Here is a 57,671-nt window from a genome sequence, read left to right as displayed (position 1 = left end):
AATCGTCGCACCGCCGCTCCCACATTTGACCGCATTCCCCCAGAGAGAACTCGGTTAAATGTGGGAGCGGGCTTGCTCGCGAAGCAGGCGCCTCGGTTTAGAGCCTTACGCTGGCAAACGTCGACTCGTTACGCGCCTGACTCAACGCCGACAACGGCCCGGACAACGGTGACAACACCAGTGCTTGCGGCAGCGGCATCATCGCCACTTGTTGCGTGGTGTTGGAACCTACGCGCTCGTCACGCGGCGGAATGCCGAAGTATTCGCGGTAGCACTTGGAGAAGTGCGGCGTGGACACGAAGCCACAAACAGACGCCACTTCGATGATCGACATCGGCGTTTGCTTGAGCAGCTGCCGGGCGCGGATCAAACGCAGTTTCAGGTAATAACGCGACGGCGAGCAGTGCAGGTATTTCTGGAACAGCCGCTCCAGTTGACGACGGGACACGGCGACATACACCGCCAGTTCGTCGAGGTCGATCGGCTCTTCCAGGTTGGCCTCCATCAGAGCAACGATTTCCTGCAACTTCGGCTGGTTAGTGCCGAGCATGTGCTTGAGCGGCACACGCTGGTGATCCTGCTCGTTGCGAATACGCTCGTAGACAAACATCTCCGAAATCGCGGCTGACAGTTCACGACCGTGATCGCGGCTGATCAGGTGCAGCATCATGTCCAGCGGCGCGGTGCCACCGGAGCTGGTGAAACGGTTACGGTCGAGGGTGAACAGGCGGGTACTCATGGCCACACGCGGGAAAGCTTCCTGCATCGAGGCCAGGCATTCCCAATGCACGCTGCAATCGAAACCATCCAGCAGGCCGGCGCACGCCAGGGCCCAGCTGCCAGTGCAGACCGCTCCGAGACGGCGGGACTGACGCGCTTGGCTTTGCAGCCACGAAACGTGTTCACGGGTAACAGTGCGCTGGATGCCGATACCGCCACAGACAATCACGGTGTCCAGGGGCGGCGCTTTGTGCATGGAGCAATCGGGGGTGATCTGCAGACCGTCACTGGCCCAGACCTGACCGCCGTCGACAGTAAGCGTGCTCCAGCGATACAGCTCGCGACCGGACAACTGGTTGGCCATACGCAGGGGTTCTACTGCGGAGGCCAGAGAAATAAGCGTGAAATTGTCCAGCAGCAAAAAGCCGATGGATTGAGGCGCACGGTTCTGGGGTTGGGCCCCGGAGTTGAACGTCGTCATCGCGGTATCTCCTCACACAAAGCGGGTGATGGCCTCAGGCGGAGGCTCTTGTTATTGCCATCGTTCTCGCGTGGGAGACGGGCTTTGTAATGACAGAGCAATTGCCATGCCTAAAGTTGAATGGCCGTTCAATAACTCCTGAAAACGACGTCGGAATGTGTCTATATATGACGCGCGCGGAGTGGGGGTTATAAGTGCCATTATCGGCGGGAGGCGCTCGGCCCCGTTGGGCGTGAGCAAATCGGTAGCACTTGTGGGAACAGGGCTACAGCGACCTGGTGAAGAGTGTCACCGCAAGCACGGGTGACAGGCGGTAGTGGCCAACCTGGATCCGTGATCCAGGTGAAGCCGCTTGTCTGTAAGCGACGCGCCAAAACGTGGCGCGTTTTGAATCGGGTGTTCACTTAGTGCGCAGTTTTGACTGGTCTGGTCTGGTCTGGTGTGGCGAGGGAGCTTGCTCCCGCTCGGCTGCGCAGCAGTCGTAAAGATTTTAGGGCCGCTTCGCGCCCCAGCGGGAGCAAGCTCCCTCGCCACAAGTCAACTCGGTATCAGCACTCAACCGCGCTAACCGCCAACCCACCGCGCGATGTCTCTTTATATTTGTCATGCATATCGGCGCCGGTATCACGCATCGTGCGGATCACCCGATCCAGCGAGATAAAGTGCTGACCGTCGCCACGTAGCGCCATCTGCGCCGCGTTGATCGCCTTCACCGCAGCAATCGCATTGCGCTCGATGCACGGCACTTGCACCAGCCCGCCCACCGGGTCACAGGTCAGGCCGAGGTTGTGTTCCAGACCGATTTCCGCCGCGTTACACAGCTGCTCCGGTGTCGCCCCCAGAATCTCCGCCAGCCCGGCCGCCGCCATGGCGCAGGCCGAACCGACTTCGCCCTGGCAACCGACTTCAGCACCGGAAATCGAAGCGTTCTTCTTGCACAGAATCCCTACCGCCGCCGCACTGAGGAAATAGTCGACTACGTTGGCGTCAGTCACTACCTCGCTGAACTTCATAAAGTAGTGCAACACCGCCGGAATGATCCCCGCCGCGCCATTGGTCGGTGCCGTGACCATGCGCCCGCCCGCGGCGTTTTCTTCGTTGACCGCCAGGGCGAACAGGTTGACCCATTCCATGGCGCTCAAGGTCGAGCCGATCACGTTGGGTTTGTTCAGTTCTTGCAGGCTGCGGTGCAGTTTGGCCGCGCGACGACGCACATTCAGGCCACCGGGCAGAATGCCTTCGTGCTTGAGGCCTTGCTCCACGCAATCCTGCATGGCGCGCCAGAGTGTCATCAGGCCGGCGCGGATTTCCTCTTCGCTACGCCAGACTTTCTCGTTGGCCATCATCAACTCTGCAACGCGCAAGTTGTGCTGCTTGCAGAGGCTAAGCAGTTCGGCGGCACTGGAGAAATCGTACGGCAGCACGGTGCGGTCCAGATCGACCACACCGCTGGAAGCCTGTGCCTCATCAACGACAAAACCACCGCCGATGGAATAGTAGGTGTCGCGATGCAGCTCGCCGTCATCACCTTCGACGATCAGCGTCATCGCGTTGGGGTGGAACGGCAGGTTCTCGTCGATCAGGCGCATGTCCCGGGCCCAGATGAACGGGACCGACAAACGACCGTCGAGCAACAGTGTGTGGGTTTCGCGCAGGGTTTCGATGCGAATGCCGATTTGCGACGGATCGATCGCGTCCGGCCATTCGCCCATCAGGCCCATGATCACTGCATTGTCGCTGCCGTGACCGATGCCGGTGGCCGACAACGAACCATAAAGCTGAACTTCGACGCGCCGTACTTGTTCCAAAAGACCCTGCTCACGCAAACCTTGCACGAACAACGCCGCGGCGCGCATAGGCCCCACGGTGTGCGAACTGGAAGGGCCGATGCCGATTTTGAACAGGTCGAAAACACTGATAGCCATTACTGCCGAACTCCTGGATGTGCCAACTCCAGACGCAAAAGCGCCCAGTGACGGAGCTGCTACGCTCAAGCTGCAATCCGCCGAGATGGCCGCATCATCAGGCTTTTGTCATGTCGTTCGACGTCCCACACCGACGCACTCATGCCCGCTAGCGCCGCAGGCCGCTTACGCAGTATTTTCGCCGTTTTTTTGCGGATCAGAGGGTCAAAGGGGGCTGAAAAAAGCTGTAAACGACGTCACCGACACTGGATGCGACCATCCCTGTACTGGTTACGACGCACCCTGTAGGCGTCAGATTTTCACTGGTACATGATCGTATCGACTCGATTGCAAGGCGCCGTGGTAGAGATGTCTCCAAAACGCCATCCAACCGCAACCTATAAGTGCGGTGGTCCAGTCGGAACACTGCCAAAAAAAACACCAAGGAGTCCATCCATGAAAGGTTCCCCGTCGTTGTTGTTGGCCGCCATGCTGAGTCTGCCGTTTCTGGCTCAAGCCGCCGAACCGGCTCAATGCAGCACCGTAAACTTCTCCGATGTCGGCTGGACTGACATTACTGTCACCACCGCCACCACCAGCGTCGTCCTCGATGCCCTCGGCTACAAGACCAAAACCACGATGATTTCCGTACCGGTGACCTACAAGTCCCTGGCCGACGGCAAGAACATGGACGTATTCCTGGGTAACTGGATGCCGACCATGGAAAACGACATCAAGGCCTACCGCGATGCCGGCACCGTGGACACCCTGCGCGCCAACCTGGAAAACGCAAAATACACACTCGCCGTCCCCGAAGAGTTGTATAACAAAGGTCTGAAAGATTTCGCCGACATCGCCAAGTTCAAGAAAGAACTCGACGGCAAGATCTACGGTATCGAACCAGGCAACGACGGCAACCGCCTGATCCAGAGCATGATCGACAAGAACGCCTTCGGCTTGAAAGATGCCGGCTTCAAGGTGGTCGAGTCCAGCGAGGCAGGCATGCTCTCGCAAGTCGATCGCGCCCAGCGCCGCAACACCGCCGTGGTGTTCCTGGGCTGGGAACCACACCCGATGAACACACGTTTCAAGATGAAGTACCTGACCGGCGGCGACGACTATTTCGGCCCGAACTTCGGTCAGGCAACCATCTACACCAACACCCGCAAGGGCTATGCGCAGGAATGCAGCAACGTCGGTCAGTTGCTGAAAAACCTGCAGTTCACGCTGAACATGGAAAGCACCCTGATGGGCAACGTCCTGGACGACAAAATGAAGCCTGACGCGGCCGCCAAGGCCTGGCTGAAAAAGAATCCACAGGTCCTCGATACCTGGCTCGCTGGCGTGACCACCATTGACGGTAAACCAGGCCTGGAGGCCGTGAAAGCCAAGCTCGCGCAGTAATCGCTTACGCCGGGCGAGTTCGCTCGCCCGGGCTGTTTATTTCCTTGCATGCGGACGTTCACTACCATGCTGATTGATCAGAAAATACCTTTAGGCCAGTACATCGCGGGCTTCGTTGAATGGTTGACGCAAAACGGCGCCAGCACCTTCGACGCAATCGCCGTGTCACTGGAAACGATGATCCACGGCGTGACTTTTGCGCTGACCTGGTTCAACCCGCTGGCATTGATCGGCCTCATCGCGCTACTGGCACACTTCATTCAACGAAAGTGGGGCCTGACCGTTTTTGTCATCGCCTCCTTCCTGCTGATCCTCAATCTGGGGTACTGGCAGGAAACCATGGAAACCCTTGCCCAGGTGTTGTTCGCCACCCTGGTCTGCGTGGTCATCGGCGTGCCGTTGGGCATCGTCGCCGCGCATAAACCGATGTTCTACACACTGATGCGTCCGGTGCTCGATCTGATGCAGACCGTACCGACCTTCGTGTACCTCATTCCTACCCTGACCCTCTTCGGTCTGGGTGTGGTCCCGGGTCTGATTTCTACGGTGGTGTTCGCGATTGCCGCACCTATCCGCCTGACTTACCTGGGTATTCGCGATGTCCCGGAAGAATTGATGGACGCTGGCAAGGCCTTTGGCTGCTCGCGACGTCAGCTGCTCTCGCGAATCGAACTGCCCCACGCCATGCCAAGCATCGCGGCCGGTATCACCCAGTGCATCATGCTGTCGTTGTCGATGGTGGTGATCGCGGCACTGGTGGGCGCCGATGGCCTGGGCAAACCCGTGGTCAACGCACTGAACACTGCTGATATCGCCCTGGGCTTCGAAGCAGGCCTGGCGATCGTACTGCTGGCGATCATGCTCGACCGTATCTGCAAACAACCCGAAGCCAAAGTAGGGGGTGACGCATGAGCATTATTCGCTTCGAAAACGTCGACGTAATCTTCTCCAAGGATCCACGCGAGGCACTCAAGCTGCTGGATCAAGGCATGACCCGTAACGAGATCCTGAAAAAGACCGGGCAGATCGTTGGGGTCGAAAAGGCCAGCCTGGACGTCGAAAAAGGTGAAATCTGCGTACTGATGGGCCTGTCCGGCTCCGGCAAGTCCAGCTTGCTGCGCTGCATCAACGGCCTCAACACCGTCAGCCGCGGCAAGCTGTTCGTCGAGCACGAAGGCAAGCAGATCGACATCGCTTCCTGCACCCCGGCAGAACTGAAAATGATGCGCACCAAGCGCATTGCGATGGTGTTCCAGAAGTTCGCCCTGATGCCTTGGTTGACGGTGCGCGAGAACATCAGTTTCGGTCTGGAAATGCAGGGTCGCCCTGAGAAAGAACGCCGCAAACTGGTGGATGACAAGCTTGAGCTGGTGGGCCTGACCCAATGGCGCAACAAGAAACCCAACGAGCTGTCCGGTGGTATGCAACAACGCGTGGGCCTGGCCCGTGCCCTGGCGATGGACGCCGACATCCTGCTGATGGACGAACCGTTCTCGGCACTCGACCCACTGATCCGCCAAGGCCTGCAAGACGAACTGCTGGAACTGCAACGCAAGCTGAGCAAGACCATCGTTTTCGTGAGCCACGACCTCGATGAAGCCCTGAAGCTCGGCAGCCGTATTGCAATCATGAAAGACGGCCGGATCATTCAGTACAGCAAGCCGGAAGAGATCGTGTTGAACCCGGCGGACGACTACGTGCGGACCTTCGTCGCCCACACCAATCCGCTGAACGTACTGTGCGGTCGCAGCCTGATGCGCACCCTGGACAACTGCAAACGCATCAACGGTTCGGTATGCCTCGATCCAGGTGGTGATTCCTGGCTGGACCTGGCCGAAGGCAACACCATCAAAGGCGCTCGCCAGAACGGCGCGAGCCTGGACCTGCAGAACTGGATCCCAGGGCAAGCGGTTGAAGGCTTGGGTCGTCGGCCAACACTGGTGGACTCGAACATCGGCATGCGCGATGCGCTGCAGATTCGTTATCAGACGGGTAATAAGCTGGTGCTGCACGACAACAACAAGGTTGTCGGGATTCTGGGTGACAGCGAGCTGTATCACGCACTGCTCGGCAAGAACCTGGGGTAAAGGCAACACACACAAAAACGCCGCGAGAAGATCGCGGCGTTTTTGTTAGTGCAGATATCAGGCTTGGAATGCTGATAACTGTGGCGAGGGAGCTTGCTCCCGCTTGAGTGCGCAGCACTCACAAATTCTTGGGGTCGCTTCGCAACCCAGCGAGAGCAAGCTCCCTCGCCACAACAGCTTTACCGCATCACTTCTGATCTCAGCTATAGACCCGGCCAAGGAGCTGCCGATGGCTTTCAAACTGATCGAGCACGTCACGGGTGATCTGATCCGAAGTGAAGCCCATCAAGTCGTAGTCCTGGCTGCCGTTGTGCAGGTACACCTCGGCGCGGTAGTAACGTGCACGCGGTTCATCAGCACTTTCCGCCGAAACCATGTCGCTCGCCGCCGCCAGATAGCCGTCCAGACTCACTTCGTAGACAAAAGGGTTGCCCTCTTCCATCTCGATTCGCAGGCCCATGCAACGCTTGGCCTTGCCCAGCAACGTTTGCACGTCCAGACCCTTGCCACGCAATTGCACCACGGCCTCTTCCAGCGCCGGGCTGACTTGCTTGTCCATGAAACGCTGAACAATCGACTGATTCGGCTGCAAGTCCAGCTGCGTCAAACGCTCGCTGAAACCACGACGACCGCGGGCTGCGAGCTCCGCTTGCTCCTGTTCGATCTGCACGTCCTGGCGCATCGCCTTGTGCAGGCCGAACATGAAGAACACCAGCACCACCGAGAACGGCAGACCGGCCAGCACCACCATGGTTTGCATGGCTTCGAAGTTACCGGCGAACAGCAGGCCGATGGTCACCAGCGTGATCACCGCCGACCAGAAGATCCGCAGCCAGTGCGGCGCATCTTCGTCGACGTTGCCGCCCTTGCACGAAAGGTTGGCCATCATCACCGCGCCGGAATCCGCCGGGGTCAGGAACAGCACGAAACCGACAAAGATCGACACGCCGATCACGATTTTCGACGCCGGGTAATGTTCAAGCAATTGGTAGATCGCCATCGACGGCTGTTCCAGCGCCGTCTTGCCAAGTTCCACCGCCCCGTGGTTCATCACCAGGTCAAGGGCCGAGTTGCCGAAGATCGACAGCCACGCCAGGGTGAAGCCCAGCGGGATCAGCAGCACGCCGGCTACCAGTTCACGCACCGTGCGACCACGGGAAATACGCGCGATGAACATACCCACGAATGGGGCCCAGGAAATCCACCACGCCCAGTAGAACAGGGTCCACAGGCCCAACCAACGGTCGGACTTCTCACTGTCGCCTTCGTACACATAGAGGTCGAAGGTCTTCAGCACCACGCCGTTCAGGTAGTCGCCGACGTTTTGCACGAAGCCATTAAGCAGGTGCAGGGTCGGGCCGAACAGCAGCACGAAAATCAGCAGACCACTGAACAGCACGATGTTCAGGTTGGACAGACGGCGGATGCCGTTTTCCACACCGGACACAGCCGCGATGGTCGCCACGGTGCTCATCACGATAATCACGATCAGCAGGTTGGTGTTGTTGTGTTCCATGCCGAACAGGTTTTCCAGCCCCGACGACACTTGCAGCGAACCAATCCCCAGGTTCGTCACCAGACCCAGCAGGGTCACGAACATGCCGAAGCCGTCTACCGCATGACCGGCCGCGCCTTTGACCCAACGCTCGCCGACCAGCGGATACAGCGCCGAACGCAACGCCAGCGGCTGGTTATGACGGTAAGCAAAGTAAGCAACGGCCAGGCCGACCAATGCGTAGATTGCCCAGCCATGCAGGCCCCAGTGCAGGAACGTCAGTTGAACCGCCTGACGTGCCGCGAGGTTACTGCCGGCCACGCCTTCCGGCGGATTGAAGTAGTGGTCCAGCGGCTCGGAAGCACCGAAGTACAGCAGCGAAATACCGATACCCGACGAGAACAACATCCCCGCCCAAGCGCCGTAGCTGAAGTCCGGGGTGTCGTCCTTGCTGCCCAGTTTGAGCTTGCCGTAGGACGAAAACGCCAGGCCGACCACGAACACCAGATAAGCGGCAATCACCACCATGTAGTACCAGCCGAAGCTGCGGGACAACCAGGCCTGGGCAATACCGAGCAATCTGCCGGCCTCTTGCGGGGCGATGATCAGAATGGCGGTCAACAACAGAATCAACGCGGTAGAGGTGTAGAACACCCAACCGTTGACCGTCACCTTCTCGGGTGGGGTCTTTATTAGAGAGGCAGAACTCATGGCACAGATGCTCCAGGCAGTGCGAGAGAAAAACACAAGGCAACGCGTTACCCGACCAATCGCTTAGTTGGCAGCCGACCAGCGGGTGATATAAAGACAGCCCGAAAAAAGCCCGAAGCCCCTGAACGCCTGAGCGTGTGGGTTTCGAGCGTTTTCAGATGTCGTTTTTCCGCCAACTACATGTAGGAAAAACCTGTAGGCAGCGACGAATTGTCGCAGATCTTATTCTTTGTTGATTGAACGTTCAATCAAAACAAAATAGACTGGCCTTCAATCCGATAGACGTTTCACGTCCGCCGGAAGGCCTAAGGAGATGTGCAAGATGCCCAAGGTCGGTATGCAACCCATCCGCCGCCAGCAGTTGATCGAAGCCACGTTGCAGGCTGTCGATAAGGTCGGCATGGGGGACGCCAGCATTGCGCTGATCGCCCGTTTGGCCGGTGTCTCGAATGGCATCATCAGTCACTATTTTCAGGACAAGAACGGCCTGATCGCTGCCACGGCGCAGTATCTGATGAGTGTCCTCAGCGAGAACGTCACCGCGCGCCGTCAGGCGCTGGAGGACAGCAGCCCGCGGGCGCACCTCCAGGTGATTATCGAAGGCAACTTCGACGCCAGCCAGGTCAATGGCCCGGCAATGAAAACCTGGCTGGCCTTCTGGGCCACCAGCATGCACCACCCGTCTTTGCACAGGTTGCAGCGGATCAACGATCACCGTCTGTATTCCAACCTGTGCTGCCAGTTCCGCCGTGTATTGCCGCTCGATGACGCGCGCAGTGCAGCCCGCGGCCTGGCAGCCCTCATTGACGGTTTGTGGTTGCGCGGCGCGCTGTCGGGAGATGCTTTCGACACCGGGCAAGCGCACCAGATCGCTTACGAATACATGGATTTCCAACTGGCCAAGCAGGTGAGTTAGAGCACACAGAACCGCTCAGCACCTGAACCGCCACTGACCAGCGTTGCCAAGGCTTTACGGCACGCCCGGTGGTTAACGCCAACTAACTTATGCACTTGCGAGGACTTTATGGCCCGTTTCGAACTGCAAAAACTCTACATCGATGGCGGCTACAGTGACGCCAGCAGCGACGCCACCTTCGAAGCCATCAACCCGGCTAACGGTGAAGTCCTCGCAACCGTACAACGTGCGACCCAGTCAGACGTTGAGCGCGCTGTAGTCAGCGCCGAAAAGGGCCAGAAAATCTGGGCCGCGATGACCGCCATGGAGCGTTCGCGCATCCTGCGTCGTGCCGTCGACATCCTGCGCGAGCGCAACGATGAACTGGCTGCCCTGGAAACCCTGGACACCGGCAAGTCGTTCTCCGAAACCAAGTACGTCGACATCGTCACCGGCGCTGACGTGCTGGAGTACTACGCAGGTCTGGTGCCGGCCATCGAAGGCGAGCAGATTCCACTGCGCACCACTTCTTTCGTCTACACCCGTCGCGAGCCGCTGGGCGTCGTGGCCGGTATCGGCGCGTGGAACTACCCGATCCAGATCGCCCTGTGGAAATCCGCACCTGCCCTGGCGGCCGGTAACGCAATGATCTTCAAGCCAAGCGAAGTCACTTCCCTGACCACGCTGAAACTGGCCGAGATCTACACCGAAGCAGGCCTGCCAGCAGGCGTGTTCAACGTGCTGACCGGCAGCGGCCGTGAAGTCGGCACCTGGTTGACCGAACACCCACGTATCGAAAAAATCTCCTTCACCGGCGGCACCGACACCGGCAAGAAGGTCATGGCAAGCGCTTCCGCCTCGTCGCTGAAAGACGTGACCATGGAACTGGGCGGCAAATCCCCGCTGATCATCTTCGACGACGCCGACCTCGATCGCGCCGCCGACACCGCGATGATGGCCAACTTCTACAGCTCCGGTCAGGTCTGCACCAACGGCACTCGCGTGTTCGTGCCAAGCCACCTGAAAGCCGCTTTCGAAGCCAAGATCGTTGAGCGCGTTGCGCGCATCCGCGTTGGCAACCCGGAAGACGAGAACACCAACTTCGGCCCACTGGTCAGCTTCGCCCACATGGAAAGCGTGCTGGGTTACATCGCCAAAGGTAAGGAAGAAGGCGCTCGCGTGCTGTGCGGCGGCGATCGTCTGACCGACGGCGAATTCGCCAAAGGCGCGTTCGTGGCACCGACCGTGTTCACCGACTGCACCGACGAGATGACCATCGTTCGCGAAGAAATCTTCGGCCCGGTGATGAGCATCCTGACTTACGAAACCGAAGAAGAAGTGATCCGTCGCGCCAACGACACCGAGTTCGGTTTGGCGGCTGGTGTCGTCACCAAAGACCTGAACCGCGCTCACCGCGTGATTCATCAACTGGAAGCCGGTATCTGCTGGATCAACGCCTGGGGCGAGTCCGACGCCAAGATGCCGGTCGGCGGCTACAAGCAGTCGGGCGTGGGCCGTGAGAACGGCATCAGCTCGCTGAACAACTTCACACGCATCAAATCGGTACAGGTCGAACTGGGCGATTACGCCTCGGTTTTCTAAGCCCCGGCTGAAAACCCTGTAGCAGCTGCCGAGGCACGAGGCTGCGTTGCGTGTCCGCAGGACCGCCCTCAGAGGGTCGCTGCGCGACCCAACGCAGCCTCGTTCCTCGGCAGCTGCTACAGGTGACCTGACCAACTTCAAAGAGGGTGCATTCAATGTCCCAAGAATTCGATTACATCATCATCGGTGCCGGCTCGGCCGGTAACACCCTGGCGACCCGTCTGACTGAAGACGAAGGCGTCACCGTCCTGCTGCTCGAAGCAGGCGGCCCGGACTACCGTATGGATTTTCGCACGCAAATGCCGGCTGCTTTGGCGTTCCCGCTGCAAGGTCGTCGCTACAACTGGGCCTACGAAACCGATCCAGAGCCACACATGGACGGTCGCCGGATGGAATGCGGTCGCGGCAAGGGCCTGGGTGGTTCCTCGCTGATCAACGGCATGTGCTACATCCGCGGCAACGCGATGGACTACGACAACTGGGCCAAACTGCCCGGTCTGGAAGACTGGGACTACCTGAACTGCCTGCCGTATTTCCGCAAGGCTGAAACCCGCGACATCGGCCCGAACGACTACCACGGTGGCGACGGTCCGGTCAGCGTGACCACGCCGAAAGCCGGCAATAACCCGCTGTTCCACGCGATGGTTGAAGCAGGCGTACAAGCCGGTTACCCGCGTACCGAAGACCTGAACGGTTACCAGCAGGAAGGTTTCGGCCCGATGGACCGCACCGTGACGCCGAACGGCCGTCGCGCCAGCACCGCTCGCGGTTACCTGGACATCGCCAAGAAGCGCTCGACCCTGACCATCGTCACCCACGCCCTGACTGACAAGATCCTGTTCGAAGGCAAGCGTGCGGTCGGCGTGCGTTACCTGATCGGCGCCGCTGAAGAGCGCGTTGAAGCCCGCGCCCGCAAAGAAGTGCTGCTGTGCTCCGGCGCCATCGCTTCGCCGCAGATCCTGCAACGCTCCGGTGTCGGCCCGGCCGAGCTGCTGAAAAAACTCGACATTCCGGTGGTCCACGACCTGCCGGGCGTGGGTGAAAACCTGCAGGATCACCTCGAGTTGTACCTGCAATACGCCTGCACCCAACCGGTCTCGCTGTACCCCTCGCTGCTGCTGCACAACCAACCGGCCATCGGTGCCGAATGGCTGTTCAAAGGCACCGGCATCGGCGCCAGCAACCAGTTCGAAGCCGGCGGTTTCATCCGTACCCGTCCGGAATTCGATTGGCCGAACATCCAGTACCACTTCCTGCCGGTCGCGATTAACTACAACGGCAGCAACGGTGTGAAAGAGCACGGTTTCCAGGCGCACATGGGTTCCATGCGTTCGCCGAGCCGTGGTCGCATCCAGGCCAAGTCCAAGGATCCGCGCGAGTACCCAAGCATCCTGTTCAACTACATGGCCACCGAGCAGGACTGGCAGGAATTCCGCGACGGCATCCGCCTGACCCGTGAAATCATGCAACAGCCGGCACTGGACGCTTTCCGTGGCCGCGAAATCAGCCCGGGCATCGACGTGCAAACTGATGAGCAGTTGGACAAGTTCATCCGCGAACACGCCGAAACCGCGTTCCACCCGTCTTGCTCGTGCAAGATGGGCACCGACGAAATGGCGGTGGTTGACGCTGAAGGTCGTGTGCACGGCATGCAGAGCCTGCGTGTGGTCGATGCCTCGATCATGCCGATCATCACCACCGGCAACCTGAACGCGCCGACGATCATGATCGCCGAAAAAATCGCCGACAAGATCCGTGGTCGCAAGCCATTGCCGCGTAGCAAGGCTGCTTACTTCGTAGCCGGTGATGCTCCGGTGAAAGGCAAGCCGTTGCGTGATGTGAGCCTGACTGCTCAGTAACACAGCTACACCGCGGTGCTGCCTTCGCGAGCAAGCCCGCTCCCACAGGGGATCTTCAGTGAACACACATTCTGTGAACACCAAAGATCAAATGTGGGAGCGGCGGTGCGACGATTCGACTTGCTCGCGAAGGGGCCCGACCAAACGATACACATCCGCCTGACCCAACCTGGTAATCCTTTCCTACACCGCTCCGCGCTTGATCCTACCCCCCGCGCAGGCCTAATCTAGCGCCACGCAAACGTTTCACCCCCCTCGCAACATCGATACACCGCCACTCCATACCAAGGAGGTTCCCGAATGTTCGATTTCCATCCCCAGCTCAAGCAGCGCTTCGCTGCCTTGCGCACGGGCGCTGAATTCTTTTCGCTGCGTTATGTGCGCGAGTCCGGCCAGTACCTGTCGGTGCGCAAGAATGTCGCCGAACCTCCGAGCCTGAGCCGTGACGAAGGCGCGATGCTGACCGTTCGGGTCAACGGCGTCGAAGCCTATGCCGCGACCAACGACCTGTCGCAGTCCGGGCTGCAAGCCGCGCTGGAGCGAGCCGAGCAGCAAGCCCGCCGACTCAAGCCCCACGCCCTGCTCGACTTGCGCGAGCAAGCCGTCTCCAGCGACCGCGCCGACTACTTTTCGCCGAACTTTGACCAGCCCTTCCCGTCCCTGAGTGATTGCTACCAACTGCTCGGCGCCGAATCCGCGTCCGTGCCCAAGGATGAGCGACTGGTGAACTGGCAGGTGAGCATCGGCATCACTAACGTCGAGCAGATCTACCTCAACAGCGCCGGCGCCGAACTGCGCCAGGCCCAGCGTTTCGTCTACCCGAGCGTGGACGTCACCGCCTACGACGGCAACGACAGCCAGACCCGAACCCTGGGCCGCGAGAACTTCGGTCAACAGGGCGGTTTTGATGTGATCAGCCGCTGCGGCCTGGTCGGCGCCGGTCCGAAAATCGCCGATCAGGCGCTGCAATTGCTGCTGGCGCCGAACACCCCGAAAGGCCCGCGTGACCTTTTGTTGATGCCGGACCAGATGATGCTGCAGATCCACGAGTCCATCGGTCACCCCCTGGAACTGGACCGTATCCTCGGCGATGAGCGCAATTACGCCGGCACCAGTTTCGTCAAGGCAGAAGACTTCGGCAGCCTGCAATACGGCTCCAAACTGCTCAACGTGACCTTCGACCCGGACATCCCCGAGCAGCTCGCCAGCTATGGCCATGACGACGACGGTACTGCCGCGAGCAAACAATTCCTGATTAAAGAAGGTTTGCTGCTGCGTCCATTGGGCGGTGCACTGTCGCAATTCCGTGCCGGCATGGATGGCGTTGCCAACAGCCGCGCCTGCAGCTGGAACCGTCCGCCGATCGATCGTATGGCCAACCTGAACATCGAGGCCGGCAATCAACCGCTGGAGCAGATGATCGGCAACATCGAGCACGGGATTTTGATGAGCACCAACCGCTCGTGGTCCATCGACGATGCCCGTAACAAGTTCCAGTTCGGCTGTGAGTGGGGCCAACTGATCGAAAACGGCGAACTCAAAGGCGTGGTCAAGAACCCGAACTACCGGGCGATTTCCGCGCAGTTCTGGAAAAGCCTCAGCGCCGTCGGCGATGCCAACTCCGTCAAGGTCCTGGGCACACCGAACTGCGGCAAGGGCGAACCGAACCAGGTGATCCGCGTCGGCCATGCCTCGCCGGCCTGTGTGTTCAGCAATGTGGATGTGTTTGGGGGAGATGCCTGATGAGTACTTCAAAAAGTCAGGCCGATGCGTTCAAGGCCTTGGTCAATTGGCTGCGCGATGCGATTCGCGAGCCGGAGCAATTCACTCTAAGTTACGCCGCCGAATCCTCGGCCTTCGTGCGCTTCAACCACGCCAAGGTCCGTCAGGCCGGGCAGGTGCAGCAGGCGAGCGTCGGTTTCAAACTGATCAATGATGGCCGGCATGCCGACCTGAACATCACCCTTTCCGGTGATGCGGAAGTCGATATTCAGCGCCTGGTCGAAGGTCTGCAACAGTTGCGCGAAACCTTGCCGTTGCTGCCGCAGGATCCGTACCTGCTGCTCAACTACAACGGCTGGCAGAGCAAGAACGTTCAGGCGCATCCGCTACCGGATACCGAGCAAGTGGTCGCTGAAATCACCCAGGCGGCTGAAGGGCTGGATCTGGTCGGTTTCTACGCCGCTGGCCCGATCAGTCGCGGTTTCGCCAGTTCTTCGGGCGCGTTCGGCTGGCATCAGGCCAACAGCTTCAACTTCGATTTCAGCCTGTTCCATGACAACGGCCAGGCGGTGAAAGCCAGCTACGCCGGGCACGACTGGAACAGCGAAGGGTTTGCCAAGCGCTTTGCGCAGGCGCGCGAGCAGTTGGCGTTTCTCGGCAGACCGCAACACACCCTGGCGCCGGGTCAGTACCGCGCCTATCTGGCGCCGGCAGCCCTGGGAGAAATCATGGACATGCTGGGCTGGGGTGGTTTCTCGGCGCAGTCGATTGCCAGCAAAAACAGTCCGCTGCAGAAGCTTTACGCGGGCGACAGTGCGTTCAGCCCGTTGGTGTCGGTGGATGAAAAGGTTAGCGGTTCGTTGAGCCCGGCATTCTCCGGCGAAGGTTATCCGCGCAGCGATCTTGGGTTGATCGTCAACGGCAAGGCCGGCGCGCAAATGGTCAGTTCACGCAGTGCGGCCGAGTACGGCCTGACCGCCAATGGCGCCAGCGGTGGAGAAATGCCGAGCGCAGTGAACATGGCGGCCGGTACGTTGCCTGATGCAGAGATTCTCAAGCAATTGGGCACGGGCTTGTACATCAGCAACCTGTGGTACCTGAACTACTCCGATCAGCCGGCGGCACGCCTGACCGGCATGACACGGTTTGCGACGTTCTGGGTTGAGAACGGCGAGATTCAGGCGCCGGTGAGCACCATGCGGTTTGATGACAGTGCGTACAGTTTGCTGGGATCGCAGCTGGAAGCGTTGACCGAGGAGCGCGAGCTGATGTTGTCGGCCAGTACCTACAGCCAGCGGGCCACGGCCTCGGCGTTGTTGCCGGGGGCGCTGGTCAGCAAACTCACGTTAACGCTGTAAACACTTTGTAGCAGCTGGCGAAGCCTGCGTTCGAGGACGCAGTCCTCGCCAAACCGGCAACCGAGTTACTTCTGTAGGAGCGCGTACGCTGAACTCGCGAGGACTTCGTCCTCGAACGCAGGCTTCGCCAGCTGCTACAGGATTTCATCGACTTGCGGACTGCTTCATCTCACACCCACAAGAGGTCCCATGCCCAACCGCCCGCCTCTCGACGCTGTCACCGCCCGCTGGGTGCCGTGGGTCGTCGCCATCGCGTTCTTCATGCAATCCCTCGACGGGACCATCCTCAACACCGCCCTGCCCGCCATGGCCCGAGACCTGGCCGAAGACCCGTTGCGCATGCAGGGCGTGATCATCGCCTACATGCTCACCGTCGCCTTGCTGATCCCCGCCTCGGGCTGGATCGCCGACCGTTTCGGTACCAAGAAAATCTTCTTCAGCGCGATTCTGCTGTTCAGCCTCGGCTCGTTGCTCTGCGCGCTGTCGAGCACCCTGAGCCTGTTGATTGGCGCACGGGTGATTCAGGGCCTGGGTGGTGCGCTGATGTTGCCGGTCGGGCGGTTGGTGGTGCTGCGTGCCTACCCTCGCTCGGAGCTGGTGCGAATCATGGGCTTCATCACCATTCCCGGATTGCTCGGCCCGTTGATCGGCCCGACCATGGGCGGCTGGATGGTGCAATACCTGACCTGGCACTGGATCTTCCTGATCAACCTGCCGGTGGGCGCCGTTGGTTGTTACGCGGTGTGGAGATTTATCCCCGACCTGCGCGGCACCGAACGCACCCGCTTCGATAGCCTGGGCTTTTTACTGTTCGGCGCGGCGATGGTGCTGATCACCATCGCCATGGAAGGCCTCGGCGAGCTGCACCTGCCGCATTTGCGCGTGATGTTGCTGCTGTTCGCCGGCATGGCCTGTCTGGCGGCGTACTGGTTGCGGGCCGGGCACATCGAAAATCCGCTGTTCGCACCGTCGCTGTTCAAGACCCGGACGTTTGCCGTGGGCATCCTCGGCAACCTGTTCGCCCGACTGGGCAGCGGCGCCCTGCCGTTTCTCGTGCCGTTGCTGTTGCAAGTGGCGCTGGGTTACTCGCCGTCCCAGGCCGGGATGAGCATGTTGCCGCTGGCGGCGGCAGCAATGGTCGCCAAGTCGGTGGCACGGCCGCTGATCGAACGTTTGGGCTATCGCATCGTACTGACCGGCAACACGTTGGCGCTGGGGCTGATGCTGGCGAGCATGGGCCTGGTCAGCGAGCAGACGCCGTACTGGCTGCTGTTGGTGATGCTATCGATTCTGGGGGCGATCAACTCGCTGCAGTTCACCGCAATGAACACCGTAACCCTGATCGACCTCGACGACGCCAGCGCCAGCAGCGGCAATAGCTTGCTGTCGGTGGTCGCGCAATTGTCCCTGAGCCTTGGCGTTGCCTGTGCCGGCGCCTTGCTTGGCGGCTTCACGGCGGAGATCGGCAACGACGGCGTGGACACGGTTTTGGGCGCGTTCCAGCTGACCTTTGTAACGGTCGGAATCATGGCGATGCTGGCCGCAACGATCTTTTCTCAGCTCTCAAAGGAAGACGGACGGCGCGTCAAGCGTCCGGAAGAGCACATAGAGCCTTAGGGCGAATGGCCACCGGGCTGGTACACTGCGCGACATTTTGTTTTGCAGGCCAGTCCCGTGACCACCATCGCCACCGCTTTTAATACTTTGCCGCTGTCCGCCGCCATGCTGGCTAACCTCGACTCTTTGGGTTATGCCGAGATGACGCCGATCCAGGCGCAAAGCTTGCCGGTGATCCTCAAGGGGATGGACCTGATCGCCCAGGCCAAGACCGGCAGCGGCAAGACCGCCGCCTTTGGTATCGGCCTGCTGAACCCGATCAATCCGCGCTTCTTCGGTTGCCAGGCGCTGGTCATTTGCCCGACTCGCGAACTGGCCGATCAGGTCGCCAAGGAACTCCGTCGTCTGGCCCGAGCCGAAGACAACATCAAGATCCTGACCTTGTGTGGCGGCGTGTCCTTCGGCCCGCAGATCGGCTCTCTGGAGCATGGCGCGCACATCATCGTCGGCACCCCGGGCCGCCTTCAGCAGCATTTGCGCAAAGGTTCGCTGGTGCTCCATGGCCTGAACACGCTGATCCTCGACGAAGCCGACCGCATGCTCGACATGGGTTTCTACGATTCCATCGAAGAAATCATTGCCCAGTGCCCGGAGCGTCGCCAGACCCTGCTGTTCTCCGCCACGTACCCGACGGGCATCAAGCAGTTGGCCGCGAAGTTCATGCGCAACCCTCAGATCGTGAAGGCCGAGGCGTTCCACGACGACACGCAGATCGAGCAGCGCTTCTACGAAATCTCCCCGGAAGAGCGCATGAGTGCCGTGACCAAAGTCCTCGGCCACTTCCGCCCAGCGTCCACCGTGGCGTTCTGCTTCACCAAGCAGCAGGTTCAGGAAACCGTCGATCACCTGACCTCCAAAGGCATTTCCGCCGTCGGCTTGCATGGTGATCTGGAACAGCGTGACCGTGACCAGGTACTGGCCATGTTCGCCAACCGCAGCACCTCGGTGCTGGTTGCTACCGACGTCGCCGCGCGCGGTCTGGACATCGATGCGCTGGACATGGTGATCAACGTCGAACTGGCCCGTGATTCGGAAATCCACATCCACCGTGTTGGCCGTACCGGTCGTGCTGGTGAGAAAGGTATTGCGATCAGCCTGGTCGCACCGTCCGAAGCGCACCGCGCCCAAGCCATCGAGCAACTGCAGAAGTCGCCGTTGAGCTGGGATCAGATCGACAACCTCACTTCCCAGGGCGGCGCACCGCTGCTGCCGGTGATGAGCACGCTGGTCATCGGCGCGGGCCGTAAAGACAAGGTGCGTCCGGGCGACATTCTTGGCGCACTGACGGGCGATGCGGGTATTCCGGGCGCTCAGGTTGGCAAGATCGCGATTTTCGACTTCCAGGCTTATGTGGCTGTGGAACGCGGGATCGCCAAGCAAGCCTTGCAGCGCCTGAATGACGGCAAGATCAAAGGCCGTTCGCTGCGCGTGCGTATTTTGTAAGGATTCTTCGACCCAACGAAGATCCCCTGTGGGAGCGGCGGTGCGACGATTCGACTTGCTCGCGAATGCAATCTGTCGGTCGGCTTAAATGTTGACTGACACACCGCTTTCGCGAGCAAGCCCGCTCCCACATTAGTTTTGTGGTGAAACAGAGAGGACACCGTTTTGCGCTCTACCGAAGTCGTGATCATTGGCGCTGGCGCCGCAGGTTTGATGTGTGCGCTGACCGCCGCCGGGCGCGGGCGCAAGGTGATGTTGCTCGACCATGCGAACAAGGCCGGCAAGAAAATCCTGATGTCGGGCGGTGGCCGCTGCAATTTCACCAACATGTACACCGAACCGAGCAATTTCCTCTCGCAGAACGAACACTTCTGCAAATCTGCCCTGGCCCGCTACACCCAGTGGGATTTCATCGGGATGGTCGCCAAACATGGCGTGCCATACCACGAGAAGAAACTCGGCCAATTGTTCTGCGATAACAAATCCAGCGACATCCTTGAAATGCTGCTCAACGAGTGCGATCAGGTCGGCGTCAGCCTGCACCTCGACACCTCGATCCAGCACATCGAGAAAATGGAAAGCGGCTACCTGCTGCAAACCACCCTCGATCAGATCACCTGCGAATCGTTAGTGATCGCCACTGGCGGCTTGTCGATCCCGACGCTAGGTGCGACCGGTTTCGGTTATCAGGTGGCCAAGCAGTTCGGCCACGACTTGCTGCCGACCCGCGCCGGGCTGGTGCCGTTCACCATCACCGATCAGCTCAAGGAGCTTTGCACCGAGCTGTCCGGTACGTCGGTGGATTGCCTGGTGAGCTGCAATGACCAGAGTTTCCGCGAGAACATCCTGTTCACCCACCGCGGCCTCAGTGGTCCGGCGATTTTGCAGATTTCTTCGTTCTGGGAATCCGGCGATACGGTTGAGATCAATCTGATGCCGGACTATGACGTACCGAGCTGGCTGCAACAGCAGCAAGCCGAACGTCCGAACAGCGAGCTGAAAACCCTGCTGGGGGAAATCTTCACCAAGAAGATGGCCAACCTGCTGGCGGATAACTGGTTCGTCTCCAAACCGATGAAGCAATACACCCACGCAGAAATTGCCGACATCGCCGAAAAACTGGCGAGCTGGAAAGTGGTTCCGGCCGGCACTGAAGGTTATCGCACCGCTGAAGTGACATTGGGCGGCGTCGATACCAACGAGGTGTCGTCCAAGACCATGGAATCACTGAAAAGCCCCGGCCTGTACTTCATCGGCGAAGTACTCGACGTGACCGGGCATCTGGGCGGTTTCAACTTCCAGTGGGCCTGGGCCTCCGGCTACGCTGCCGCGCAATTCGTCTGACCCGCACCGCTCCCCGCATGTAGGAGCTGTGTAGGAGCTGTCGAGTGAAACGAGGCTGCGATCTTTTGACTTTGCTTTTTAAAAACAAGATCAAAAAATCGCAGCCTCGTTTCACTCGACAGCTCCTACAGGGGATTTCATTTCAAGGTAATGTTTGCCAGGGAAGGAACAGATTTTGCTGTCAGATGTGATCGGCGCCATTGCGTCGGCGTCATTACTGGCTCAATTTAGCGTCATTGCCTCGGAAGGCCTTCGCACTTCATGTCATCGACCCCCTTTAGTCAGTCTCTGCGTCGCCTCTGGGCGCTGGATAAATTCAGCTACAGCGTGCGGGTGTTCATCGCCCTGACCGGCAGCATGGCGCTGTGTTGGTACAAGGATGAAATGGGGCTGCTGATCCCGCTGTTCCTCGGGATCATCGCCAGCGCCCTGGCCGAGACCGACGACAGTTGGCAAGGCCGCCTTAACGCACTGGCCGTGACGTTGGTGTGCTTCAGCGTCGCCGCCCTCTCCGTCGAATTGCTCTTCCCCTACCCCGTTATTTTTATCATCGCCCTGGCTATGGCCAGTTTCGGCCTGACCATGCTCGGCGCCTTGGGTGAACGCTATGGCGCGATTGCCTCGGCGACGTTGATTCTGTCGGTCTACACCATGATCGGCGTGGACCAGCGCGGCGGTGCAGTCACCGATTTCTGGCACGAACCGGTGCTGCTGGTGGCCGGTGCGGCCTGGTACGGTTTGCTCTCGGTGCTGTGGCAGGCGATGTTTTCCAATCAGCCGGTGCAGCAAAGCCTGGCGCGGTTGTTCCGCGAGTTGGGTTACTACCTGAAGCTGAAATCGTCGCTGTTCGAGCCGATCCGGCAGATGGACGTGGAAGCGCGCCGACTGGAACTGGCGCAGCAAAACGGCCGTGTCGTGGCCGCACTGAACGCCGCCAAGGAAATCATCCTGCACCGCGTCGGCAACGGTCGACCGGGCTCGAAACTCAGCCGTTACCTGAAGCTGTACTTCCTCGCTCAGGACATCCACGAGCGCGCCAGTTCCTCGCACTACCCTTACAACGCCCTGGCCGATGCCTTCTTTCACAGCGACGTGATGTTCCGCTGCCAGCGCCTGCTGCGTCAGCAAGGCAAGGCCTGCCGGGCGCTGGCCGAGTCGATCCAGATGCGCCAGCCGTTCATCTATGACGCCAGCTTCGCCGAAGCCCTGAGCGACCTGCACGCCTCTCTCGAACATTTGCGCATTCAGAGCAACCCGGCCTGGCGCGGGCTGTTGCGATCGTTGCGGGCACTGGCGGCCAACCTCGGCACGCTCGATCGTTTGCTCAGCGATGCCAGCAACCCCGACGCCTTGGCCGATGCCACCGACAGCAGCCTGCTCGACCGTTCGCCACGTAACCTGAAGGATGTCTGGATACGCCTGCGCACGCAGCTGACACCGACGTCATTGCTGTTCCGTCACGCACTGCGTTTGCCCCTGGCCTTGAGCATCGGCTACGGGATGGTGCATTTGATCCACCCGTCTCAGGGTTACTGGATCATCCTCACCACGCTGTTTGTCTGCCAACCAAACTACGGCGCAACCCGCCGCAAACTCGGCCAACGAATCATCGGCACCGCCATCGGCCTGACCGTGGCCTGGGCGCTGTTCGATCTGTTTCCGAATCCCTTGGTCCAGTCATGCTTTGCGATCGCCGCCGGGGTGGTGTTCTTTATCAACCGCACCACCCGCTACACCTTGGCGACGGCCGCGATCACCTTGATGGTGCTGTTCTGCTTCAACCAGGTCGGGGATGGTTACGGGCTGTTCCTGCCGCGGTTGTTCGATACCTTGCTCGGCAGCCTGATCGCCGGGCTGGCGGTGTTCCTGTTCCTGCCGGACTGGCAGGGCCGACGCCTGAACAAAGTGCTGGCCAACACCCTGACCTGCAACAGCATTTACCTACGCCAGATCATGCAGCAATACGCAGCCGGCAAAAGCGACGACCTGGCGTATCGTCTGGCCCGACGCAATGCGCACAACGCTGACGCGGCACTGTCGACGACGCTCGCCAACATGCTGATGGAACCGGGGCATTTCCGTAAGGAAGCAGATGTCGGGTTCCGCTTCCTGGTGCTGTCGCACACCTTGCTCAGTTATTTGTCCGGACTGGGCGCACACCGGGAAACCCAGCTACCGCCCGACGTGCGCGAGCATTTGATCGACGGTGCTGGCGTGAGACTGGCCGCCAGCATCGATGAAATTGCCCAAGGGTTGGCAAGCAAACTGCCGATTGCGATTCAGAGCGATGAGGAAGAGGCACTGGCCAATACGCTTGAACAGATGCCGGACGAACTTGATGAAGGCCAACGGCTGGTGCAGACGCAATTGGCATTGATGTGCCGTCAGCTTGGGCCATTGCGGACGTTGGCAGCGCACCTCATCAAGGAAACGAGTGAGGATTGAGATCTGCGGTGGCTGAGCTTGCCCGCGATGAGGCCATCAGCCACACCTACAATCCGTGCTGTTCCATCAACCGCTGATAACTGCCATCCACTTTCATTGCCGCGATCTCGCGGTCGAAACCAGCGACGATCTGTTCATGCCTGGGGTTCTTCAGGCTGACCAGGATGTGCAGGCTGTTCTCGCTCAATGGCTTGGGCAAAAACTCCACAGCATTGCGCACCTTGGTTGATTCCCGGGCCAGGTAGTAACGCGCGACGTATTCGTCTTCCAGGGTCAATTTGACCCGGTCGGCGGCGACCATGCGCACCGCCATGGAGAAGCTGTGCACCGGGACTTTCTGCAGCGATACATCGTCATCGAACTCTGGCGAATAGGCGTAACCGCGCACCACCGCTATCGGGTAGGTATGCAGTTGTTGCAGGTTGTTGTATTCGATCGGCGTGTCTTTGCGCTTGAGAAAGCGCACACGGTTGAGCAGGTATTCGCCGGAAAACTGGCCAAGCTTCGTGCGCTCGTCGGTGTACCAGGCGTTGACCAACACGTCGTATCGACCCTCGCCAACCCCCAGCAAGGCCCGCGCCCAAGGCACTTGTTCAAAGTCACTGGCATAACCGGCCCGGGCCAGTGCTGTGCTGACGATGTCCGTGGCCAACCCACCGTTGACCAGCGTGGAGTCGGTAAAGGGCGGCCAGGCATCGGCTACCAAACGCAGCTTTTCCGCTGCCGCACTTTGAGTCAGCAACAGCAATCCGATCAAAGCAAAGGCTCGATGCAATCGCGGCATGCTAGAAAATCCTTAGCGGGCGGGACGCCCGACGTGTTTTCAGCCAAAACTCCAAGGCCCCCGTACTGCCAAACACAGGTGCCAACATTAGCTCATCGAAGCCACTGCACAGCGCTTCATCTCAGATTACACAAACAAGACAAGGCCGCGCGAAATGAATGATGGCATTTTGGCCTTTGTCACAGATTTCTCTGCCATAAAGACATCTTTCGCCTGGGCGCTTAGTATCGGAGCAACGATGTTCAAGGAGTGTGAAGATGACAATCGATTGGGTCTGCAAACACCACAGCGATCTGGGCAAAGAGCAGCTGTACGCCATTCTGCAGCTTCGTGCAGAGGTGTTTGTCGTTGAGCAGAAATGCGTCTATCAGGACATCGATGGCCAGGATCTGGAAGGTGACACCTGCCATTTAATGGCTTGGGACGGGGATCGACTGGTGGCGTACCTGCGGTTGCTCGACCCGGAGTTACAGGGTGGCGACGTGGTCATCGGGCGAGTGATCATTGCCCCTCAAGCGCGCGGTACAGGGCTTGGGCATGAGTTGATGGCGCAGGCGTTGAAGCAGGCTGAAAAGCGCTGGCCTGAAGTACCGATCTATCTCTCGGCCCAGGCGCATTTACAGGGGTATTACGGGCGGTACGGGTTTGTGGTGTCGGGCGAGGAGTTTCTCGAGGATGACATTCCGCATATCGGGATGCGCCGTCCGTAAGGGCCTCTTCGCGAGCAAGCCCGCTCCCACATTTGATCCGCGGTGTATACAAATCCAATGTGGGAGCGAGCCTGCTCGCGAAGGCGTCAGCTACCGCACCACAGACGTTCAGGGGTACTCAAGCACCGCTTTGATCTGCCGAAGATTGCGCTCGATCCACCCCCGATCAATCGCCCCCCACTCGCGAATCCGATAGCGCCCGGCATGATTGCGCGCTCCTTCTTCCTGCTGGAACTCGCAAACAATATCCAGATCGGCCAACGCTGCGATGGTGTCCTGCGCCGTGCGGCGGGGCATGCCGGTCACTTCGGTCAGCGCCGGGACGCTACTGGCCAGCCCGCTATCAATCAGGTACGCCACGTACAACCGACGATAGAAGCTGCTCTTGGTCTTGCTTACATCCATCTAAACACTCCCGGTTGCGATATTTTGATCTCTATTGCATATCCCGCCACGTCAGGTACACCCGCACATCGAACTCCACCTGGTGATACCCCGGCAACATGTGTTCGCAAAGCTTGTAGAACGCCTTGTTGTGATCCGACTCTTTAAAGTGCGCCAGTTCATGCACCACGATCATTTTCAGAAACTCGGCAGGTGCGTCCTTGAACAATGAAGCTACACGAATTTCTTTCTTGGCCTTGAGCTTGCCGCCCTGCACCCGGGATATCGCGGTGTGCAATCCGAGGGCGCGATGGGTCAGGTCGAGGCGGTTGTCGAACAACACCTTATCGATGGCCGGGGCATTTCGCAGGTATTCCTGCTTGAGTTCCAGCGTGTAGGTGTACAACGCCTTGTCGCTCTGTACCCGGTGTTTTTCCGGGTAACGCTGGCTCAGGTAGTCGTCCAGCCGACCGTCGGCGATCAGCTGGCGCACTTGCTCCTGCAGTGCTGCAGGATAGGCCTGGAGGTATTTCAACGCGGTCATTGGGGCGGCACGACACGATTCACGAAAAGGTCGCCAGTGTAGCGAATTCAGGCGGTCAGCGTGTTCCAGTCGAACGGCCGCACAAAGTCACCGACGTCCTCGGCCATCATCGGCCGTGCGACCAGAAACCCTTGCACGTACTCGCAACCATTGGCTTGCAGCCACTGATATTGCGCAACGGTTTCCACCCCTTCGGCAATCACCAGCATCCCGTACTCCTTGCACAACTCGATCACATTGCGCACCAGCGCCGCATCGCGTGAGGACTCCAGTAGCCGGGCAATCAAATGCCGGTCGAACTTGAGCGTGTCCAACTCCAGATCGCGCAGATGAGACAGCGAACACGGCCCGGAACCAAAGTCATCCAGGGCCACGCGCACACCCAGGTTACGCAGCAGGCGCAGCTGTTTACGGGTTTCCTCGGGGTTTTGCATCAAGGCCTCTTCTGTGACCTCGACTTCCAGATGGCGCGCCTGCAAACCATGGCGCTCCAGTACCTGGCGCAACTCAGTGACCAGATTGGGCATGCCGAACTGCGTGCTGCTCAAACTGACGCCCAGCACCAGGTCGTCGGCAAACACGGTTTCCCAGGCTTTTCGCTGGCTCGCCCCTTGTTGATAGATCCAGCTGCCCAGGTGACTGATCAACCGCGCCTCTTCCAGCAATGGCAAAAACAGCCCCGGTGGTACATCGCCGACGCTCGGGTGCTGCCAGCGGATCAGCGCTTCGAACCCGCGAGTCTGCCCGCTGGCAATGGCCACCTGCGGTTGATACACCAAATTGAAATCACGGTTCTCGATCGCCGCGCGCACACTTTCTTCGAGCATCAACCGCGAGCGTGCCCGGCCGTTCATTTCGTGATCGTAGAAACGATATTGCTGACGGCCGGCGCGCTTGGCTTCGTACATGGCGATGTCAGATGCGCGCAACAAACCGTCGAGATTGGAACCGCAATCCGGGTACGTCGCAATGCCGATGCTGGCGCCCAAGGCGATATCCAGACCATCGATCTGCTGACAGATCGACACCCGCTCAATCAGCTTCTCGGCGATTTTTGCTGCTTGCTCGGGGAACTCCAGATCCAGCAACGCGGTGAACTCATCACCGCCCATGCGCGCCAGAATGTCGAAGGGCCGCAGACACGCCTTCAACTGCTCGGACACCCACCGCAGCACCCGGTCGCCGGCATCGTGACCGAGGGAGTCGTTGACCCGTTTGAAGCCGTCGAGGTCCAGATACAGCAGCACCCAGGCACTATCGGAGCGGTCGCCACGCAACAGCAGGTTTTCCGCCGTCTGGTAAAAGCCACGACGATTGAGCAGCCCGGTCAATGGGTCAGTGACCGCCTGGAACTCCAGTTGCTGATGCAGATGGCGCACCACCGACATGTCCAGCACCGTCACCACCATCGCATGTTGCTCGCTGGGCAACGGCGCGCAGGACAGCGCCACGGGCACCTGCTGGCCGGGCGCCGTACGCAGCAATGCATCATGCAGGCGCAGGATTTCGCCGCGTTTGTAACCGGCGAGCAGCTCGGAGTCGGCCCAGATAGGAATGTGCGGCTTTTGCAGGAAATCCAGGAATGCTTTGCCTTGCAGGTCTTGCAACGTGGCATTGAGCAGCCGCGACATCGCCGGATTGGCAAAGCGGATCAGACCGTCCTCACCGACCACCAGGATGCCTTCGGCGGCATTGTCGAGCACCGAGGCATTAAACGCGCGCGCGACCTCCAGATCGTGGCTCAGGCGCTGCAACGCACGGCGATTGCGCTGATGCTCGAGCAGCGCCTGGACTTTGGGCTTGAGAATTTGTGGGTCGAACGGTTTGAACAGGTAATCCACCGCACCACTGGCATAGCCCTTGATCACGGCGTCCTGGGACTGTTCGTTGGCGGTAAGGAAAATGATCGGCGTGAGGCAGGTTCGTTGGCTGCCGCGCATCAGGCGTGCCACTTCAAAACCGTCCATGCCCGGCATCTGCACATCCAGCAGCACCAGGTCGACATCGTGTTCGAGTAACAGACTGAGCGCCTCGAAGCCCGAGGCGGCGGTGATGACCTGCCAGTCCTGGCGCTGCAACAACGCGCGCATGCTGATCAGGTTTTCAGGGTAATCATCGACGATTAAAAGAATTGAACTGTCTTCAGCTGGCGTGGGTTGCGCGCATTCCATGCTGCTTCTCTTATGCGGGACGTCAGGCCGGGTTCTCGTGAAAACCGGACAAATACTAAGCCTTCACTCTAGACCGGGTTCCGCAAAAGCAGAAGCTATCAATACGCCATCATTTAACTAAAGCGTCCATTTGCCGACTAACGGTCGGCGCCACAGGCCCCTGAAACCGGGAAAGATGGCCTTTTAACAGGATTTTGACGTCACCCGTTTGTCATTTACGCATTAACAAATTGAACTTCTGCGATTATAAGGATTGCCCCCAAGGCGCGCGCCAGAGCTTCTGGAACGTGCGTGCAGCAAAAAATCCGTGGAAGCTTTTGTCTATGATCGATCTCGCAACCTGGAACCTCAGCGTTCCCGTCGGCAATCCGCCGTACACCGTTGAAACGTCAAAACTGGTGGATGGCTTCAAGGACCAATACTTCCACTCCGACACCGGCACCTTGTTTTTCTGGACCCCGGTCACCGGTTCTACAACTGAAAACGCAAAGTATCCCCGCACCGAACTTCGCGAAACCTACAGCAATGGCACCCTGAAAAACTGGCGCTACCCGGACGCCGACAATACCCTGCGTGCCACCCTGGCGGTGAACCAGGTACCGACCTCGGGCAAGATCGTCATTGGCCAGATCCACGCCTATGAAAGCCAGAAACCGATGGTGAAGCTCGAGTATCAGTACTCGACCAGCACACAGTCGGGCAACCTCGTCGCCAAGGTTCGTATGCACCCTGATGACGATGCCGCACGGATAATCACCATTGCTACCGGGGTGAAACTGGATCGGGAGTTTTCCTACCTCATCCACCTGAGCCCGGGCGGAGCGCTGGGCATCAGTGCGGCGGGCTACCAGTGGGACACCGAAATCAGCAAGACCTGGAGCGTCAAACCCCTGTACTTCAAGGCTGGGGCGTATGTGCAGGACAACACCGGGTACACCAGCGAAGGCGGGAAAGTGACGTTCAGCAAGCTGGATATTGATCACGACAAGTAACCCCCCACACCCCGGAACGCTCCCAAGAACAACTCGATCTCTGTAGCAGCTGCCGAGCCTGCGAGGCTGCGTCCGAGGACGAAGTCCTCGCAAGCCCGCAGAACCCGGTCTAACCGAATAAATGCGTTGTCTGATTTACGACTGCTCCGCAGCCGAACGCAGCCTCGCAAGCTCGACAGCTGCTACAAATCCCAGCGTCCGCAAAACTCGTAGGACCACTCCGACCGTGGCGAGGGAGCTTGCTCCCGCTGGGCTGCGAAGCAGCCCCAAACCCTGCTACGCAATTTCCTCAGACACACCGCAGTGCCCGGTTTTACGACGGCTGCGCCGCCGAACGGGACGATGCGGCGTTCCGACAAGTTCCCTCGCCACATAACCGGAAAGGCGTCCTACAGCCCGGTTGCGGCTACCCGAATCGCCGCCTAAAGTTGGCTTGCGCTGACATCGTTGGCGACAGGGTTTCGCAGCCCTTACGGTACGAGTAGCTCTTCTTTTAGATTCGAGGAAGATTTACTTATGACAATGAACAATCCGCCCCGCCGCTTCACCCCCATGTCCCAATTCGCCACCGACTACCCCGTCCTGCTCATCGACAGCGACGCCCCGCTACGCGAACTCCACAATTGTGTCAGCGAACGCCTCAACGCCGTTCTCAAATACCTCAACCTCATGGCCTGCACCAGCCTGCCGGACTATGCCGAGAACGACATCAACACCGTCACCAACATCGCCCGGATCATGGTTCAGGATGTAAGCGATGTGTTTCGGGTGATTGAGCAGCGGGGGTTTGATACGCCCAAGAATCAGTAGTCAATTTTCAGGCAATAAAAAACCCGCATCGCTGCGGGTTTTTTAATACCGGTAGTAACGCTTAAGGCTTAGTTAACCTTAGCGTTCAACTCACCCTTCAAATAACGCTGATACATCGCTTCCAACGAGATCGGCTTGATCTTCGAAGCGTTACCCGCTGTACCAAACGCTTCATAACGTGCAATACACACGTCACGCATGGCAGTAACAGTCGCGCCGAAGAACTTACGCGGATCAAACTCGCTCGGGTTGGTGGCCATCAGGCGACGCATCGCACCGGTGGATGCCAGACGCAGGTCGGTGTCGATGTTGACCTTGCGCACGCCGTGTTTGATGCCTTCGACGATTTCTTCAACCGGTACGCCGTAGGTTTCTTTGATGTCGCCGCCGTACTGGTTGATGATCGCCAGCCAGTCTTGCGGAACCGAAGACGAACCGTGCATCACCAGGTGGGTATTGGGGATGCGTTTGTGGATTTCTTTGATGCGGTCGATGGCCAGCACGTCGCCGGTAGGCGGCTTGGTGAACTTGTACGCGCCGTGGCTGGTGCCGATGGCGATGGCCAAGGCATCGACCTGGGTGCGTTTGACGAAGTCAGCGGCTTCTTCCGGGTCGGTCAGCATTTGGCTGTGATCCAGAACGCCTTCGGCGCCAATGCCGTCTTCTTCACCGGCCATGCCGGTTTCCAGCGAACCCAGGCAGCCCAGCTCGCCTTCTACCGATACGCCGCAGGCGTGAGCCAGGGCTACAGTTTGTTGGGTGACGCGGATGTTGTAGTCGTAGTCGGTCGGGGTCTTGCCGTCTTCGCCCAGGGAACCGTCCATCATCACCGAGCTGAAGCCCAGTTGGATGGAGCGCTGGCAGACGTCAGGGCTGGTGCCGTGGTCCTGGTGCATGCACACCGGGATGTGCGGGAATTCTTCGATTGCCGCCAGGATCAGGTGACGCAGGAACGGTGCGCCGGCGTATTTGCGAGCACCGGCCGAAGCCTGGACGATCACCGGGGAGTCAGTCTTGTCAGCGGCTTCCATGATGGCGCGCATCTGCTCAAGGTTGTTGACGTTGAAGGCTGGAACGCCGTAGCCGAACTCGGCTGCGTGGTCCAGCATCTGGCGCATGCTGATAAGTGCCATTGTGTGTGTATCTCCCGGTTGAGGGTCGTTAATCGTGCCAGCCTGCCGTAGCGGCGGCGGCTATTCAAGTTATTGCAGATCGGGGGTCAGCCCTGCCTGCCAATTCGGTGTTGCCTCAATCTTGTGGCGTTACTGCGCTTTGCAACCGCGGCCGATCAAATCATTGGTGGCGACCCAGTACACCAGGCCTTCCTCACCTTTTACGTGAAACGCCAGCATGTCGTTGCTGTACAGCGAACCTTCGGCGCCCGGCTCATGCTTCAAGCGGTAGACCTGATCGGCACCGCCCAGGCGAACGTCGACTTCCTTGCGGCTTTCGTCGGTGTAGCGCCAGAGTACTTTGGCCTGACTGTCGCAGGTCCAGGTGGTCCAGCTGTCCGTCGATTCGGCAGGCTTGAACAGGTTCAAATTAGCGCAACCTGCCAGCAGAGCCAGCGCCGTAACGGCGATAAAACCTTTCATCCATGTTCCTCGACTGACGGCGCACGCCGCCAGCCCTGAGTAAAGTGTCAGACCCGTCAAGGGCAACCATGTTCCTTGGCCGGGGTCTGTGTCTCGTATTTGTCCAGGCCATCAGGCCCGGAACGCTTGTTGATCACCGGGTTGGTTTCGGCCTGCCAGTCGGCCTGGTAGCAGCCTTTGTCCTGTTCAGGCGTCTCGGGCACCTTCGGAGCTTTCGGGTTACTCCCGCAAGCTGCCAGCGACCCCGCGATAATCAACAGCGCTAACGTTTTGACCATCTGAACACTCCTTCGCCTGGTCAAGTGGGCGGCCTCAGGCCTTGGCCCGGCTTTCCAGGACTTCAACGGCCGGCAGAACCTTGCCTTCGACGAACTCGAGGAACGCGCCGCCACCGGTAGAAATGTAGGAGATCTGATCAGCAACGCCATATTTATCGATGGCGGCCAGGGTGTCGCCGCCGCCCGCGATGGAGAATGCCGAGCTTTCTGCGATGGCCTGGGCCAGCACTTTGGTGCCGTTACCGAACTGGTCGAATTCGAACACGCCCACCGGGCCGTTCCACAGGATGGTCTTGGACGACTTCAACAGCTCGGCGAAATTCGCCGCGGTCTGTGGGCCGATGTCCAGAATCATGTCGTCTGCGGCCACATCAGCGATCAGCTTGACGGTAGCGGTCGCGCTTTCAGCGAATTCCTTGGCAACCACGACGTCGACCGGCAGCGGCACGCTGACCTTGGCGGCGATGGCGCGAGCGGTGTCCAGCAGGTCCGGCTCGTACAGGGACTTGCCGACCGGGTGACCGGCAGCGGCCAGGAAGGTGTTGGCAATGCCGCCGCCGACGATCAGCTGGTTGCAGATCTGACTCAGGCTGTTCAGCACGTCGAGTTTGGTCGAAACCTTGGAGCCGGCAACAATGGCAGCCATTGGCTGAGCCGGGGCGCCCAGGGCTTTGCCCAGTGCGTCCAGTTCGGCAGCCAGCAACGGGCCAGCGGCGGCGACTTTGGCGAACTTGGCCACGCCATGGGTCGAACCCTCGGCGCGGTGAGCGGTGCCGAAGGCGTCCATCACGAACACGTCGCACAGGGCGGCGTATTGCTGGGCCAGTTCATCAGCGTTCTTTTTCTCGCCCTTGTTGAAGCGCACGTTTTCAAACAGCACGATGTCGCCGGCCTTCACGTCAACGCCGTTCAGGTAATCGGCCACCAGCGGCACTTCACGCCCCAGAGCCTTGCTCAGGTAGTCAGCGACTGGCTTGAGGCTGTTCTCGGCCGAGAACTCGCCTTCGGTCGGACGGCCAAGGTGCGAGCAGACCATCACGGCCGCGCCTTTTTCCAGGGCCAGCTTGATGGTCGGCAGCGAGGCCAGGATTCGCGCATCGCTGGTGACAACACCGTCCTTGACTGGGACGTTGAGGTCTTCGCGGATCAGTACGCGCTTACCTTGCAGATCGAGGTCGGTCATCTTCAACACGGTCATGGGTCGCATTTCCTACTGTTTTGGAGAGGCAGCTGTTTGCAGATAATGCTCTGCAACATCCAGCATTCGGTTGGCAAAACCCCATTCGTTGTCGAACCAGGCCAGGATGTTCACCAGCCGTGGGCCGGAAACTCGGGTCTGACTGGCATCGACGATGGCCGAATGTGGGTCATGGTTGAAATCACAACTGGCGTGAGGCAACTCGGTGTAGGCCAGAAGGCCCTTGAGCGGGCCGCTGGTGGCGGCCTCGCGCAAAATCCGGTTGACCTCGGTGGCGTCGGTATCGCTCACGGTCTGCATCGTAATGTCGAGGCAAGACACGTTAACCGTCGGCACCCGCACGGCTTTGGCCTGAATTCTCCCGGCAAGTTCCGGTAACAGGCGTTCGATGCCTCGTGCCAGACCAGTGGACACCGGAATCACTGACTGAAACGCCGAACGGGTGCGGCGCAAGTCTTCGTGATGATAGGCGTCGATCACCGGCTGATCGTTCATCGCCGAGTGAATGGTGGTGATCGATACGTATTCCAGACCAATGGCCTGATCCAGCAGGCGCAACAGCGGCACGCCACAGTTGGTGGTGCAGGACGCGTTGGACACCAGCAACTCATCACCGGTCAGGCAATCCTGGTTCACGCCGTAGACGATGGTGGCGTCGACATCCGCCTCGCTGGCCATCGGCTGGGAAAACAACACGCGCGGCGCACCGGCGTCGAGGAAACGCTGGCCGTCTTCACGGGTGTGGTAAGCGCCGGAGCATTCCAGCACCAGATCGACGCCCAGCGACGCCCAATCGATGCCTTCGGGGGTGGCACTGCGCAGGACCTTCACGCAGTCGCCATTAATATGCAGACAATCGCCGTCGACCTTCACTTCCCCGGGGAAACGCCCGTGAGTGGAGTCGAAGCGTGTCAGGTATTCGATGCTGGCCATGTCAGCCAGATCGTTGATCGCAACAATTTCAAACCCGGCCTTATCGCCTCGCTCAAACAACGCACGCAAGACGCAACGACCAATCCGGCCGTAGCCGTTGAGTGCAACTTTGTAAGGACGCGGTTGAGGCATGGGGTTCTCGATTACCGTGGTGAATCCGTTATTGCAGCGTTGCCCGGACTATCGCTTTCGCGAGCAAGCCCGCTCCCACATTGGAATGCATTTCGCTGTGGGAGCGGGCTTGCTCGCGAAGACGTCAGCCCGGACAACGCAACTGTCGGATTTAGTCTTCCAGCAGCTCTTCAGCCTGACCCAGGATGTTTTCCAGGGTGAAGCCGAACTCTTCGAACAAGGCAGGCGCAGGCGCCGACTCGCCGTAGGTGGTCATGCCGATCACGCGGCCTTCCAGGCCCACGTACTTGTACCAATAGTCCGCGTGCGAGGCTTCGATAGCGATACGGGCGCTGACCTGCAACGGCAGAACCTCTTGCTTGTAGCCGGCGTCCTGAGCATCGAACACGCTGGTGCAAGGCATCGAAACAACACGCACCTTGCGACCCTGTTCGGTCAGCTTGTCGTAGGCTTGAACCGCCAGGCCGACTTCCGAACCGGTAGAGATCAGGATCAGATCAGGCTCGCCGTCGCAGTCCTTCAACACGTAACCGCCACGGGCGATGTCGGCGATCTGGAACGCATTGCGGGTTTGGTGCTGCAGGTTCTGACGCGAGAAAATCAGCGCCGAAGGGCCGTCCTTGCGTTCCAGAGCCATTTTCCAGCACACCGCCGATTCAACGGCATCGGCTGGACGCCAGGTGTCGAGGTTCGGCGTGCTGCGCAAGCTGGTCAATTGCTCGATCGGCTGGTGAGTCGGACCGTCTTCGCCCAGACCGATGGAGTCGTGGGTGTAGACGAACACGACACGCTGCTTCATCAGCGAGGCCATGCGCACTGCGTTGCGGGCGTATTCCATGAACATCAGGAAGGTCGCGCCGTAAGGCACCAGACCGCCGTGCAGGGTCACGCCGTTCATGATCGCGCTCATGCCGAACTCGCGAACGCCGTAGTACATGTAGTTGCCGCTGGCGTCTTCAGCCGTAACACCTTTGCAACCTTTCCACAGGGTCAGGTTGGAACCGGCCAGGTCAGCGGAGCCGCCCAGCAGTTCAGGCAGCAGCGGGCCGTAGGCATTCAATGCGTTCTGGCTGGCTTTACGGCTGGCGATGGTTTCGCCTTTGGCAGCGACTTCAGCAATATAAGCGGAGGCTTTTTCAGCGAAGTCTTCCGGCAGTTCGCCGCTCAGACGACGAATCAGCTCGTTGGCCAATTCAGGGAAGGCAGCAGAGTAGGCAGCGAAACGCTGATCCCATTCGGCTTCGGCCGCGCGACCGGTTTCCTTGGCGTCCCACTCGGCATAGATGTCGGCCGGGATTTCGAACGGACCGTGGTTCCATTTCAGAGCAGCACGGGTCAGAGCGATTTCCGCGTCACCCAGTGGGGCGCCGTGGCAGTCTTCCTTGCCTTGCTTGTTCGGCGAACCGAAACCGATGGTGGTCTTGCAGCAGATCAGGGTTGGCTGATCGCTTTTGCGCGCAGTTTCGATCGCGATCTTGATCTCTTCAGGATCGTGACCGTCGACGTTGCGGATCACCAGCCAGTTATAGGCTTCGAAACGCTTAGGCGTGTCGTCGGTGAACCAGCCTTCGACTTCGCCGTCGATGGAGATACCGTTGTCATCGTAGAAGGCGATCAGTTTGCTCAGGCCCAAAGTACCGGCCAGGGAGCCGACTTCGTGGGAAATGCCTTCCATCATGCAGCCATCACCCAGGAACACGTAGGTGTGGTGGTCGACAACGTTGTGGCCCGGACGGTTGAACTGCGCCGCCAGGACTTTTTCTGCGAGGGCAAAACCAACGGCGTTGGCCAGGCCTTGGCCCAGTGGACCGGTGGTGGTTTCAACGCCTGGGGTATAGCCGAATTCCGGGTGACCCGGGGTGCGGCTGTGCAGTTGGCGGAAGTTCTTCAGGTCTTCGATCGACAGGTCGTAGCCGGTCAGGTGCAGCAGCGAGTAGATCAACATCGAACCGTGACCGTTGGACAGCACGAAGCGGTCACGGTCGGCGAACGATGGATTGCTCGGGTTGTGCTTCAGGTAGTCACGCCAAAGTACTTCGGCGATATCCGCCATACCCATAGGGGCACCGGGATGGCCGCTGTTGGCTTTTTGCACGGCATCCATGCTGAGGGCACGAATGGCGTTGGCACGCTCACGACGGCTGGGCATCGCTGTTCTCCTGCGGATATTGAATCGAGAGTGAATAAAACGAAACGGAAAAAAGGCGAGCATTTTCCCTCACCCACCCGCCTCGGGGCAATGACAGATAGTCATCTGAGGGCGTTTTTCCGGTGGATAAAGTCGCATTTGCCTGGTGAAACCTTTCCGCTGACGATTTGTAGAGTGACCCTTTCCCCGAGAAGTGCCATCTATCGAGCAATATCAAAACTTTTTGATATTGCTCTTGCGGTGTTTTCTGACCGTCACTAGACTGCTGGCCTTATGAATTTACGTGCGCCTTCCATTCGACCTGACGATTGCGATGAGCTGGCGGCCCTGTGCAAGGCCGGCGGCGATCCTCTGCGGCTGAATGTATTGCGCGCGCTGGCCAACGATTCGTTTGGCGTACTGGAGCTGGCGCAGATCTTTGGCATCGGCCAGTCCGGCATGAGTCATCACCTCAAGGTATTGGCCCAGGCCGATCTGGTGGCGACGCGCCGTGAAGGCAACGCGATTTTCTACCGTCGTGCCCTGCCCCACACCGACCTGCTGGGTGGCAAGCTGCATGCCGCGCTACTGGAAGAAGTGGACAACCTGACCCTGCCTGCCGAGGTGCAGTCGCGGATCGGTCAGGTCCATGGGCAACGAGCGGCGGCCAGCCAGGACTTTTTCTCACGGGTCGCGGAGAAGTTTCGCGCCCAGCAAGACTTGATCGCCGGCCTGCCGCAATACCGCGAAAGCGTGGTGACACTGCTCGACAAGCTGAGTTTCAGCGAAGGCGCCACGGCCATCGAAGTCGGCCCCGGAGATGGCGCATTTTTGCCGGAACTGGCGCGCCGCTTCACCCAGGTCACGGCGCTGGACAACAGCCCGGCGATGCTCGAACTGGCGCGCCAGGTTTGCGAACGTGAAACGCTGGCTAACGTCAGCCTGCAATTGGCCGATGCATTGAACGGTGTCCGCCTCAAGGCTGACTGCGTTGTACTGAACATGGTGCTGCACCATTTCGCCGCGCCGGCCGAAGCACTCAAGCACATGGCCGACTTGCTGCAACCGGGCGGTAGCCTGCTCGTGACAGAGTTATGTAGCCACAACCAGAGTTGGGCCAGGGAGGCCTGCGGTGATCTCTGGTTGGGGTTTGAACAGGACGATTTGGCCCGTTGGGCCACCGCTGCGGGACTCGTTCCCGGGGAAAGCCTCTATGTAGGCTTACGTAATGGTTTCCAGATCCAGGTCCGCCATTTTCAGCGACCGGCTGGCGACACTCACCATCGGTAAATTCAGGAAAAAATCGAGATGAGCGAATACTCCCTCTTCACCTCCGAGTCCGTGTCCGAAGGGCATCCGGACAAAATCGCCGACCAGATTTCCGATGCGGTGCTGGACGCCATCATTGCTGAAGACAAGTTCGCCCGTGTAGCGGTCGAGACCCTGGTAAAAACCGGCGTGGCAATCATCGCAGGTGAAGTCACCACGTCGGCCTGGGTCGACCTGGAAGAGATCGTGCGTAACGTCATTCTGGACATCGGCTACAACAGCTCCGATGTCGGCTTCGACGGCGCCACTTGCGGCGTGATGAACATCATCGGCAAGCAGTCCCCTGACATCAACCAGGGTGTCGACCGTGCCAAACCTGAAGATCAGGGCGCCGGCGACCAGGGCCTGATGTTCGGCTACGCCAGCAACGAAACCGACGTGCTGATGCCAGCACCGATCACCTTCTCGCACCAGCTGGTTCAGCGTCAGGCCGAAGCCCGTAAATCCGGCCTGCTGCCTTGGCTGCGCCCGGACGCCAAGTCGCAAGTGACTTGCCGTTACGAAGGCGGCAAGGTTGTCGGTATCGACGCCGTTGTACTGTCGACCCAGCACAACCCTGACGTGTCCTACAAAGACTTGCGCGAAGGCGTGATGGAACTGATCGTCAAGCACGTACTGCCTGCCGAGCTGCTGAGCAAAGACACCCAGTTCCACATCAACCCGACTGGCCAGTTCATCATTGGTGGCCCGGTAGGCGACTGCGGTCTGACCGGTCGCAAGATCATCGTTGACAGCTACGGCGGCATGGCCCGTCACGGCGGCGGCGCGTTCTCCGGCAAGGATCCATCGAAGGTTGACCGCTCGGCCGCCTACGCCGGTCGTTACGTAGCCAAGAACATCGTGGCAGCCGGCCTGGCCGAGCGTTGCGAGATTCAGGTTTCCTACGCGATCGGTGTTGCTCAGCCGACGTCGATCTCGTTGAACACCTTCGGCACCGGCAAAATCAGCGACGACAAAATCGTCAAACTGGTTCGCGAAGTGTTCGACCTGCGTCCATACGCAATCACCACCATGCTCGACCTGCTGCACCCGATGTACCAGGAAACCGCTGCGTACGGCCACTTCGGTCGCACCCCGGCTACCAAGACTGTGGGCGAAGACACTTTCACCACCTTCACCTGGGAAAAAACCGACCGCGCCGATTCCTTGCGCGCTGCTGCCGGCCTGTAAGACTTCCCCGGCGGTACCAAAAGCCCCGCACGGTTCGCCGTACGGGGCTTTTTATTGCGCGAAAATCGGAAGATCGCAGCCTCGTTCCACTCGAAAGCTCCTACAGAGATTTGTGTAGGAGCTGTCGAGTGGAACGAGGCTGCGATCTCTTGATCTTCCTGCCTCTCGAAACACACCGAAAAACATCCTCGCTACCGCCGCCCGAAAGCTGACTAACCTTGAAAGCATTCTCCCTGAGCAAGGATGCTCATGATGCTTCTGCGCCTGTTTTTCTGTTTTTTCCTGACCTTTCTTTGCCTGAGTTCAAACGCTGCCGAGTGCCCCGACTGGCCACCCGCACGCGCCCTGGACGAAATCACGGCACTGCAGAAACAAATCGATCTCTGGGACGACAGCTATCACCGGGGCGGCCGCTCATTGGTCGCCGATGAACTCTACGATCAGTCCCGTGCACGATTGACCGAATGGCGCACATGCTTCGACCTGGACCCATCCGCGGAACCGCTACGTACCGCGGGCGGCACGATTCCTCATCCCATCGCCCACACGGGCCTGGAAAAACTCCGCGATGGTCGCGCCGTCGAAGCTTGGCTAAAAGAACGGAGCGATGTCTGGGTTCAGCCCAAGATCGACGGCGTGGCGGTGACGCTGATCTACCGCAAAGGCCTGCTGACTCAAGCTATAAGCCGCGGTGACGGAATAAATGGCCAGGACTGGACGGCTTCGGCGCGCCAGATCGCCGCCATCCCCCAACAATTGCCAGAGCCGCTGGACCTGCTGCTGCAAGGTGAGCTCTATTGGCGCCTGACCGACCACGTACAGGCCCGTGCCGGCAGCCTCAATGCACGCGCCACAGTGGCCGGATTGATGGCCCGCAAAAAGTTAAGCACCGAGCAAGCCGCCGGGATCGGCCTGTTTGTCTGGGACTGGCCCCAAGGCCCGGCCAGTTTGCCCGCCCGCGTCGCAGCCCTGGATGAGTTAGGTTTCCCGAGTACCACACCTTACAGTCACTCGATCAAGGTATTTGCCGACGCAGAACGTTGGCGCGATCACTGGTATCGCTCGCCCCTGCCCTTCACCAGTGATGGCATCGTCCTGCGCCAGGATCAGCGCCCACCCGCCGAGCGCTGGCAGGCTAAACCGCCTTATTGGAGCGTCGCCTGGAAATACCCTTTTGCCCAGGCCCTGGCCGAGGTGCGCAAAGTCCATTTCAAGATTGGACGGACCGGACGAATCACCCCGGTACTGGAACTGACACCGGTAATGCTCGATGACCGGCAGATCAAGCGAGTCAGTGTGAGCTCGTTGCAACGCTGGGAAACACTGGACATCCGGCCCGGAGACCAGGTCGCCATCAGCCTGGCAGGCCTGACCATTCCCAGGCTTGACGGTGTCATGCTGCGCAGCACCCAACGCGCTGAATTGAGCGTACCGCTGGCGGAGGACTTTCATCATTTGAGTTGCTGGCAGCCGACACCGGGGTGCGAAAGCCAATTCCTCGCCCGACTGACCTGGCTCAGCGGCAAGCAGGGATTGGCCCTGCCCCATGTCGGCCCTGGCACTTGGGAGAAACTTTTCGAAACAGGCCGTCTGAATGGCCTGCTGGATTGGTTGACCCTCGATGCTCAAGAGCTTGCTAACATTGACGGCTTCGGCGAACGCAGCAGCGCTCGTCTTTTGAACAGTTTCAACAGTGCCCGACAACGCCCTTTCGCTCGCTGGCTCAAAGCCCTGGGTTTACCGCCGACCGGCCAGGCGCGACTTGCCGATTCATGGCAGGAACTGGCACAACGAAATATCGAACAATGGCAGGCAGAAGCCGGCATCGGCCCGGGACGCGCAGCGCAATTGAGCGCGTTTTTTCGCGACCCGCAGGTCCTGGCCTTGAGTGAAACATTACGTCTTGCGGGGATTGACGGTTTTTAGCGGCCGACGATGCCCGCCACCCGGGAACCCAATGGTGCCGCTGGGCTCAAACACCCCATCGCCACATCGACCCGATCGCTTTTTCACATGGAGCTTTTATGAAACTTCTTTCACCGCTCGCCCTGTTGACCCTTTGCAGCGTGCTGGCCGCTCCACTGATGGCCGCCGAAGAAGCTCCGGGCCTGACCGGCTGCGCCGCAAAGAAGCAGGGCATCATCAATCAGATTGAACTGGCCAAGTCTCACGGTAACGCCGATCAGCAGGCAGGCCTTGAAACGGCCCTGAGCGAAATCACTGCTCATTGCACCGATGCTTCCCTGAAGAAAGAACGGGAGAACAAGGTGCTCGACGCCAAGCACGAAGTCAGCAAGCGTCAGGCTGACCTCGACAAGGCCATGAAGAAAGGCGACGCCGAAAAGATCAACAAGCGCAAAGACAAACTCGCCGAGTCCCGCAAGGAACTGCAGAACGCACTCGATGAGCTGGACAAGTAAGGATCAGTTCAGGAATCAATGATCCCGAAACTCTTTATGGCAGGCACTGCAGGCATCTTCGACCTTCTGCACCGCCGGCCCAAGGTTACTGACCTTGTAAGGCTGAACCTTGCTGGCAATCACCAATTCACCGGTGGCGGCTTCAAGGGTGCGGGCCATGTCCTGGAAGTGTTCCTGTTTCTGCCAGACATCGCTCTTGGCGCTGGTGTGATCTTCTTCGCGCACCTGCGAAAAATGTTTCCAGGGTTCACGGGACAACGCATCGAGCTTCACGGCACCGTCAGCGAATTTCGGACCGTCAAACGGGATGCGACCACGCAACATGCCGCCCAGGTCTTCGCCGGTCTTGAGCATTTGCTTGAAGATCGCCTTGCGCTGACCCAGCGGCGAGTTGGGGTCGACACCACCGCAGGCGGACAACGCCAGGCAGGCCAGCAATACAACAGAAAGTCTTTTAAGAGTCATGGTGGCTTCAGGTCACGGGAAACGGCGGCCAGTATCCTCGCGTCATCGGCAAAGACCAATAGCCCTATTATCAATACGGGTTGTTTGAGCGCATGGAGCACTCAGGCAACCGACAAAGGAATTACTCCATGATCAGCCGTTTCAAGGCATGGCGTCACAACCTCGCCTGGACCCTTCCGATGGTGGCCGTGCTTGCGGGCTGCACCGGTGGCGACAACAACACACCGAAAACCCACGCCCTGGCGACCTACTCCAGCGCCACCTGGGAAGCACTTCCGACGGTGTCCGACAACGACCTGGTCGCCGGCTTCGGTTCGTGGCGCAGCGCCTGCACCCGACTCAAAGCCGACCCGGTGTGGGGCTCGACGTGTGCGGCTTCCGCCAACGTGCCGCAAACCGCCAGCGACATTCGCGGCTTCCTCAAGCAGAACCTCGACGTCTACGGCCTGCGCGCCGCCAATGACAATCCCAACGGCTTGATCACCGGCTATTACGAGCCGGTCTACCCCGGCAGCCTGACCCAGACTGAAGTGGCGAACATCCCGGTGTACGGTGTGCCCGAGGACATGATCATCGTCTCTCTGGACAGCATCTACCCGGAACTCAAAGGCAAACGCCTGCGCGGACGACTCGAAGGTCGCGTGCTCAAGCCTTACGACGATGCGGCCACGATTGAAACCAAAGGGGTCAAGGCACCGGTTGTTGCCTGGCTGACCGATCCGATGAACCTGCAATTCCTGCAAATCCAGGGCTCGGGTCGTATCCAGCTCGATGACGGCCGACAGTTGCGCATTGCGTATGCCGACCAGAACGGTCACCCGTATCGACCGATCGGCCGCTGGCTGGTGGACCAGGGCGAGCTGAAAAAAGAAGAAGTGACCATGGGCGCCATCAGCAATTGGGCCAAGGCCAATCCGACCCGTATTCCGGAACTGCTGGGCAGCAACCCCAGCTACGTATTCTTCACCCGCAACCCGGACAGCAACGAAGGGCCTCGCGGCTCGTTGAACGTACCGCTGACCGCCGGCTACAGCGCGGCGGTGGATCGCAAAGTGATTCCGCTGGGCAGTCTGTTGTGGTTATCGACCACCAAACCGGACGGTACCGCACTGGTACGCCCGGTTGCCGCTCAGGACACCGGCGGCGCAATTGCCGGCGAAGTCCGTGCGGACCTGTTCTGGGGCACAGGTGAGGCGGCCGGGCAATTGGCCGGCGACATGAAACAGCAGGGGCAAATCTGGATGCTCTGGCCTAAAGGCGCAGCGTTGCCTCAAGTGCCTCAGGTGACCGACAAGCTTTAAAGTCAAAAGATCGCTGGCTCGCCGCAAAATCGCGGATGAGCGTAGGAGCTGGCGAAGCCTGCGATCTTTTGAGCTTGCTCTTAAACAGAAACCACAAAAAAACTGACGATCAACCCCAGCCCCACCAACCACACCAGCGACCGCAAAATAGCCCAGTCAGCCAAGTAGCAAATGATGTACAGCAGCCGACTGGTGATGAACAACACCGCCAGCACATTGATCGTCACCAGTTCGGCATTGCCCGCCAGGTGCGCAACGATCACCGCCGCTGCGAACGCGGGAATCACTTCAAGACTGTTCAGATGCGCCGCATACGCGCGTCGGCCAAAACCATTCAGTGACTCAAGAAAGTCACGGGGATCATGGTTGTCTTTCAGCCTGAACCCGCCACTGGCCCTGGCGATGCCCGTGCAGATATAGGGCAGGAATATCGCGATCAAAATGCACCACAGAGCCACCGTCATAACGCATTCCCTTCTTCAAGTTTCAAGAGTCGAGCTCCAGTCAAAACTTCATCACCAGCATGCCGATCAGCACCAGCCCACAGGCCAAGAGCCGTGGCCTGCCAAAAGGTTCTTTCAGGTAACGCATGCCGAACAGCACCACCAGGATTACGCTGATCTCGCGCAATGCCGCCGCTTCGGCAATCGAGCCCAGCTGCATGGCCCACAGCACCAGAGCGTAGCTGAACAACACGCAAAACCCGACCGCCAACCCCAGTCGCCACTGCTCTCGCCAGAACAACATGAAGGCCGGTCGCTTACGCACCAGCGCCAGTAACGGAAACGGCCAAGCGCTGAGCAAGGTGACCCACACCAGGTAATCCAGCGGATGCGACCAGCGCCGCAACGCCTGGCCATCGATGAAGGTGTAGCAGCCGATGCACAGGCCGATCAACGCCACCACAGGCAGCATCGACCACGGCAATCGCGCACCACCGCCGCCCTGCCAGAGCAGGCACAGCATGCCGAACGGGATCAGCAGAATCCCGAAGATCTGCTGGTTCGTCAGCACTTCCCCGGCAAAAATCAGCGTCAGTGCCAGCACTACCAGCGGCGACAAGCCACGCATCAGCGGATAGACCAGCCCGAGATCACCAACCCGATAGGCCTGGATCAGCAAATAGCGATAGAGCAATTCAAACGCCGCCGACGCCAGAATCCACGGCCAGATGTCCAGGGGTGGCAACGCCACGAACGGCAGCATCAGCGCGACAAACAGCATTGCAACGCTGTCCATGCAGGCCACCACCAGCAGCCGTTCCGCACTGAATTTGATCAGGGTATTCCACGCCGCGTGCAACAGCGCCGCGACTAACACCAGTGCTGTTGCAAGCACGGCACACTCCTTATTTTGTCCCGCCCTCTACGAAGTTCAGCTGGATAATTGATTCGCCATAGGTCTGCAGCTGTTTATACTGCAAGCGACCACGCCGCACTCAGTTGCGCACAGACTAATTCCAATAAATTTTTGCCACCGCCCGCTCTCGTCGAGAACGGGCGTCGGCATGCGCATGCCTGATCAGAGCGTCAAGACTACCGACAGAGACCTTGCGCATGCCACTCGCCTTGCTTGCCCTCGCTGTTGCCGCGTTCGGCATCGGCACCACTGAATTCGTCATCATGGGCTTGCTGCCCGATGTCGCCCGCGACCTCGCCGTGAGCATCCCCCACGCGGGCCTGCTGATCACCGGCTACGCGCTGGGCGTGGTGTTCGGTGCGCCGATCCTCGCGGTCGGCACCGCCAACATGCCGCGCAAAGCCACGCTGCTGGGCATGACGTTGATGTTCATCCTCGGTAACATTCTTTGCGCATTGGCGCCAAACTACGCCACGCTGATGGCCGCGCGAGTGGTCACCGCGCTCTGCCACGGTGCGTTCTTCGGCATCGGTTCGGTGGTCGCCGCCGGTTTGGTGGCACCGAACAAACGCGCCCAAGCGATTGCCATGATGTTCACCGGCCTGACGCTAGCCAATGTGCTGGGCGTGCCTTTGGGCACCGCGCTCGGGCAATACGCCGGCTGGCGCTCGACGTTCTGGGCGGTGTCGGTAATCGGCGTGATAGCCGCGATCGCGCAGTGGGTCTGGTTGCCGAAGGACATCGCCATGGACAAGGCCAACCTCGCCAGCGAGTTCAAAGTGCTGGGCAAGGTCAACGTGTTGCTGGCGCTGGGCATGAGCGTGCTGGCGTCGACCAGCCTGTTCAGCGTGTTCACTTACATTGCCCCTATCCTGCAAGACATCACCGGTGTCAGCCCGCATGGAATCACCATCATGCTGCTGCTATTCGGGGTCGGCTTGACCGCGGGCAGCATGCTCGGCGGTCGCTTGGCTGACAGTCGATTGTTGCCGTCGCTGGTGGGCATGGCGCTGGCCGTGCTGGTCGTGCTGGCCGCGTTCACACAGACCAGTCACTCGGTGATCCCGGCAGCGATTACGCTGGTGTTGTGGGGCATTTTTGCCTTCGCACTGTGCCCGATCCTGCAGTTGCTGATCATTGACCAGGCGCATGAAGCGCCGAATCTGGGTTCAACGTTGAACCAGAGCGCGTTCAACCTCGGCAACGCGGCAGGTGCGTGGATTGGTGGATTGGTGGTCGCCAGTGGTGCGGATCTGGCGGACTTACCGTGGACCGGCGCGCTGATCAGTGGCTTGACGGTGCTGACGGCGCTTTTCTACATCTATCTGCAACGTCGCGGCGTTGCTGCGGTCAATGTGTCCGGCTGAAAGATTGCATCGTTGCTGAAACCGATCGCAGTCCTCGGCGTACTGCGGACCGCCAACGCATCCAAGCCTCTGAAAACCACCATCGTCGGCGAGTCGCTGTTCAACGATGGCACCGCCGTGGTGGTGTTCACCGTGTTGCTGGGCATCGCGCAACTCGGCGAAACCCCGACTGTCGGCGCCACGGCCATGCTGTTCGCCCACGAGGCGATTGGCGGCGGCCATGGCGAACTGCACGTCTCCGCTCCGATCGACCAAGGATGAGCCTGCGCCAGCGGCACAGGCCGAGCATCACTGACTACTTTTCGGTCTTCTGCGGGTCGGGCTCCTGGCCTTGATCCGTAGACTTCTTCGGTGGGCCACTCTCGCTGCGAATCTGCGCATGGCTGATCAGCGCGAAGATGAAGCTGCCGCCAATGATATTCCCCACCAGCGTCGGCCCGGCGAACACCAGCCAGAAATCCTTCCACGGCAACTCACCGGCAAACACCAGATACGAGACCTCGGCCGAACCGACCACGATGTGGGTGAAATCCCCCAGCGCCATGAGGTAGGTGATTAGGATGATGATCCACATCTTCGCGCTCTCCATGGACGGGATCATCCAGACCATGGTGGCGATCATCCAGCCCGACACAATGCCTTTGGCGAACATCTGGCTGGCGTCGTTCTCCATGATCTTGCGCCCGATATCGAGGAAGGCCAGGTCGGTCTTGCTGTCGAAAATCGGCAGATTCAGCATCACATACGCCACCAGCAACGTGCCGCAGAGGTTGCCCACCAGCACCACCGACCACAGGCGTAGCAATCGACCGAAATTACTCAGCGTGGGCTTGGTCATGATCGGCAGCACCGCCGTCAGGGTGTTCTCGGTGAACAACTGCTGACGGGCGAGAATCACCGCGAGAAAGCCTGCGCAGTAACCGAAACTGGCGATCACCTTGAAGCCTTCGCCATCCGGCAGACGGGAATTGAGCAGCCCCATGGCCATCAGCGACAGGCCCATGGTCAGGCCGGCGGCCAGCGCCGACCACCACAAGGCGGCGACACTGCGCTCGAGTTCCTGATCGCCCTGGGTGCGGATGATTTCGTGCAGCACCGCCGCCCGAGGTGGCTGGCTCTTTTCGACGTCGTGCTGTTCTTCAGGCGAGAGGTTCGGGGTCTTGCCGTCTTTTTGCGCGTCCATAAAGCTCCTGAACCCGTGGTGTGTCATGTAGGTACGACACGCAGGGTTCGGAGCTGTTCAGTGGTCGGCTAAATCATCGTTGACCGGTAGACCGCCTTCGCGAGCAAGTCGAATCGTCGCACCGCCGCTCCCACATTTGATCTTCAGCGAACACAGATTTTGTGTACGACTGAGATTAAGTGTGGGAGCGGCGGTGCGACGATTCGACTTGCTCGCGAAGGGCGCACCGCCGATCTCACTCGCTGACGACATCATCCTTGAACTGGTCTTTGACGTATGTGATCTCGGTCCGGCCGTGCGGCGCAGGCAAGCCGTCTTCACCCAGATTGACGAAGACAATCTTGTCCACCGTCAGGATGCTTTTGCGGGTGATCTTGTTACGCACTTCGCACTTCAGGGTGATGGAGGTGCGACCGAACTCGGTGGCGGTGATGCCCAGTTCGATGATATCGCCCTGGCGCGAGGCGCTGACGAAGTTGATCTCGGAAATGTACTTGGTGACCACACGCTGATTGCCCAACTGGACGATGGCGTAGATCGCCGCTTCTTCGTCGAGCCAGCGCAACAGGCTGCCGCCGAACAGCGTGCCGTTGGGGTTGAGGTCTTCGGGTTTTACCCATTTGCGGGTGTGGAAATTCATATTCACTCCTGAGCGTCTTGCCGAATGATGGAGGGCATCATGGCAGAGCCCGAACTAGAGCTCTATCAAGCATCGACTATGGTCTCGATTACCGTTCAGACATTGACCAACAGAAACGCTTTGGAAGTATCGCTCACACGGCTATAATCGCCACCGTTTCAAAACGGTAACGTTCCATTGCTACCGTTTTCCCGCCACCTGTCCGAGGGGCGCTGCAGCAGGTTCGACCTGTCAGGCTCGGATGGGGCGTTGCTTGACCGTTATCGGTCAGACACTAAACGCACAACGGCGCCCATTCGCATACATTACGAATGGAGGCTCATCATGAGCGCTGTTATCACGCCTGCAGATTTTAACGATTACAAAGTTGCCGACATGTCCCTGGCTGCCTGGGGCCGTCGCGAAACCATCATCGCCGAATCCGAAATGCCAGCCCTGATGGGTCTGCGCCGCAAATACGCCGGTGAGCAGCCGCTCAAAGGCGCGAAAATCCTCGGCTGCATCCACATGACCATTCAGACTGCCGTGCTGATCGAAACCCTGGTTGCCCTGGGTGCCGAAGTACGTTGGTCGTCCTGCAACATTTTCTCGACTCAGGACCAGGCCGCTGCTGCCATCGCCGCTGCCGGCATCGCGGTTTACGCCTGGAAAGGCGAGACCGAAGAAGAGTACGAGTGGTGCCTGGAGCAAACCATCCTCAAAGATGGCGCGCCTTGGGATGCCAACATGATCCTCGACGACGGCGGCGACCTGACCGAGTTGCTGCACAAGAAATACCCGGCGATCCTGGACCGCGTCCACGGCGTGACCGAAGAAACCACCACTGGCGTTCACCGCCTGCTGGACATGCTGGCCAAGGGCGAGCTGAAAATCCCGGCCATCAACGTCAACGACTCGGTGACCAAGAGCAAGAACGACAACAAGTACGGCTGCCGTCACAGCCTGAACGACGCGATCAAGCGTGGTACCGACCACCTGCTGTCCGGCAAGCAAGCGCTGGTCATCGGTTACGGTGACGTGGGCAAGGGTTCGGCCCAGTCCCTGCGTCAGGAAGGCATGATCGTTAAAGTCTCCGAAGTCGACCCGATCTGCGCCATGCAAGCCTGCATGGACGGTTACGAGCTGGTTTCGCCGTTCATCGACGGTATCAACAACGGCACTGAAGCAAGCATCGACAAAGCGCTGCTGGGCAAGATCGACCTGATCGTGACCACCACCGGCAACGTCAACGTTTGCGACTCGAACATGCTCAAAGCCCTGAAGAAGCGCGCTGTTGTCTGCAACATCGGCCACTTCGACAACGAAATCGACACTGCTTTCATGCGCAAGAACTGGGCATGGGAAGAAGTGAAGCCACAGGTTCACAAGATCCACCGTACCGGTCCTGGCGCATTCGACGCTCAGAACGACGACTACCTGATCCTGCTGGCCGAAGGCCGTCTGGTTAACCTGGGTAACGCAACCGGCCACCCAAGCCGCATCATGGACGGTTCGTTCGCCAACCAGGTTCTGGCTCAGATCTTCCTGTTCGGCCAGAAGTACGCCGACCTGTCGCCAGCCCAGAAAGCCGAGCGCCTGACCGTTGAAGTACTGCCGAAGAAACTCGACGAAGAAGTGGCCCTGGAAATGGTCCGCGGTTTCGGCGGCGTTGTGACTCAACTGACCAAGACCCAGGCCGACTACATCGGCGTGACCGTCGAAGGTCCGTTCAAGCCGCACGCTTACCGCTACTGATTGGCGCTGACTGACCGCTCTTTGTAGGAGCTGACGAAGCCTGCGATCTTTTGATCTTAAAAGATCGCAGCCTGCGGCAGCTCCTACAGGGGCCAGCGTCCGGCTTACGTGTTTCCAAGGATATGACCATGTCCCAAGAACGTCGCTACAGCTTCGAGTTCTTCCCTACGAAGACCGATGCTGGGCATGAAAAACTGATCGCCACTGCCCGTCATCTGGCGACCTACAATCCTGACTTCTTCTCCTGCACCTACGGCGCTGGCGGTTCGACTCGTGATCGCACCCTCAACACCGTGTTGCAGCTCGAAAGCGAAGTCAAAGTCCCTGCCGCACCGCATTTGTCCTGCGTTGGCGACAGCAAGGCCGACTTGCGCGGCCTGCTGACCCAATACAAGACAGCCGGCATCACCCGTATCGTTGCCCTGCGCGGTGACCTGCCTTCCGGCATGGGCATGGCCAGTGGTGAAATGCGCCACGCCAATGACCTGGTTGAATTCATTCGTGAAGAAACCGGCGATCATTTCCACATCGAAGTCGCCGCCTACCCGGAAATGCACCCGCAGGCGCGCAATTTCGAAGACGATCTGACCAACTTCGTGCGCAAGGCCAACGCTGGCGCCAACAGTGCGATCACCCAGTACTTCTTCAACGCCGACAGCTACTTCTACTTCGTCGAGCGTGTACGGGCGATGGGCGTGAACATCCCGATCGTTCCGGGGATCATGCCGATCACTAACTACAGCAAGCTGGCGCGCTTCTCCGATGCCTGCGGTGCGGAAATCCCTCGCTGGATCCGCAAGCAGCTGGAAGCCTACGGCGACGACACCCAAAGCATTCAAGGCTTTGGTGAGCAAGTCATCACTGAGATGTGCGAACGCCTGCTGCAAGGTGGCGCTCCAGGGCTGCACTTCTACACGCTGAACCAGGCCGAACCGAGCCTGGCGGTGTGGAACAATCTGAAGTTGCCGCGCTAAAAGCCGTCAAAAGCAAGATCAAGAGATCGCAGGCTTCGCCAGCGCCTACATCGGGCGTGTTTAATCCTTGTAGGAGCTGGCGCAGGCTGCGATCTTTTGCTTTTAACGCCCTTTTATTGTGCAACACACACTGAGTTAGAGCTTCTGGATCCCGTTTCTGGCTCTTTCCGGTTTCTCGTCGTAATCTCAAGCCATGCCTTTGATCGCGCAGTTACTGACCGTGTTTCTTTTTACTTGCCTGAGCTTCGCCGCTCGGGGCGAGAAGCTGCGCATTGTCACTGAGCCCTGGGCGCCGTACGTGTATGAGGAAAACGGCAAATCCCTGGGACTGGACTACGAAACCACCGCCATCGTCTTCAAACGCCTGGGCATTGAAGTGGAATGGCAGTTCCTGCCGTGGAAACGCTGCCTGTCGATGCTCGAAACGGGCCAGGCAGACGGCGCGCTGGACATCTTCCACAGCGATGAGCGCGACGCCACCCTGCTTTATCCCGGCGAACCGCTGTCGGAAGTGGAGTTCGTGATGTTCTACGCCAATGAGCGGCCCTACCCTTTTCACACCCTGGCCGACCTGAAAGGGCTGACCATAGGCACTTCCCCGGGCTATCTGTACAGCCAGGACTTCAGCGAATCGACCCTGTTCACTCGCGAGCCGGCACCGACCCATGAGGCCAACTTCGGCAAACTGGTGCGCGGGCGGATCGACCTGCTGATCACTGATCGCCGGGTCGGACAGCACTTGCTCGACGAATTGGGCATCCGCGACAAGATTACCGAGAACCCGACCGTCATCAGTCACCAGAGCCAGTTCCTGGCAGTCCGCCGCAACGCCGGCATGGACTTGTTGGTGCAGCGCTTCGGCGCCGAACTCAAACGCTTCAAGCGCGAGCCTGCGTACGCTGAATTGAGCGCCCGTTATGGCGCCGATCCGGCGGCCGAGGTAAAAACCACCAGAGCCACCGCCGCCAGCGGAAAAACCGTTGAGCAGCAGGAAAGCGGCGCGCAGTGATTGCTCTGTTATACTCCGGCCTTCCCGCCAGGCTCACGCCCGGACGCTCGGACTTGTTCAAGGCATCTCGACCCCGCTACAGCGCAGCTTTTCAGCCCGCGCGAGCACTCCAGATAAGCCTTCTTGGCCCAGCAGGACCGGACGGGATTGCGTTCCTCTTAAACGCCATTCGCGCCAGGCAAGACTCCCATTGGGCCAAGCCCTAACTAAAACAGGATTACTCATGTCCTTTGCTTCCCTCGGTCTCTCCGAGGCTTTAGTCCGCGCCATCGAGGCAGCGGGCTATACCGAGCCTACTCCGGTGCAACAGCGGGCTATTCCCGCCGTGTTGCAAGGTCGCGACCTGATGGTCGCGGCTCAGACAGGTACTGGTAAAACCGGCGGCTTCGCCCTTCCGATTCTGGAGCGGTTGTTCCCCAACGGTCACCCGGACAAATCCCAGCGTCACGGCCCGCGCCAACCGCGCGTACTGGTCCTGACCCCTACCCGCGAACTCGCGGCTCAAGTACACGAGAGCTTCAAGGTCTATGCCCGTGACCTGAAGTTCGTCAGCGCCTGCATCTTCGGCGGCGTCGGCATGAACCCACAGGTTCAGGCCATGTCCCGCGGTGTTGACGTGCTGGTAGCCTGCCCCGGCCGCCTGCTCGACCTCGCCGGTCAAGGCAGCGTCGATTTGTCCCACGTGGAAATCCTCGTGCTGGACGAAGCCGACCGCATGCTCGACATGGGCTTCGTCCATGACGTGAAAAAGGTCCTCGCCCGTCTGCCGAGCAAACGCCAGAACCTGCTGTTCTCGGCGACTTTCTCCAAAGACATCACCGACCTCGCCGGCAAGCTGCTGCACAACCCGGAACGCATCGAAGTCACACCGCCGAACACCACGGTCGAGCGTATCGAACAGCGCGTATTCCGCCTGGCCGCCAGCCACAAGCGCTCGTTGCTGGCGCACCTGATCACCGCTGGCGCCTGGGAACAGGTGCTGGTGTTCACCCGCACCAAGCACGGCGCCAACCGCCTGGCCGAGTACCTGGACAAACACGGCCTCAGCGCCGTTGCAATCCACGGTAACAAGAGCCAGAACGCTCGCACCAAAGCCCTGGCCGACTTCAAGGCCGGCGAAGTGCGCATCCTGGTCGCCACCGACATCGCCGCTCGCGGCCTGGACATCGATCAGTTGCCACACGTGGTCAACTTCGAATTGCCAAACGTCGACGAAGATTACGTTCACCGTATCGGTCGTACCGGCCGTGCCGGTCGTTCGGGCGAGGCAATCTCGCTGGTCGCTCCGGACGAAGAAAAGCTGCTGAAAAGCATCGAACGCATGACCAAGCAGAAGATTGCCGACGGCAACCTGATGGGCTTCGATTCCAGCGCTGTAGAAGCCGAGAAACCAGAAGTCCGCGAGCGTCCGGATGTGCGTAACCCGCGCAACCCACGTGGCCCGCGCGGCGACGGTCCGAACGGCACTGGCGGTGGCGGCGGTCGTAAAGACAAAGGCAAGGACAAGGGCGGCAAGGAAAAACCTGCAGCCACTGGCCGTGGCGATCGCCCGGCGCGTGAACACAAGCCACGTGAAGGCACTCCGGCTCGCGAGCAACAGCGTCCAGCGCCACGCGCTGCTGCTGCAGACCGTGCTCCGGACGAGTTCCTGGACGACGATATCGATAACTTCGGTAACCGCGTCGACTACGTTCCTCAAGCCAAACCGGCTCAGGGCCGTGGTCGTCGTCCGGGTGCTCCGGTACAAGGCACGGCAGCTGGCGCAGGTACTCCGCGCACCGGCGGCGCCAAGCCTCAGGGTCGTCAAAGCGGCCCTCGCAGCAGCGATGGCGCCACCACCGGCACGCCGCCGGCCAAGCGCAGCGGCCCACGCAACGGTGCTCCACGTGACGGCCAGGCCCGTCGCGAAGAGTCCCGCAACCGCCGCCCGGCTCGTGACGATCAGCCGCGTTCGGAACCGGCCGTGCAAAACCCGCGCGGCCCGGCACCGAAGATCATTCACAAGGAGTCGAAAACCGATCGTTTCCCGACTCCCGAGCAACTTGATCAACTGCCAGGCCGTCCACGCGGCGAGAAACCAGCGTTGCTGACCCGCAATCGCTGATTTAACGCTGATATGAAAAATGCCCCGGATCTCGCGATCCGGGGCATTTTTTTGGGCGCTGCAAACTGCTTTTGTAGGAGCTGGCGAAGGCTCGGGCCGCGTTCGGACGATCTTTATAAGATCAAAAGATCGCAGCCTGCGGCAGCTCCTACGGTCTCAGCATTACTTCGCTTTCACACCTTCAAAGGTTACGTACAACTCGACCGCGTCGGACGCTGGACCCAGGTCTTTCTGCTTGCCGAAATCGGAACGCTTGATGCTGGTAGTGCCTTCGAAGCCGGCACGGTAGCCGCCCCATGGATCCTTGCCTTCACCCAGGAAAGTGGCCTTGACCACGACTGGCTTGGTCACGCCCAGCAGGGTCAGGTCACCGGTCACGTCAGCAGTGTCTTTACCCGCGGCGTTTTTACCGGTGGGTTTGACGCTGGTGGAAACGAACGTGGCTTTGGCGAACTTGCTCACATTCAGGAAATCACCGCTGGCGATGTGCTTATCGCGCTCGGCATGGTTGGTGAACACGCTGGCGGTGTTTACGTTGAACTCGATCTTGCTGGCTTCAGGCTTGGCAGCGTCGAAGCTGAACTTGCCGTCGATGTCCTTGAAGGTACCGGTGATGAAGCTGTAGCCCAGGTGGCTGATCTTGAAGTCAACGAAGGCGTGCTGGCCTTCCTTGTCGACAACGTAGTCAGCTGCCATCACGTTAGCGGACAGCAGAGCAGAACCGATTGCCAGAGCGGCGAACGTCTTTTTCAACATGCTTTCTATTCCTTTGGAGTCGAGATTGAACATCAGGCTTTGCGCCCCAGCATTCGCGTCAGGGTCGCATCACGATCAATAAAGTGGTGTTTCAGTGCTGCCAACGCATGGAGACCGGAAAAAATTACCAGCGCCCAGGCCAGGTACAAATGAATCACACCGGCTGTGTCTGCCTGATCCGGTAGTCCGGATATCAGTGCAGGAACTTCAAACAGGCCAAACACCGGAATCCCGACACCGTCTGCGGTGGAAATCAGGTAACCGGCAATCATCACAGCGAACAGACTGAGGTACAGGAACGAGTGCCCGAACTTGGCGCCAATGCGCGTCATGCGGTTATAGCTTTCCAGTACTGGCGGCGGCGGGCTGATGAAACGCCACAGCACCCGTAGGACCATGACGGCTAACAACACCAGGCCAATGCTCTTGTGCAAGTCGGGCGCGTCTTTGCGCCAGGTGCTGTAGTAGTCGAGACCGACCATCCACAAGCCCAACGCAAACAGACCGAAGACCGCCAGCGCCACGCCCCAGTGCATGAAGATGCTGACCCAACCGTAGCGCGAAGAAGTATTACGTAGCTGCATTGCCCAAATCCTGTGAGAACTGCGAACAAGACTATCGAGTTATCTATCGAGTAAAAGCGGAAAATTTCGCTTTGAAATATCGAGAAATACGATGAAGAGTCTGAAATAGGTGAGTTAAGGAAAGATTAAAGATCCCTGTGTAAGAAAAAATGAAGTCCAACTAAAGAACACCTGCGCCTCAGGATTTATTCGATTCTTGATAGTGGTTTTTCTTCGGGCATAAAAAAACGCGGCATTTCTGCCGCGTTTTTTTAGTCCCAAAGCTTACTGCGCTTTAGTAACTGTCGCCGGAGTCGCAGCGGGCTTGGCCGCTACTTTCTTCGCCGGTTCAGCCTTCTTCGCCGGGGTCTTTTTAGCCTCGGCTTTGGCCGCAGGTTTTTTCACCGCTGCCTTGGCCGGGGCTTTTTTGGCGGGTTCGGCTTTCACCGGTGCCGCTGGTTTCGGCGCTTCGACCGGCGCTGGTACTGGGGCCGGCTCAGGTGTTGGAGCCGGTGCCGGAGCAACCGGTGCCACTGGCTCTGGCGCCTTGACCGGTGCCGGTTTGTCGTCAGAACCACCGAACAGGTTGGTGAAGAAGTTACCTTTCTTCGCCGCCACCGCGCCGGCCGCCGCAACGGTCGCTGCCGGAACAACTTTCGCCGGTTCAAACGACTTGCCGGCCGCCAGGTCTTCTACCTGACTGGCCGCCCGCTGACCGGTACGCAATGCGCCTTCCAGCGTGCCCGGGTACAAGGTATCAGTGTGTTCGCCGGCAAAGGCTACACGCTGAATCGGACGCTCCCACAGACGCCAGTACTTGCTGATCTGGCCAGGGCCGAACGCCAGGTAAGCGCCGCCCATCGATGGGTCGTTGCTGTAACGGCGGATCTCATAACCGGTGAACGAACCGCGTGCCTGTGGATAAAAGGCGTGCAGACGGATCAGCACCTGATCGGCGATCTGCTTGTCGCCGAAGGCCTGCATCACACGCGCGTTGTCGCCGGACAGATTGATCACCACGTTGGCGCCGCCCTTCAGCGCCGGCTCAACCCACAACATGCCCAGACCGGTGTTGCTGTAGATCTCGCCGGTCATCCGCGCCTTGCTTTCCCACACGGGCGTCTTGAACTTCAACATGATCTGGTCGCGCCAACCGTAGTTGGTGCCCTTGATCGCGCCCATGTGCTGGGCATCCAGCGACGGCGTCATCTGGATCTTGTTCAGGGCGCGCAGTGGCACGGCCACGACGACGTAGTCAGCCTGATAGCCAACGCTGCCGACTTTGACGGTCACACCGTCCTTGTCCTGGGTGATCGCCGAGACCGGAGAGCTGGTCTTGATGGTTTTCAGTTGTTTGACGAACGCCTGAGCCAACACCGGGCTACCGCCGAGCAGACGCGAAGCGCGCAGGTCACGGTCGGCAACGCCACGGTAAACGCGGCTTTGCTGTGCGAAGTACAGCAGCGACAGGCGCGACGGTTCGTCATAACGGGTACGAATCTGCTGATTCACCAACTGACGTGCCGTGGCTGGCAGATTCAGACGGTCGAGCCAGTTGGACACGTTGATCTGGTCCAGGGCGAACAGTGTGCTGTTGGCCGCCGGGTTCTGCGGGTCTTCGATCGAACGCGCCAGATCGTCCAGGGTCTTTTCGTAGCGTTTAAGCGCGTCGCTGGTGGCCGGTTGCTTGGTTGCCAGATCGGCGGCAGTGAAATACTCACCGTCAATCAGGTAACTCGGGGTCCGCACGAACTCTGGGGCCGGCGTGGTGCTCAGCTTGAAGGTCGATACGTACTTGTTCAGAACCGGTTGGGTCTTGTCGTTGCCGATCCACTCACTGGTGGCCATGCCGGAGCGACCGCCCATGCTCGATTTGGCTTCCAGCAGGGTGACCTGCCAGCCCTTGTTTTGCAGTTCGTAAGCCGCGGTGAGGCCAGACAGCCCTCCGCCGATCACGATCGCCGTTTTATCCTTGGCCAGCGCAGACACGCTGAACAGCCCCAACATCACCAGCGCACAGGCGCGCAGCCAACCAGCAGACATTCAGCGAACTCCGGAAATACACGTAGGAAATAGCGGTTTTGCGAGTCAGACGACTCAAAGAACCGCGAAGAATACGTCAGGCATCAAAAGGCCGCCAGCGACGTCTATCCACCTATACAAAGTAGCTCAATCGACACAATGGGTTGTCCCGACGTCACGCATTGCATAGGCTTGCGCGATTGTTTGCCCGCGCATGTCGCGAGCCGCCTCGAGGAGACTGAAAATGGGCCTGAATAATCAGTGGATGCAACGCGATCTCGCGGTGTTGTGGCATCCCTGCACCCAGATGAAAGACCACGAACAGCTGCCGCTGATCCCGATCAAACGCGGTGAAGGTGTTTGGCTGGAAGACTTCGAAGGCAAACGCTACCTCGACGCCGTCAGCTCCTGGTGGGTCAACGTGTTCGGTCACGCCAACCCGCGGATCAACCAGCGCATCAAGGATCAGGTCGATCAACTGGAGCACGTGATCCTTGCCGGTTTCAGCCATCAGCCAGTGATTGAGTTGTCCGAGCGCCTGGTGAAAATGACGCCGGAAGGTCTGACCCGATGCTTCTACGCCGATAACGGTTCGTCCTGCATCGAAGTCGCGCTGAAAATGAGCTTTCACTACTGGCTCAACCGCGGTCAGCCGAACAAGAAGCGCTTCGTCACCCTGACCAACAGCTACCACGGCGAAACCATGGCGGCGATGTCGGTGGGCGATGTTCCGCTGTTCACCGAAACCTACAAGGCCCTTTTGCTGGACACCATCAAGGTGCCGAGCCCCGATTGCTACCTGCGTCCGGAAGGCATGAGCTGGGAAGAACATTCGCGCAACATGTTCGCCGCCATGGAACAAACCCTGGCCGAGAATCACGACACCGTCGCCGCAGTGATCGTCGAGCCGCTGATCCAGGGCGCCGGCGGCATGCGCATGTACCACCCGGTTTATCTGAAACTGCTGCGCGAAGCCTGCGACCGCTATGGCGTGCACCTGATCCACGACGAAATCGCCGTCGGCTTCGGCCGCACCGGGACGATGTTCGCCTGTGAACAGGCTGGCATCCGTCCGGACTTCCTCTGCCTGTCCAAGGCCCTGACCGGCGGTTACCTGCCGCTGGCGGCTTGTGTGACCACCGAAGATGTCTACAGCGCTTTCTACGACGACTACCCGACCCTGCGCGCCTTCCTGCACTCCCACAGCTACACCGGCAATCCGCTGGCGTGCGCGGCAGCCTTGGCGACGCTGGATATCTTCGAAGAAGACAACGTCATCGAGAACAACAAGGCGCTGGCTCAGCGCATGGCCAGCGCCACCGCGCATCTGGCCGATCACCCGAACGTTTCGGAAGTGCGTCAGACCGGCATGGTGCTGGCCATCGAGATGGTCAAGGACAAGGCCACCAAGGAAGCGTATCCATGGCAGGAACGTCGCGGCTTGAAAGTGTTTCAGCATGCGTTGGAGCGTGGTGCTTTACTTCGACCGTTGGGCAGCGTGGTGTACTTCCTGCCGCCGTACGTGATCA

At 59.5% G+C, this 57,671-nt stretch carries 47 protein-coding genes, 1 pseudogene and 1 riboswitch (1 of these 49 only partly in view); of the genes and pseudogenes, 27 read left to right on the top strand and 21 right to left on the bottom strand.

The window, feature by feature from the left end; genetic code table 11:
• Positions 1–97: 97 nt before the first annotated feature.
• Both KGB23_RS11900 and KGB23_RS11895 read right to left on the bottom strand, forming a co-directional pair.
• Positions 98–1,201, bottom strand: a complete 1,104-nt coding sequence (locus KGB23_RS11900; protein WP_033060353.1) for a GlxA family transcriptional regulator — start codon at positions 1,199–1,201, stop codon at positions 98–100.
• A 548-nt stretch (positions 1,202–1,749) separates the two neighbouring features.
• Positions 1,750–3,126, bottom strand: a complete 1,377-nt coding sequence (locus KGB23_RS11895) for an L-serine ammonia-lyase (RefSeq protein WP_046045295.1) — start codon at positions 3,124–3,126, stop codon at positions 1,750–1,752.
• A 435-nt stretch (positions 3,127–3,561) separates the two neighbouring features.
• On the opposite strand from KGB23_RS11895, the gene KGB23_RS11890 reads away from it, so the two are divergent.
• The 3 genes from KGB23_RS11890 to choV all read left to right on the top strand — a co-directional run bounded on the left by KGB23_RS11890 (position 3,562) and on the right by choV (position 6,596).
• The gene (locus tag KGB23_RS11890) at positions 3,562–4,509 is read left to right on the top strand and encodes a choline ABC transporter substrate-binding protein (RefSeq protein ID WP_223431219.1); all 948 of its coding nucleotides are present in this window, start codon (positions 3,562–3,564) and stop codon (positions 4,507–4,509) included.
• A 66-nt stretch (positions 4,510–4,575) separates the two neighbouring features.
• Positions 4,576–5,421: a choline ABC transporter permease subunit gene (gene choW / locus KGB23_RS11885; RefSeq protein WP_008151932.1), complete on the top strand. Its 846-nt coding sequence runs from the start codon at positions 4,576–4,578 to the stop codon at positions 5,419–5,421.
• Positions 5,418–6,596 carry a choline ABC transporter ATP-binding protein gene (gene choV, locus KGB23_RS11880; protein ID WP_090178813.1) on the top strand — a complete coding sequence of 393 codons (1,179 nt, stop codon included), beginning with the start codon at positions 5,418–5,420 and terminating at the stop codon, positions 6,594–6,596. Before choW ends, choV begins: the two co-directional genes overlap by 4 nt.
• A 199-nt stretch (positions 6,597–6,795) precedes the next feature.
• Here choV and KGB23_RS11875 read toward each other — a convergent pair whose 3' ends face one another.
• Positions 6,796–8,745 (bottom strand): BCCT family transporter, encoded by a 1,950-nt coding sequence (locus KGB23_RS11875; protein ID WP_223431235.1) that lies wholly within the window; start codon positions 8,743–8,745, stop codon positions 6,796–6,798.
• Between the two features lie 379 nt (positions 8,746–9,124).
• Here KGB23_RS11875 and betI point away from each other — a divergent pair, with 379 nt between their 5' ends.
• The 9 genes from betI to yccS all read left to right on the top strand — a co-directional run bounded on the left by betI (position 9,125) and on the right by yccS (position 23,087).
• A complete protein-coding gene (gene betI, locus KGB23_RS11870) occupies positions 9,125–9,718 on the top strand; it encodes a transcriptional regulator BetI (protein WP_223431218.1) in 594 nt (197 codons plus the stop codon).
• A 108-nt stretch (positions 9,719–9,826) separates the two neighbouring features.
• The gene (betB, locus tag KGB23_RS11865) at positions 9,827–11,299 is read left to right on the top strand and encodes a betaine-aldehyde dehydrogenase (protein ID WP_223431217.1); all 1,473 of its coding nucleotides are present in this window, start codon (positions 9,827–9,829) and stop codon (positions 11,297–11,299) included.
• 155 nt (positions 11,300–11,454) lie between these two features.
• Positions 11,455–13,158, top strand: coding sequence for a choline dehydrogenase (gene betA / locus KGB23_RS11860; protein ID WP_223431216.1), 1,704 nt, complete (start codon positions 11,455–11,457; stop codon positions 13,156–13,158).
• 300 nt (positions 13,159–13,458) lie between these two features.
• Positions 13,459–14,901, top strand: coding sequence for a TldD/PmbA family protein (locus tag KGB23_RS11855; protein ID WP_223431215.1), 1,443 nt, complete (start codon positions 13,459–13,461; stop codon positions 14,899–14,901).
• The gene (locus KGB23_RS11850; protein WP_223431214.1) at positions 14,901–16,238 is read left to right on the top strand and encodes a TldD/PmbA family protein; all 1,338 of its coding nucleotides are present in this window, start codon (positions 14,901–14,903) and stop codon (positions 16,236–16,238) included. The genes KGB23_RS11855 and KGB23_RS11850 overlap by 1 nt, the downstream gene beginning before the upstream one ends.
• Positions 16,239–16,427: 189 nt before the next feature.
• Positions 16,428–17,855 carry a multidrug transporter subunit MdtD gene (gene mdtD, locus KGB23_RS11845; protein WP_223431213.1) on the top strand — a complete coding sequence of 476 codons (1,428 nt, stop codon included), beginning with the start codon at positions 16,428–16,430 and terminating at the stop codon, positions 17,853–17,855.
• A gap of 57 nt (positions 17,856–17,912) precedes the next feature.
• Positions 17,913–19,298, top strand: a complete 1,386-nt coding sequence (dbpA, locus tag KGB23_RS11840) for an ATP-dependent RNA helicase DbpA (protein WP_223431212.1) — start codon at positions 17,913–17,915, stop codon at positions 19,296–19,298.
• Between the two features lie 165 nt (positions 19,299–19,463).
• Complete coding sequence (locus KGB23_RS11835; RefSeq protein ID WP_223431211.1) at positions 19,464–20,642, top strand: NAD(P)/FAD-dependent oxidoreductase; 1,179 nt, start codon at positions 19,464–19,466, stop codon at positions 20,640–20,642.
• 261 nt (positions 20,643–20,903) lie between these two features.
• On the top strand, positions 20,904–23,087 hold the full coding sequence (yccS, locus tag KGB23_RS11830; protein WP_223431210.1) for a YccS family putative transporter: 2,184 nt from the start codon (positions 20,904–20,906) through the stop codon (positions 23,085–23,087).
• Between the two features lie 46 nt (positions 23,088–23,133).
• Here yccS and KGB23_RS11825 read toward each other — a convergent pair whose 3' ends face one another.
• Complete coding sequence (locus KGB23_RS11825) at positions 23,134–23,871, bottom strand: substrate-binding periplasmic protein (RefSeq protein ID WP_223431209.1); 738 nt, start codon at positions 23,869–23,871, stop codon at positions 23,134–23,136.
• Between the two features lie 257 nt (positions 23,872–24,128).
• Between KGB23_RS11825 and KGB23_RS11820 the strand changes: the two genes are divergently transcribed.
• Positions 24,129–24,581, top strand: a complete 453-nt coding sequence (locus tag KGB23_RS11820; RefSeq protein WP_223431208.1) for a GNAT family N-acetyltransferase — start codon at positions 24,129–24,131, stop codon at positions 24,579–24,581.
• A gap of 108 nt (positions 24,582–24,689) precedes the next feature.
• On the opposite strand, the gene KGB23_RS11815 is transcribed toward KGB23_RS11820, so the two are convergent.
• From KGB23_RS11815 to KGB23_RS11805, 3 genes are read right to left on the bottom strand one after another with little or no spacing between them, the layout of a single operon-like run.
• A complete protein-coding gene (locus KGB23_RS11815) occupies positions 24,690–24,986 on the bottom strand; it encodes a helix-turn-helix domain-containing protein (RefSeq protein ID WP_008151963.1) in 297 nt (98 codons plus the stop codon).
• Positions 24,987–25,017: 31 nt separating this feature from the next.
• A complete protein-coding gene (locus KGB23_RS11810; protein ID WP_223431207.1) occupies positions 25,018–25,509 on the bottom strand; it encodes a M48 family metallopeptidase in 492 nt (163 codons plus the stop codon).
• A gap of 47 nt (positions 25,510–25,556) precedes the next feature.
• Positions 25,557–27,680 carry a putative bifunctional diguanylate cyclase/phosphodiesterase gene (locus KGB23_RS11805; protein ID WP_223431206.1) on the bottom strand — a complete coding sequence of 708 codons (2,124 nt, stop codon included), beginning with the start codon at positions 27,678–27,680 and terminating at the stop codon, positions 25,557–25,559.
• Between the two features lie 323 nt (positions 27,681–28,003).
• Between KGB23_RS11805 and KGB23_RS11800 the strand changes: the two genes are divergently transcribed.
• Entirely contained in the window at positions 28,004–28,672 is a 669-nt protein-coding gene (locus KGB23_RS11800) for a polysaccharide lyase family 7 protein (protein ID WP_223431205.1), read from the top strand.
• Positions 28,673–29,188: 516 nt separating this feature from the next.
• Positions 29,189–29,482, top strand: a complete 294-nt coding sequence (locus tag KGB23_RS11795; RefSeq protein WP_223431204.1) for a fructose-bisphosphate aldolase — start codon at positions 29,189–29,191, stop codon at positions 29,480–29,482.
• Between the two features lie 68 nt (positions 29,483–29,550).
• Here KGB23_RS11795 and fba read toward each other — a convergent pair whose 3' ends face one another.
• The 6 genes from fba to tkt form a co-directional block, all read right to left on the bottom strand.
• The gene (fba, locus tag KGB23_RS11790) at positions 29,551–30,615 is read right to left on the bottom strand and encodes a class II fructose-bisphosphate aldolase (RefSeq protein ID WP_046045276.1); all 1,065 of its coding nucleotides are present in this window, start codon (positions 30,613–30,615) and stop codon (positions 29,551–29,553) included.
• Between the two features lie 129 nt (positions 30,616–30,744).
• The gene (locus KGB23_RS11785; RefSeq protein WP_223431203.1) at positions 30,745–31,077 is read right to left on the bottom strand and encodes an MliC family protein; all 333 of its coding nucleotides are present in this window, start codon (positions 31,075–31,077) and stop codon (positions 30,745–30,747) included.
• A 56-nt stretch (positions 31,078–31,133) separates the two neighbouring features.
• Positions 31,134–31,355 carry a hypothetical protein gene (locus KGB23_RS11780; protein WP_046045274.1) on the bottom strand — a complete coding sequence of 74 codons (222 nt, stop codon included), beginning with the start codon at positions 31,353–31,355 and terminating at the stop codon, positions 31,134–31,136.
• Between the two features lie 34 nt (positions 31,356–31,389).
• Positions 31,390–32,553, bottom strand: a complete 1,164-nt coding sequence (locus KGB23_RS11775) for a phosphoglycerate kinase (protein ID WP_008151980.1) — start codon at positions 32,551–32,553, stop codon at positions 31,390–31,392.
• Between the two features lie 12 nt (positions 32,554–32,565).
• A complete protein-coding gene (epd, locus tag KGB23_RS11770; RefSeq protein WP_046045272.1) occupies positions 32,566–33,618 on the bottom strand; it encodes an erythrose-4-phosphate dehydrogenase in 1,053 nt (350 codons plus the stop codon).
• A 151-nt stretch (positions 33,619–33,769) separates the two neighbouring features.
• Entirely contained in the window at positions 33,770–35,767 is a 1,998-nt protein-coding gene (gene tkt, locus KGB23_RS11765; RefSeq protein WP_223431202.1) for a transketolase, read from the bottom strand.
• Between the two features lie 273 nt (positions 35,768–36,040).
• Between tkt and KGB23_RS11760 the strand changes: the two genes are divergently transcribed.
• The 4 genes from KGB23_RS11760 (at position 36,041) to KGB23_RS11745 (ending at position 40,665) form a co-directional block, all read left to right on the top strand.
• On the top strand, positions 36,041–37,036 hold the full coding sequence (locus KGB23_RS11760; protein WP_223431201.1) for an ArsR/SmtB family transcription factor: 996 nt from the start codon (positions 36,041–36,043) through the stop codon (positions 37,034–37,036).
• A gap of 18 nt (positions 37,037–37,054) precedes the next feature.
• Positions 37,055–38,245 (top strand): methionine adenosyltransferase, encoded by a 1,191-nt coding sequence (gene metK / locus KGB23_RS11755; protein ID WP_046045269.1) that lies wholly within the window; start codon positions 37,055–37,057, stop codon positions 38,243–38,245.
• 252 nt (positions 38,246–38,497) lie between these two features.
• Positions 38,498–40,171 carry an NAD-dependent DNA ligase LigB gene (gene ligB / locus KGB23_RS11750; protein WP_223431234.1) on the top strand — a complete coding sequence of 558 codons (1,674 nt, stop codon included), beginning with the start codon at positions 38,498–38,500 and terminating at the stop codon, positions 40,169–40,171.
• Positions 40,172–40,269: 98 nt separating this feature from the next.
• Complete coding sequence (locus tag KGB23_RS11745; protein WP_223431200.1) at positions 40,270–40,665, top strand: DUF1090 domain-containing protein; 396 nt, start codon at positions 40,270–40,272, stop codon at positions 40,663–40,665.
• Positions 40,666–40,680: 15 nt separating this feature from the next.
• Here KGB23_RS11745 and KGB23_RS11740 read toward each other — a convergent pair whose 3' ends face one another.
• Positions 40,681–41,130 carry a c-type cytochrome gene (locus KGB23_RS11740; RefSeq protein WP_223431199.1) on the bottom strand — a complete coding sequence of 150 codons (450 nt, stop codon included), beginning with the start codon at positions 41,128–41,130 and terminating at the stop codon, positions 40,681–40,683.
• A 128-nt stretch (positions 41,131–41,258) separates the two neighbouring features.
• Between KGB23_RS11740 and KGB23_RS11735 the strand changes: the two genes are divergently transcribed.
• A complete protein-coding gene (locus KGB23_RS11735; RefSeq protein WP_223431198.1) occupies positions 41,259–42,431 on the top strand; it encodes a murein transglycosylase A in 1,173 nt (390 codons plus the stop codon).
• An 80-nt stretch (positions 42,432–42,511) separates the two neighbouring features.
• Here the strand turns inward: KGB23_RS11735 and KGB23_RS11730 are convergent, their stop codons facing one another.
• Entirely contained in the window at positions 42,512–42,895 is a 384-nt protein-coding gene (locus KGB23_RS11730; RefSeq protein WP_223431197.1) for an MAPEG family protein, read from the bottom strand.
• 40 nt (positions 42,896–42,935) lie between these two features.
• Positions 42,936–43,769, bottom strand: a complete 834-nt coding sequence (locus KGB23_RS11725) for an EamA family transporter (RefSeq protein WP_008152002.1) — start codon at positions 43,767–43,769, stop codon at positions 42,936–42,938.
• Between the two features lie 218 nt (positions 43,770–43,987).
• Here KGB23_RS11725 and KGB23_RS11720 point away from each other — a divergent pair, with 218 nt between their 5' ends.
• Together KGB23_RS11720 and KGB23_RS11715 are read left to right on the top strand one after the other, a co-directional pair.
• Positions 43,988–45,157 carry an MFS transporter gene (locus KGB23_RS11720; RefSeq protein WP_223431196.1) on the top strand — a complete coding sequence of 390 codons (1,170 nt, stop codon included), beginning with the start codon at positions 43,988–43,990 and terminating at the stop codon, positions 45,155–45,157.
• Positions 45,158–45,178: 21 nt separating this feature from the next.
• Positions 45,179–45,373, top strand: a pseudogene (locus tag KGB23_RS11715) (cation:proton antiporter); the annotation flags it as partial.
• A gap of 79 nt (positions 45,374–45,452) precedes the next feature.
• Here the strand turns inward: KGB23_RS11715 and KGB23_RS11710 are convergent.
• Together KGB23_RS11710 and KGB23_RS11705 are read right to left on the bottom strand one after the other, a co-directional pair.
• The gene (locus KGB23_RS11710; RefSeq protein WP_223431195.1) at positions 45,453–46,340 is read right to left on the bottom strand and encodes a formate/nitrite transporter family protein; all 888 of its coding nucleotides are present in this window, start codon (positions 46,338–46,340) and stop codon (positions 45,453–45,455) included.
• Between the two features lie 235 nt (positions 46,341–46,575).
• Positions 46,576–46,980: an acyl-CoA thioesterase gene (locus tag KGB23_RS11705; protein WP_317851613.1), complete on the bottom strand. Its 405-nt coding sequence runs from the start codon at positions 46,978–46,980 to the stop codon at positions 46,576–46,578.
• Between the two features lie 198 nt (positions 46,981–47,178).
• Positions 47,179–47,281: riboswitch (S-adenosyl-L-homocysteine riboswitch) on the top strand.
• Positions 47,282–47,304: 23 nt separating this feature from the next.
• Here KGB23_RS11705 and ahcY point away from each other — a divergent pair.
• The 4 genes from ahcY (at position 47,305) to KGB23_RS11685 (ending at position 52,801) form a co-directional block, all read left to right on the top strand.
• Complete coding sequence (gene ahcY, locus KGB23_RS11700; protein ID WP_123369148.1) at positions 47,305–48,714, top strand: adenosylhomocysteinase; 1,410 nt, start codon at positions 47,305–47,307, stop codon at positions 48,712–48,714.
• A 128-nt stretch (positions 48,715–48,842) separates the two neighbouring features.
• On the top strand, positions 48,843–49,688 hold the full coding sequence (gene metF / locus KGB23_RS11695) for a methylenetetrahydrofolate reductase [NAD(P)H] (protein ID WP_223431194.1): 846 nt from the start codon (positions 48,843–48,845) through the stop codon (positions 49,686–49,688).
• A 193-nt stretch (positions 49,689–49,881) separates the two neighbouring features.
• Positions 49,882–50,697 (top strand): substrate-binding periplasmic protein, encoded by an 816-nt coding sequence (locus KGB23_RS11690; protein ID WP_223431193.1) that lies wholly within the window; start codon positions 49,882–49,884, stop codon positions 50,695–50,697.
• A gap of 223 nt (positions 50,698–50,920) precedes the next feature.
• The gene (locus KGB23_RS11685) at positions 50,921–52,801 is read left to right on the top strand and encodes a DEAD/DEAH box helicase (protein WP_223431192.1); all 1,881 of its coding nucleotides are present in this window, start codon (positions 50,921–50,923) and stop codon (positions 52,799–52,801) included.
• 162 nt (positions 52,802–52,963) lie between these two features.
• On the opposite strand, the gene KGB23_RS11680 is transcribed toward KGB23_RS11685, so the two are convergent.
• The 3 genes from KGB23_RS11680 to KGB23_RS11670 all read right to left on the bottom strand — a co-directional run bounded on the left by KGB23_RS11680 (position 52,964) and on the right by KGB23_RS11670 (position 56,163).
• Positions 52,964–53,590, bottom strand: coding sequence for a YceI family protein (locus tag KGB23_RS11680; protein ID WP_223431191.1), 627 nt, complete (start codon positions 53,588–53,590; stop codon positions 52,964–52,966).
• Entirely contained in the window at positions 53,590–54,141 is a 552-nt protein-coding gene (locus tag KGB23_RS11675) for a cytochrome b (protein WP_223431190.1), read from the bottom strand. Before KGB23_RS11675 ends, KGB23_RS11680 begins: the two co-directional genes overlap by 1 nt.
• A 264-nt stretch (positions 54,142–54,405) precedes the next feature.
• Positions 54,406–56,163: a flavin monoamine oxidase family protein gene (locus tag KGB23_RS11670; protein ID WP_223431189.1), complete on the bottom strand. Its 1,758-nt coding sequence runs from the start codon at positions 56,161–56,163 to the stop codon at positions 54,406–54,408.
• 223 nt (positions 56,164–56,386) lie between these two features.
• Here KGB23_RS11670 and KGB23_RS11665 point away from each other — a divergent pair, with 223 nt between their 5' ends.
• Positions 56,387–57,671, top strand: partial view of an adenosylmethionine--8-amino-7-oxononanoate transaminase gene (locus KGB23_RS11665; protein ID WP_223431188.1) — the 5' portion only. Its footprint extends 122 nt past the window's final position; only the first 1,285 of its 1,407 coding nucleotides appear in the window; the start codon lies at positions 56,387–56,389; its stop codon lies beyond the right edge, outside the window.

Source organism: Pseudomonas sp. GL-B-26 (assembly GCF_019947405.1).
GTDB lineage: Bacteria > Pseudomonadota > Gammaproteobacteria > Pseudomonadales > Pseudomonadaceae > Aquipseudomonas.
The sequence above is the reverse complement of the archived record's forward strand: the minus strand, read 5'-3'. Positions and strand labels throughout refer to the sequence as shown.

Excerpts from the sequence above, each read along its gene's own strand:
- KGB23_RS11900 (WP_033060353.1), bottom strand. The coding sequence starts at position 1,201 with ATGACGACGTTCAACTCCGGGGCCCAACCCCAGAACCGTGCGCCTCAA.
- KGB23_RS11895 (WP_046045295.1), bottom strand. The coding sequence starts at position 3,126 with ATGGCTATCAGTGTTTTCGACCTGTTCAAAATCGGCATCGGCCCTTCC.
- KGB23_RS11890 (WP_223431219.1), top strand. The coding sequence starts at position 3,562 with ATGAAAGGTTCCCCGTCGTTGTTGTTGGCCGCCATGCTGAGTCTGCCG.
- choW (WP_008151932.1), top strand. The coding sequence starts at position 4,576 with ATGCTGATTGATCAGAAAATACCTTTAGGCCAGTACATCGCGGGCTTC.
- choV (WP_090178813.1), top strand. The coding sequence starts at position 5,418 with ATGAGCATTATTCGCTTCGAAAACGTCGACGTAATCTTCTCCAAGGAT.
- betI (WP_223431218.1), top strand. The coding sequence starts at position 9,125 with ATGCCCAAGGTCGGTATGCAACCCATCCGCCGCCAGCAGTTGATCGAA.
- betB (WP_223431217.1), top strand. The coding sequence starts at position 9,827 with ATGGCCCGTTTCGAACTGCAAAAACTCTACATCGATGGCGGCTACAGT.
- betA (WP_223431216.1), top strand. The coding sequence starts at position 11,455 with ATGTCCCAAGAATTCGATTACATCATCATCGGTGCCGGCTCGGCCGGT.
- KGB23_RS11855 (WP_223431215.1), top strand. The coding sequence starts at position 13,459 with ATGTTCGATTTCCATCCCCAGCTCAAGCAGCGCTTCGCTGCCTTGCGC.
- KGB23_RS11850 (WP_223431214.1), top strand. The coding sequence starts at position 14,901 with ATGAGTACTTCAAAAAGTCAGGCCGATGCGTTCAAGGCCTTGGTCAAT.
- mdtD (WP_223431213.1), top strand. The coding sequence starts at position 16,428 with ATGCCCAACCGCCCGCCTCTCGACGCTGTCACCGCCCGCTGGGTGCCG.
- yccS (WP_223431210.1), top strand. The coding sequence starts at position 20,904 with ATGTCATCGACCCCCTTTAGTCAGTCTCTGCGTCGCCTCTGGGCGCTG.
- KGB23_RS11825 (WP_223431209.1), bottom strand. The coding sequence starts at position 23,871 with ATGCCGCGATTGCATCGAGCCTTTGCTTTGATCGGATTGCTGTTGCTG.
- KGB23_RS11820 (WP_223431208.1), top strand. The coding sequence starts at position 24,129 with ATGACAATCGATTGGGTCTGCAAACACCACAGCGATCTGGGCAAAGAG.
- KGB23_RS11815 (WP_008151963.1), bottom strand. The coding sequence starts at position 24,986 with ATGGATGTAAGCAAGACCAAGAGCAGCTTCTATCGTCGGTTGTACGTG.
- KGB23_RS11810 (WP_223431207.1), bottom strand. The coding sequence starts at position 25,509 with ATGACCGCGTTGAAATACCTCCAGGCCTATCCTGCAGCACTGCAGGAG.
- KGB23_RS11805 (WP_223431206.1), bottom strand. The coding sequence starts at position 27,680 with ATGGAATGCGCGCAACCCACGCCAGCTGAAGACAGTTCAATTCTTTTA.
- KGB23_RS11800 (WP_223431205.1), top strand. The coding sequence starts at position 28,004 with ATGATCGATCTCGCAACCTGGAACCTCAGCGTTCCCGTCGGCAATCCG.
- KGB23_RS11795 (WP_223431204.1), top strand. The coding sequence starts at position 29,189 with ATGACAATGAACAATCCGCCCCGCCGCTTCACCCCCATGTCCCAATTC.
- fba (WP_046045276.1), bottom strand. The coding sequence starts at position 30,615 with ATGGCACTTATCAGCATGCGCCAGATGCTGGACCACGCAGCCGAGTTC.
- KGB23_RS11785 (WP_223431203.1), bottom strand. The coding sequence starts at position 31,077 with ATGAAAGGTTTTATCGCCGTTACGGCGCTGGCTCTGCTGGCAGGTTGC.
- KGB23_RS11780 (WP_046045274.1), bottom strand. The coding sequence starts at position 31,355 with ATGGTCAAAACGTTAGCGCTGTTGATTATCGCGGGGTCGCTGGCAGCT.
- KGB23_RS11775 (WP_008151980.1), bottom strand. The coding sequence starts at position 32,553 with ATGACCGTGTTGAAGATGACCGACCTCGATCTGCAAGGTAAGCGCGTA.
- epd (WP_046045272.1), bottom strand. The coding sequence starts at position 33,618 with ATGCCTCAACCGCGTCCTTACAAAGTTGCACTCAACGGCTACGGCCGG.
- tkt (WP_223431202.1), bottom strand. The coding sequence starts at position 35,767 with ATGCCCAGCCGTCGTGAGCGTGCCAACGCCATTCGTGCCCTCAGCATG.
- KGB23_RS11760 (WP_223431201.1), top strand. The coding sequence starts at position 36,041 with ATGAATTTACGTGCGCCTTCCATTCGACCTGACGATTGCGATGAGCTG.
- metK (WP_046045269.1), top strand. The coding sequence starts at position 37,055 with ATGAGCGAATACTCCCTCTTCACCTCCGAGTCCGTGTCCGAAGGGCAT.
- ligB (WP_223431234.1), top strand. The coding sequence starts at position 38,498 with ATGCTTCTGCGCCTGTTTTTCTGTTTTTTCCTGACCTTTCTTTGCCTG.
- KGB23_RS11745 (WP_223431200.1), top strand. The coding sequence starts at position 40,270 with ATGAAACTTCTTTCACCGCTCGCCCTGTTGACCCTTTGCAGCGTGCTG.
- KGB23_RS11740 (WP_223431199.1), bottom strand. The coding sequence starts at position 41,130 with ATGACTCTTAAAAGACTTTCTGTTGTATTGCTGGCCTGCCTGGCGTTG.
- KGB23_RS11735 (WP_223431198.1), top strand. The coding sequence starts at position 41,259 with ATGATCAGCCGTTTCAAGGCATGGCGTCACAACCTCGCCTGGACCCTT.
- KGB23_RS11730 (WP_223431197.1), bottom strand. The coding sequence starts at position 42,895 with ATGACGGTGGCTCTGTGGTGCATTTTGATCGCGATATTCCTGCCCTAT.
- KGB23_RS11720 (WP_223431196.1), top strand. The coding sequence starts at position 43,988 with ATGCCACTCGCCTTGCTTGCCCTCGCTGTTGCCGCGTTCGGCATCGGC.
- KGB23_RS11710 (WP_223431195.1), bottom strand. The coding sequence starts at position 46,340 with ATGGACGCGCAAAAAGACGGCAAGACCCCGAACCTCTCGCCTGAAGAA.
- KGB23_RS11705 (WP_317851613.1), bottom strand. The coding sequence starts at position 46,980 with ATGAATTTCCACACCCGCAAATGGGTAAAACCCGAAGACCTCAACCCC.
- ahcY (WP_123369148.1), top strand. The coding sequence starts at position 47,305 with ATGAGCGCTGTTATCACGCCTGCAGATTTTAACGATTACAAAGTTGCC.
- metF (WP_223431194.1), top strand. The coding sequence starts at position 48,843 with ATGTCCCAAGAACGTCGCTACAGCTTCGAGTTCTTCCCTACGAAGACC.
- KGB23_RS11690 (WP_223431193.1), top strand. The coding sequence starts at position 49,882 with ATGCCTTTGATCGCGCAGTTACTGACCGTGTTTCTTTTTACTTGCCTG.
- KGB23_RS11685 (WP_223431192.1), top strand. The coding sequence starts at position 50,921 with ATGTCCTTTGCTTCCCTCGGTCTCTCCGAGGCTTTAGTCCGCGCCATC.
- KGB23_RS11680 (WP_223431191.1), bottom strand. The coding sequence starts at position 53,590 with ATGTTCAATCTCGACTCCAAAGGAATAGAAAGCATGTTGAAAAAGACG.
- KGB23_RS11675 (WP_223431190.1), bottom strand. The coding sequence starts at position 54,141 with ATGCAGCTACGTAATACTTCTTCGCGCTACGGTTGGGTCAGCATCTTC.
- KGB23_RS11670 (WP_223431189.1), bottom strand. The coding sequence starts at position 56,163 with ATGTCTGCTGGTTGGCTGCGCGCCTGTGCGCTGGTGATGTTGGGGCTG.